The 42230-nt window shown below is 70.1% G+C and carries 42 protein-coding genes, 1 tRNA gene and 1 pseudogene; 23 read left to right on the top strand and 21 right to left on the bottom strand.

Annotation, left to right across the window (positions count from 1 at the left end):
• The first annotated feature begins 47 nt into the window (after positions 1-47).
• Complete coding sequence (locus tag ACX80W_RS15250) at positions 48-623, top strand: hypothetical protein (RefSeq protein WP_459284752.1); 576 nt, start codon at positions 48-50, stop codon at positions 621-623.
• Positions 624-664: 41 nt separating this feature from the next.
• Here the strand turns inward: ACX80W_RS15250 and ACX80W_RS15245 are convergent, their stop codons facing one another.
• Together ACX80W_RS15245 and serS are read right to left on the bottom strand one after the other, a co-directional pair.
• Complete coding sequence (locus ACX80W_RS15245; RefSeq protein ID WP_459284750.1) at positions 665-1501, bottom strand: HAD family hydrolase; 837 nt, start codon at positions 1499-1501, stop codon at positions 665-667.
• Positions 1502-1546: 45 nt separating this feature from the next.
• The gene (gene serS / locus ACX80W_RS15240) at positions 1547-2827 is read right to left on the bottom strand and encodes a serine--tRNA ligase (RefSeq protein ID WP_459284748.1); all 1281 of its coding nucleotides are present in this window, start codon (positions 2825-2827) and stop codon (positions 1547-1549) included.
• 70 nt (positions 2828-2897) lie between these two features.
• On the opposite strand from serS, the gene ACX80W_RS15235 reads away from it, so the two are divergent.
• Complete coding sequence (locus ACX80W_RS15235; RefSeq protein ID WP_459284746.1) at positions 2898-4001, top strand: diacylglycerol/lipid kinase family protein; 1104 nt, start codon at positions 2898-2900, stop codon at positions 3999-4001.
• A gap of 54 nt (positions 4002-4055) precedes the next feature.
• On the opposite strand, the gene ACX80W_RS15230 is transcribed toward ACX80W_RS15235, so the two are convergent.
• From ACX80W_RS15230 to ACX80W_RS15215, 4 genes are all read right to left on the bottom strand, one after another.
• The gene (locus tag ACX80W_RS15230) at positions 4056-4400 is read right to left on the bottom strand and encodes a hypothetical protein (RefSeq protein ID WP_459284744.1); all 345 of its coding nucleotides are present in this window, start codon (positions 4398-4400) and stop codon (positions 4056-4058) included.
• 85 nt (positions 4401-4485) lie between these two features.
• Entirely contained in the window at positions 4486-5460 is a 975-nt protein-coding gene (locus ACX80W_RS15225; RefSeq protein ID WP_459284742.1) for a DNA topoisomerase IB, read from the bottom strand.
• A 69-nt stretch (positions 5461-5529) separates the two neighbouring features.
• Entirely contained in the window at positions 5530-6453 is a 924-nt protein-coding gene (pheA, locus tag ACX80W_RS15220) for a prephenate dehydratase (RefSeq protein WP_459284756.1), read from the bottom strand.
• Between the two features lie 29 nt (positions 6454-6482).
• Positions 6483-6809, bottom strand: coding sequence for a rhodanese-like domain-containing protein (locus tag ACX80W_RS15215; protein WP_459284740.1), 327 nt, complete (start codon positions 6807-6809; stop codon positions 6483-6485).
• Between the two features lie 137 nt (positions 6810-6946).
• Between ACX80W_RS15215 and ACX80W_RS15210 the strand changes: the two genes are divergently transcribed.
• Complete coding sequence (locus tag ACX80W_RS15210) at positions 6947-8338, top strand: amidase (RefSeq protein WP_459284739.1); 1392 nt, start codon at positions 6947-6949, stop codon at positions 8336-8338.
• Between the two features lie 18 nt (positions 8339-8356).
• Here ACX80W_RS15210 and ACX80W_RS15205 read toward each other — a convergent pair whose 3' ends face one another.
• Both ACX80W_RS15205 and ACX80W_RS15200 read right to left on the bottom strand, forming a co-directional pair.
• Positions 8357-8524 (bottom strand): hypothetical protein, encoded by a 168-nt coding sequence (locus ACX80W_RS15205; protein WP_459284738.1) that lies wholly within the window; start codon positions 8522-8524, stop codon positions 8357-8359.
• A gap of 71 nt (positions 8525-8595) precedes the next feature.
• Entirely contained in the window at positions 8596-8988 is a 393-nt protein-coding gene (locus tag ACX80W_RS15200) for a DUF4190 domain-containing protein (RefSeq protein WP_459284736.1), read from the bottom strand.
• Positions 8989-9345: 357 nt separating this feature from the next.
• Between ACX80W_RS15200 and pgm the strand changes: the two genes are divergently transcribed.
• Positions 9346-10980, top strand: coding sequence for a phosphoglucomutase (alpha-D-glucose-1,6-bisphosphate-dependent) (pgm, locus tag ACX80W_RS15195; protein ID WP_459284734.1), 1635 nt, complete (start codon positions 9346-9348; stop codon positions 10978-10980).
• Between the two features lie 234 nt (positions 10981-11214).
• On the opposite strand, the gene ACX80W_RS15190 is transcribed toward pgm, so the two are convergent.
• A complete protein-coding gene (locus tag ACX80W_RS15190; RefSeq protein WP_459284732.1) occupies positions 11215-12603 on the bottom strand; it encodes an aldehyde dehydrogenase family protein in 1389 nt (462 codons plus the stop codon).
• Positions 12600-13568 carry an SDR family NAD(P)-dependent oxidoreductase gene (locus tag ACX80W_RS15185; RefSeq protein ID WP_459284730.1) on the bottom strand — a complete coding sequence of 323 codons (969 nt, stop codon included), beginning with the start codon at positions 13566-13568 and terminating at the stop codon, positions 12600-12602. The genes ACX80W_RS15190 and ACX80W_RS15185 overlap by 4 nt, the downstream gene beginning before the upstream one ends.
• Positions 13569-13669: 101 nt before the next feature.
• On the opposite strand from ACX80W_RS15185, the gene ACX80W_RS15180 reads away from it, so the two are divergent.
• Positions 13670-14998 carry a uracil-xanthine permease family protein gene (locus ACX80W_RS15180; protein WP_459284728.1) on the top strand — a complete coding sequence of 443 codons (1329 nt, stop codon included), beginning with the start codon at positions 13670-13672 and terminating at the stop codon, positions 14996-14998.
• A 47-nt stretch (positions 14999-15045) separates the two neighbouring features.
• Positions 15046-16227 carry an acyl-CoA dehydrogenase family protein gene (locus ACX80W_RS15175; protein WP_459284726.1) on the top strand — a complete coding sequence of 394 codons (1182 nt, stop codon included), beginning with the start codon at positions 15046-15048 and terminating at the stop codon, positions 16225-16227.
• A 17-nt stretch (positions 16228-16244) separates the two neighbouring features.
• Here ACX80W_RS15175 and ACX80W_RS15170 read toward each other — a convergent pair whose 3' ends face one another.
• Complete coding sequence (locus ACX80W_RS15170) at positions 16245-17270, bottom strand: PHP domain-containing protein (RefSeq protein WP_459284754.1); 1026 nt, start codon at positions 17268-17270, stop codon at positions 16245-16247.
• A 228-nt stretch (positions 17271-17498) separates the two neighbouring features.
• Here ACX80W_RS15170 and ACX80W_RS15165 point away from each other — a divergent pair, with 228 nt between their 5' ends.
• Genes ACX80W_RS15165 through ACX80W_RS15155 form a run of 3 tightly spaced genes read left to right on the top strand, consistent with a single transcriptional unit; the run spans position 17499 to position 19985 of the window.
• A complete protein-coding gene (locus ACX80W_RS15165; protein WP_459284724.1) occupies positions 17499-17915 on the top strand; it encodes a YybH family protein in 417 nt (138 codons plus the stop codon).
• Positions 17916-17917: 2 nt separating this feature from the next.
• Positions 17918-19345, top strand: coding sequence for a purine-cytosine permease family protein (locus ACX80W_RS15160; RefSeq protein WP_459284722.1), 1428 nt, complete (start codon positions 17918-17920; stop codon positions 19343-19345).
• A complete protein-coding gene (locus ACX80W_RS15155; RefSeq protein WP_459284720.1) occupies positions 19332-19985 on the top strand; it encodes a cyclase family protein in 654 nt (217 codons plus the stop codon). The genes ACX80W_RS15160 and ACX80W_RS15155 overlap by 14 nt, the downstream gene beginning before the upstream one ends.
• A 165-nt stretch (positions 19986-20150) precedes the next feature.
• On the opposite strand, the gene ACX80W_RS15150 is transcribed toward ACX80W_RS15155, so the two are convergent.
• Positions 20151-20744, bottom strand: coding sequence for an LURP-one-related family protein (locus ACX80W_RS15150; RefSeq protein WP_459284718.1), 594 nt, complete (start codon positions 20742-20744; stop codon positions 20151-20153).
• A 200-nt stretch (positions 20745-20944) separates the two neighbouring features.
• Between ACX80W_RS15150 and ACX80W_RS15145 the strand changes: the two genes are divergently transcribed.
• From ACX80W_RS15145 to ACX80W_RS15135, 3 genes are all read left to right on the top strand, one after another.
• Positions 20945-21994 carry a phosphotransferase family protein gene (locus ACX80W_RS15145; RefSeq protein WP_459284716.1) on the top strand — a complete coding sequence of 350 codons (1050 nt, stop codon included), beginning with the start codon at positions 20945-20947 and terminating at the stop codon, positions 21992-21994.
• Between the two features lie 77 nt (positions 21995-22071).
• The gene (locus ACX80W_RS15140; protein ID WP_459284714.1) at positions 22072-22440 is read left to right on the top strand and encodes a YtxH domain-containing protein; all 369 of its coding nucleotides are present in this window, start codon (positions 22072-22074) and stop codon (positions 22438-22440) included.
• Entirely contained in the window at positions 22440-22958 is a 519-nt protein-coding gene (locus ACX80W_RS15135) for a DUF6328 family protein (RefSeq protein ID WP_459284712.1), read from the top strand. Before ACX80W_RS15140 ends, ACX80W_RS15135 begins: the two co-directional genes overlap by 1 nt.
• On the opposite strand, the gene ACX80W_RS15130 is transcribed toward ACX80W_RS15135, so the two are convergent.
• The 4 genes from ACX80W_RS15130 to ACX80W_RS15115 form a co-directional block, all read right to left on the bottom strand.
• Entirely contained in the window at positions 22950-23762 is an 813-nt protein-coding gene (locus ACX80W_RS15130; protein WP_459284710.1) for a glycerophosphodiester phosphodiesterase family protein, read from the bottom strand. The two genes, ACX80W_RS15135 and ACX80W_RS15130, sit on opposite strands and share 9 nt — an antisense overlap.
• Before the next feature lie 31 nt (positions 23763-23793).
• A complete protein-coding gene (locus ACX80W_RS15125; protein ID WP_459284708.1) occupies positions 23794-24603 on the bottom strand; it encodes an HAD family hydrolase in 810 nt (269 codons plus the stop codon).
• Between the two features lie 73 nt (positions 24604-24676).
• On the bottom strand, positions 24677-25597 hold the full coding sequence (locus ACX80W_RS15120) for a carbohydrate kinase family protein (protein ID WP_459284706.1): 921 nt from the start codon (positions 25595-25597) through the stop codon (positions 24677-24679).
• A 63-nt stretch (positions 25598-25660) separates the two neighbouring features.
• Positions 25661-26137, bottom strand: coding sequence for a PGPGW domain-containing protein (locus ACX80W_RS15115; protein ID WP_459284704.1), 477 nt, complete (start codon positions 26135-26137; stop codon positions 25661-25663).
• Between the two features lie 141 nt (positions 26138-26278).
• Between ACX80W_RS15115 and ACX80W_RS15110 the strand changes: the two genes are divergently transcribed.
• Genes ACX80W_RS15110 through ACX80W_RS15100 form a run of 3 tightly spaced genes read left to right on the top strand, consistent with a single transcriptional unit; the run spans position 26279 to position 28721 of the window.
• Positions 26279-27283, top strand: a complete 1005-nt coding sequence (locus ACX80W_RS15110; RefSeq protein ID WP_459284702.1) for a ring-cleaving dioxygenase — start codon at positions 26279-26281, stop codon at positions 27281-27283.
• Positions 27276-27917, top strand: a complete 642-nt coding sequence (locus ACX80W_RS15105; RefSeq protein ID WP_459284700.1) for an alpha/beta hydrolase — start codon at positions 27276-27278, stop codon at positions 27915-27917. The genes ACX80W_RS15110 and ACX80W_RS15105 overlap by 8 nt, the downstream gene beginning before the upstream one ends.
• 9 nt (positions 27918-27926) lie before the next feature.
• Positions 27927-28721, top strand: coding sequence for an isocitrate lyase/PEP mutase family protein (locus tag ACX80W_RS15100; RefSeq protein WP_459284698.1), 795 nt, complete (start codon positions 27927-27929; stop codon positions 28719-28721).
• Between the two features lie 3 nt (positions 28722-28724).
• Here the strand turns inward: ACX80W_RS15100 and ACX80W_RS15095 are convergent, their stop codons facing one another.
• Positions 28725-29624 carry an alpha/beta hydrolase family protein gene (locus ACX80W_RS15095; RefSeq protein WP_459284697.1) on the bottom strand — a complete coding sequence of 300 codons (900 nt, stop codon included), beginning with the start codon at positions 29622-29624 and terminating at the stop codon, positions 28725-28727.
• Between the two features lie 65 nt (positions 29625-29689).
• On the opposite strand from ACX80W_RS15095, the gene ACX80W_RS15090 reads away from it, so the two are divergent.
• Positions 29690-30802 (top strand): GTP pyrophosphokinase, encoded by a 1113-nt coding sequence (locus ACX80W_RS15090; RefSeq protein ID WP_459284695.1) that lies wholly within the window; start codon positions 29690-29692, stop codon positions 30800-30802.
• Between the two features lie 38 nt (positions 30803-30840).
• Here ACX80W_RS15090 and ACX80W_RS15085 read toward each other — a convergent pair.
• A pseudogene (locus ACX80W_RS15085) lies at positions 30841-33228 on the bottom strand (phosphoketolase family protein); the annotation flags it as partial.
• A gap of 48 nt (positions 33229-33276) precedes the next feature.
• Positions 33277-35766, bottom strand: coding sequence for an ATP-dependent DNA ligase (locus ACX80W_RS15080; protein WP_459284693.1), 2490 nt, complete (start codon positions 35764-35766; stop codon positions 33277-33279).
• A 155-nt stretch (positions 35767-35921) separates the two neighbouring features.
• Between ACX80W_RS15080 and ACX80W_RS15075 the strand changes: the two genes are divergently transcribed.
• The 3 genes from ACX80W_RS15075 to ACX80W_RS15065 are packed head-to-tail and all read left to right on the top strand — an operon-like array spanning position 35922 to position 37950.
• The gene (locus ACX80W_RS15075) at positions 35922-36293 is read left to right on the top strand and encodes a hypothetical protein (RefSeq protein ID WP_459284691.1); all 372 of its coding nucleotides are present in this window, start codon (positions 35922-35924) and stop codon (positions 36291-36293) included.
• Positions 36290-37354, top strand: a complete 1065-nt coding sequence (locus ACX80W_RS15070) for a PEP/pyruvate-binding domain-containing protein (protein WP_459284689.1) — start codon at positions 36290-36292, stop codon at positions 37352-37354. Before ACX80W_RS15075 ends, ACX80W_RS15070 begins: the two co-directional genes overlap by 4 nt.
• Positions 37351-37950 carry a transcriptional regulator gene (locus ACX80W_RS15065; RefSeq protein ID WP_459284687.1) on the top strand — a complete coding sequence of 200 codons (600 nt, stop codon included), beginning with the start codon at positions 37351-37353 and terminating at the stop codon, positions 37948-37950. The genes ACX80W_RS15070 and ACX80W_RS15065 overlap by 4 nt, the downstream gene beginning before the upstream one ends.
• Before the next feature lie 48 nt (positions 37951-37998).
• Here the strand turns inward: ACX80W_RS15065 and ACX80W_RS15060 are convergent, their stop codons facing one another.
• Entirely contained in the window at positions 37999-38493 is a 495-nt protein-coding gene (locus ACX80W_RS15060) for an SRPBCC domain-containing protein (protein WP_459284685.1), read from the bottom strand.
• Positions 38494-38561: 68 nt separating this feature from the next.
• Here ACX80W_RS15060 and ku point away from each other — a divergent pair, with 68 nt between their 5' ends.
• Entirely contained in the window at positions 38562-39401 is an 840-nt protein-coding gene (gene ku / locus ACX80W_RS15055) for a non-homologous end joining protein Ku (RefSeq protein ID WP_459284683.1), read from the top strand.
• On the top strand, positions 39401-39646 hold the full coding sequence (locus ACX80W_RS15050; RefSeq protein WP_459284681.1) for a hypothetical protein: 246 nt from the start codon (positions 39401-39403) through the stop codon (positions 39644-39646). The genes ku and ACX80W_RS15050 overlap by 1 nt, the downstream gene beginning before the upstream one ends.
• Here the strand turns inward: ACX80W_RS15050 and nhaA are convergent.
• A complete protein-coding gene (gene nhaA / locus ACX80W_RS15045) occupies positions 39643-41013 on the bottom strand; it encodes a Na+/H+ antiporter NhaA (RefSeq protein ID WP_459284679.1) in 1371 nt (456 codons plus the stop codon). The genes ACX80W_RS15050 and nhaA overlap by 4 nt on opposite strands.
• A gap of 233 nt (positions 41014-41246) precedes the next feature.
• On the opposite strand from nhaA, the gene ACX80W_RS15040 reads away from it, so the two are divergent.
• Positions 41247-41323 (top strand) — tRNA-Val (locus tag ACX80W_RS15040).
• A 269-nt stretch (positions 41324-41592) separates the two neighbouring features.
• A complete protein-coding gene (locus ACX80W_RS15035; RefSeq protein WP_459284677.1) occupies positions 41593-42057 on the top strand; it encodes an Hsp20/alpha crystallin family protein in 465 nt (154 codons plus the stop codon).
• The last annotated feature ends 173 nt before the right edge of the window (positions 42058-42230 follow it).

Below are 42230 nucleotides of genomic sequence, written 5' to 3'. Positions count from 1 at the left end.
ACTACGTCCCCACCACACCCCAGTGCGGTTTGGGGGGGGGGGGCGACTTGGCACCGGACCTCCCCCGGAACCCCCGCCACCTGCCCACGGTCGTGCCCTTCCAGCGTTCGGTGGGCGATGAGCTGCAGGGGGTCGTGGACTCCGCCGGGACGGCCGTCGACGCGGCGCTGCGTGCCGTACGCTTCCGCCGCTGGCATGTGGGCATCGGTGTCGGCGGGGTCCTGCCGCCCGTCCCCGAGCACATCCTTGACGCCGACGGGTTCGGTCTCGTGTACGCCCGCCGGGCGGTCAACCGCGCACAGAAGACCGGCGAGCGCATTCCGCTGGCCGTCGAGGGGCCCGACGCCGACATCGCCGGGGAGGCCGAGGCGGTCCTGCGGCTGCTCGGGCACCTCGTGTACACCCGGACCGACGCCGAGTGGAAGGTCCTCGATCTGATGACCCCCGGCGCGCGCGGGCAGCAGAAACTTATCGCCCAGGAACTGGGGATCAGCACCCAGGCCGTGAGCAAGGCGGTGATCCGCTCACACTGGATGGAGGAGTGGGCCACCCGGCCCGCCGCCGCCCGGCTGCTGGAGCTGGCGCACGGCCCGGCGTCCCTGCCGCCGGCGGCCGGAAACTAGGGCTCAGGTCCGGCTTCTGCGCCGGCCGCCTACACCGCCGCTTACACCAGGGAGCGCAGCACCTTGGCCGCCCCGTCGTCGTAGACGGAACCGGTGACCTCCGTGGCCGCCGCCCGCACTTCCCCGGGCGCCTGGCCCATGGCCACCCCGCGGGCGGCCCACTGGAGCATTTCGATGTCGTTGCGCCCGTCCCCCACCGCCACGGTCGACGCCGGGTCGGCGCCGATCTTGCGCCGCAGCAGCTCAAGCGCGCTGGCCTTGGTGACCCCTGCGGCGGCGATGTCGAGCCAGGCGGTCCAGCCCACGGAGTAGGTCACCCCGTGCAGGCCGATCGTCTCGATGGCGCTGCCGAACTCCTCGGCGGTGCTGTCGGTGCTGAAGACAACGACGCGCACGGCGTTGGCGTCAAGCATGTTCTCGAAGTCGACGCTCTGGGCCTCGGCGCCGAAGCTCGCATCCTGGAAGCTTTCGGTCGAGAGGAAGCGGCCCTGGTCGTCCTCGAGGGCGTACTTCGCCGAGGGCAGGCGCTCCCGCAGGGCGATCAGGGCGGGGCTGGGGTCGAAGGTCACCTTGTCGATCACCTCGAAGCCCTGGGGAAGGTCGGGGTCGATGCGCAGGGTGACGCCGCCGTTTGAGCACACCGCGTAGCCGCGGACGAGCCCGATCGTACGGATCACCGGCAGCGTCGCGCCCAGGGAGCGTCCCGTGGAGATGACGATGTCGTGCCCGGCCTCGATCGCGGCCGAGGCCGCCGACCGGACCTCCTCGCTCATCACGCCGTCGTGGTCGACGAGGGTGCCGTCGACGTCGAGCGCAACCATGTACTTTGTGCGGTTGGTGGGCTGGTCCTCGATGCCAGCCGCTAATGAAATAGCCATCTATTCAGTGAACCAGATCAAGGCCCCGTCCGGGTAGGGCCGGTTTCACAGTACCGGCAGGACCTCGAGTCCATTAAGGTACGGACGCAGCGCCTCGGGCACGCGGACCGATCCGTCGGGGTTCTGGTGGTGCTCCAGGATGGCCACGATCCAGCGGGTGGTGGCGAGGGTGCCGTTCAGCGTCGCCACGGCGCGGGTTCCCTTGGCCCCCTCGGCGGCCGGACGTTCCCGGATGTTCAGGCGCCGGGCCTGGAAGGTCGTGCAGTTCGACGTCGAGGTCAGCTCGCGGTAGGCGCCCTGGGTGGGGACCCACGCCTCGCAGTCGAACTTGCGGGCGGCGGACATGCCAAGGTCCCCCGCCGCGGTGTCGATCACACGGTAGGGCAGCTCGACCTTCGCGAGCATCTCCTCCTCCCAGGCGAGCAGGCGAAGGTGTTCGGCGTTCGATTCCTCGACGGTGGTGTAGGTGAACATCTCCACCTTGTTGAACTGGTGGACACGGATGATCCCGCGGGTGTCCTTGCCGTGCGAGCCGGCCTCGCGCCGGTAGCAGGAGGACCAGGCGGCATACCGCAGGGGCCCGCCCGTGAGGTCGAGGATCTCGTCCGCGTGGTAGCCCGCAAGGGCGACCTCGGAGGTTCCCACAAGGTAGAGGTCATCCTCGGCGAGCCGGTAGATCTCCGCGTCGTGGGCGACATCGAAGCCGGTGCCCTGCATGATCTCGGGCCGGACGAGCGTGGGGGTGATCATGGGGGTGAAGCCCGCCTGCGCGGCCTGGTCCATGGCCATCTGCAGCAGCGCCAGCTCAAGGCGCGCCCCGACGCCCTTGAGGAAGTAGAAGCGGGAACCGGAGACCTTCGCGCCGCGCTCCATGTCGATCGCACCGATCAGCTCCCCGATTTCGAGGTGGTCCCGGGGCGCAAAGCCCTCCGCCGCGAAGTCCCGCGGCGTTCCCACGGTGCGGAGGACTTCGAAATCCTCTTCCCCGCCTTCGGGCACTCCGTCCTCGACCAGGTTCGGGAGCCGGCGCAGCAGCCCCTCCTGCCGGGAGCGGGCCTCGTCGGCGAGCGCGGCGGCCTTCTTGACCTCGGAGGCGAGCTCCTTGACTTCGGCGAGCAGAGCCTGCTTCTCCCCGCCCTTGGCCTGCGCCACCTTCTTGCCGAAGGCGTTCTGGTCCGCGCGGAGGTTTTCGTGGCGGGTGACCGCTTCACGGCGTGCCGAATCCGCCACCAGGACTTCCTCGACCAGCGACTCGTCGGCCCTGCGGGCGCGCTGGGAGTAGCGGAACTTGTCGGGGTCAGCGCGGAGCTCGTTTACGTCGATCACGCCCCAAGCCTACCCAATGCCCTCCTCCTGCCGGGCATGCAGCCGCACCCGGCGGTACTCTGGAAAAACCATGCGTCCTAAACTGATCGTCCTCACCGCCGCCGCCGCTGCAGCGGCATCGGTCCGGAGTTGGTGGCAGGTGCGGCGCCTGAGGGTGCAGGGACCCCCCGCAGCAACCGTCCACCCGCTGGTTCCGCGGGCCGGCGGGCCCCAGCGGGTCGCCTTGATCCTCAACCCGGTCAAACTCAACGCCGCCGAGACCCGCGCCCTCGTGGAGCAGGCCTGTTCGGACGCCGGCTGGGAGCCCCCGCTGGTCCTTGAGACAACCATCGAGGACCCGGGCACCGGGCAGGCGCACCGGGCGCTCGAGGCCGGGGCCGACGTCGTGCTCGCCGCCGGCGGCGACGGAACAGTGCGGGCCGTGGCGCAGGCGCTGGCGCACGGCAGCGCCGCGCTGGGGCTGCTGCCGCTGGGGACCGGGAACCTGCTGGTGCGCAACCTCGGGCTGCCGTACAACGACATCGCCGGCTGCCTCGAGGCGGCACTCCACGGAAGCCAGCGCCGGATCGACATGGCGACGGTGCTGCTGCGCAATGAAGCCACCGGAACCGCCTCGGAGGCCCCGTTCCTGGTCATGGGCGGGGTGGGCCTTGACGCGGCGGTGGTCGCGGCCACGAAGGACGACCTCAAGGAGAAGTTCGGCTGGCTTGCCTACAGCGAGGCCGGCGTACGCCACCTCCCCGGACGCCGGCAGCGGGTCTCGATCAGCCTGGACGGCGGGGCGCCGCAGAGCCGGAAGGTCCGCAGTGTGCTCTTCGCCAACTGCGGGAAGCTGCCGGCGGGCATCGACTTCATCCCCGATTCGATCATCGACGACGGGTACCTGGACGTCGTGGTGATGAGCCCCCGGAGCCTGGCCGGGTGGCTCTGGATGGCGGCCAAGATCGTGTTCCGGCACCGCGGGGAGATCCCGGTCATCAAGTACTACCGGGCCCGCGAGGTCACCGTATGGACTGCGGACCCCACCCACACCCAACTCGACGGCGACCTCTCCGGCTCGGTGACCTCCCTGACCGCGCGGGTGGACCCGGGGGCCCTGCTGATCCGGGTGCCCGACGGGGAACCCGGATCGGACTCCCCCACCGTCCGCGCCGTGGCCGCCGGCCGCACCTGACCCGCCCGGGCCGGTGCGGCCCGCGCCGCGGCAGGGCGCGGCACGCCTGCGGGGTCAGCTCCGGTCGCGGTCCGTGTACCCGCCGTCGTCGTCGGGGCTGTTCAGCCGGTCCCGGTCCTTCTCGGGGTACTCGCCCGCCTGCTCCGGCTTCTGCGCCCCGGTGTAGCCGCCCCCGGTATCCGCGGGCTCGGTGCTGGTGTAGCTCCCCTCAGTTTCCTTGGAGGTGCCACCCGCGGCGGCCCCGTGCCGTTCCGACTGCTGGTTGATCAGCTGCTGCTCCTCGGCGAACCGGAGGTCGTTGCCCTGATCGCCGATGTCTCCGCGGCGGTTGGGATCCGAACCGGATTCCTCCTCGCTTGCCGGATTGACGATGTGTCCTTCGCTCGCGCTGTCAGTCATGATGCTGCCTCTCGTCGATGGTTACGCCCCTGACGGGGCGCCCACTGTAAGCCTACTTATGAACAGGCCGTGGTGAAAGCCCACCTCAGCCGCCGAGCAGTTCCCGCACGGCCCGCTCCGAGGCGGCATAGCCGGCCACCGGGATGACCTCGCCGCTCATGAAACGGTCAACGAGCCGGGGATCGACGTAGGAGCTCCGGGCCACGGTGGGGGTGTTGCCCAGGTGGTCGGCGACGGCGCGCATGGTCGCGGTGACGGCTTTCTGGCGTGCCGTCCTGCTCGTCGACAGCACGTCGTGCCGGGCGAGCTCCATGGCGGCGACGACGGTGGCCTGCCAGGTGCGGAAATCCTTGGCGGTGAAGGGGCCGCCGGTGACCTGGCGCAGGAATTCGTTGAGCTGCGACCCGTCGACCGAATACCACTTCTCGTCGGCCGACCGGTAGGCCAGCACGGTGTCGGCCTCCTCGCGGCGGATCATCGGACGCAGGGCGGCGGCGAGATCCTCATCTTCGATGGTGGTGTCCCACTGCTGCCCGCTCTTGCCCGGGAAGCGGAAGGTGATGACCGGGCCCACTATGGTGACGTGCTCGACGAGCAGGGTGGTGACGCCGAAGGAGCCGTTCTCCTCGGCGTACTGGGCGGAACCGATCCGCAGGGCACCGGCATCGACGATGCGCAGCGCCGCGGCGAAGGCCCGCTCCCGGGTCATTCCGCTGCTGCGCAGGTGCTGGGTGATCACGCGGCGGGCACTGGTGAGCCGGGCGCCGAACTCGAGGGACCGATCGAATTTCTCGCGGTCCTTCTGCTCCCGCCAGGCCGGGTGGTAGATGTACTGGCGGCGCCCGGCGTCGTCGGTGCCGAGGGCCTGGACATGGCCGTTGGCATACGGGGCGATCCAGACGTCCTTCCACGCCGGCGGAATGACGAGCTCGCGCACCCGCTGGAGTTCGGCCTTGTCGGTCAGCAGGGCACCGTCGGGCGTGCGGTAGCTGAACCCCTTCCCGGAGCGGCGCCGGGTGATTCCCGGCCGATTCGAATTGCTGCGGCGCAGTCGTGCCATGCGGCTTCCAACCTTCGACGAACTGAGGATCCTGAGATTGGTAAGCCTACTGTGCTTTCCGTCGACGCGTCAGGATCCCCCCAGCAGTCCCGCCACCCAGGACTCCGCCGCGCCGAACTCCTCGTCCGAGGTGCGCGGGGCAACCGTCGAGGGCCGCTTGTCGGCACGGGCGTACGAGCCGAGGAAGCGCAGGCCGGGGCTGATGCGGTGAAGGCCCTTCAGGGCGTCGGCCACCCGTGCGTCGGCGATGTGGCCGTCGGCGTCGATGCTGAAGAAATAGTCGCCAAGGAACTGCCCGGTGGGCCGGGACTCGATCCGGCTCAGGTTGACCCCGCGCGCGGCGAACTGGTCCAGGATCTCCATCAGGGCCCCCGGATGGTCTTCCGGAAGGGGAATCACGAGGGAGGTCTTGTCGGCACCGGTGGGCGCCGGCAGCACCGGCGGCCGGGTGACCAGGATGAACCGCGTCACCGCATCGGACACGTCTCCGATGTCGGCGGCCAGGACGTCGAGGCCGAGCCGATCGGCAAGCAGCGGCGAGCAGATGGCGGCGTCATAGGACCCCTCCGCGAGCCCGTGCGCCGCGGCCGCCGTCGAGGACGCCGGAAGGTATTCCGAACCGGGAATGTTCGAATCGACCCAGCCGCGGCACTGCGCCCAGGCATGGCCGTGCGTGGAGATCCGGCGGACGCCGGCGAGCCCGACGCCGGGCCGGGCGGCAAGGACGAAGGTGATTGCCACGAGTTCCTCGCGCACGATCCGAAGGGGATCGCCGACCGCGACGGCGTCGAGGGTGGCGCTCACCCCGCCCTCCACGGAATTCTCGATCGGCACCATGGCGGCGTCCACCGCGCCGGCCCGCACCTCGGCGAGGGCGGCGCCCACCGTGGCCACCGGGATGCGGCGCGCCGCCGCGGCACCCGGGACCTGGAGCAGGGCGGCCTCCGTGAAGGTCCCCTCCGGGCCGAGATAGGCGTAGGACGCGAAGGCCAGGTCCGCCCCGCCGCGGCCCGCGGGAGCACTCACAGGACCGTCGGCTCGCTGCCCGTATCCGCGACCATGGGCCTGCCGGCCTCGAGCCAGGCACCCATTCCCCCGCTGACGTTCACGGCGGAGTAGCCGTTGGCGACGAGCCAGGTGGCGGCCCGGTGCGAGCGGCCGCCGGTCCGGCAGATCACGTGGAGATCCTCGTCCGGGTCGAGCTCGTCCAGGCGCGCGGGGAGGTCGTCGAGCGGGATGTGGAGGGCTCCTTCGACGTGCCCCGCCTCCCACTCGTAGTCCTCGCGCACGTCGAGGATCCGGGCGTCCGGCCCGAGGGACTCCACTGATACGTTCTCAAGTTCGCTCACTTGCTCTTCCCTTCACTGCCGGGCGCCCCTTCCGCCGGGGCCCGGATCCACCGCGTTCGTGCTCCAAGCCTATAGTGGGAGCGGGCCCGGGCGCCGCCCGACAGGTCCTCCCCCGTCGGCTCCAAGGGAAGCGGTGCATGAGCGAGTTATCCAGCCTGTCGGCCCTCAGCCTGCGCGACGCCCTGGCCGGCGGCGGGATCGGGGCGAGGGAACTGACCGAGCACTACCTGCAGCGGATCGAGGAGCGGAACCCGGCCCTCGGCGCCTTCCTCACGGTCACCGCCGAACAGGCCCTCCGGGAGGCCGACGCCGCCGACGCGCGGCGCGCCGCCGGCGGCCCGCTGCCGGTGCTTCATGGACTCCCACTGGCGCACAAGGACCTTTCGGAGGTCGCCGGCGTTCCCACCACCTATGGGACGGCGGCCCTTCCGCCGGCCGTCGCCGAGGAGGACTCGCCGCTGGTGGCCGTGCTCCGCGCCGCCGGGGCGATCAGCCTCGGCAAGACCCAGGTCCCCGAATTCGGCCTCAGCTCCTACAGCGAAAACCTCATCGGGCCGCCCGCCCGCAATCCCCTTCATCCGGACCTCAGCCCGGGCGGGTCCTCCGGCGGGAGCGCCGCCGCCGTCGCCGCCGGACTAATTCCATTCGCCCCGGGCACCGACGGCGGAGGATCGGTGCGGATTCCCGCTGCCGCGACTGGCCTGGTGGGCCTCAAACCCAACCGGGGGCGGGTCCCCTCGGGGTCCGGCCAGGCCGACCTTGGCCAGTTCGTGGTCGCCGGGCCGCTGGCACGCAACGCCGCCGACGCGGCGCTGCTCTTTGACGCCCTTGTCGATGAGCCCGCCTACCGGGCCACCGCGGCCGCCGCGCAGGAGGGCTCGTTCCTGGCCGCGGCGCAGCGCGCGGAGGGCCGCTTCCGGATCGGCGTCAGTACGCTCTCGCCGTTCGAGAGCGAGTTCCCCATTACGCTGGATGCCCCGGCGCGGGAGGCCCTCGACGCGGGCATCCGGGCGCTCGGCGCCGCCGGACACGACATCGTCGAGGCGCCCCTGACCTACGATTCCCGGTACCACACGGCCTTCCAGACGGTCTGGACCGCCGCCCTGGCCACCGCACCGATTGCTGCGGAGGACGAGGTGAAGCTGACGCCGCTGGCGAGGACGATGCGCCAGCGCGCCAAGGACCGCCGCGCCCCCGAACTGACCGAGGCGATCGCGGTCCTGCGGCAGTTTGAATATGAAACCATCCGGCAGTATTCGGCCTACGACATGATCCTCACCCCGGCCCTGGGCATGACGCCGCGCCCGATCGGCTGGTACACCGACGCCGATGCCGACACGGATTACGAGCGCCAGTGCCGGTACTCGCCCTACACCTCGATGGTGAACGTGTGCGGGCTTCCGGCCCTGGTCGCCCCCACGCTGAGCACCCCGGACGGGCTGTCCATGGGGATCCAGCTCATCGGCCGGCCCAGCGCGGAGGCGGACCTGCTGGCGGTCTGCGCCCAGCTTGAGGCGGGCCGCCGATAAGCGGTCCGGGCGGCGGTGCTATTCCTGTCCGTCGGAGTCCTGGCCGCCGTCGAATCCGGGAGCGATTTCGACCTCGGGGTCGGGGCCGCCGTACCCCCCAGCGTCGAGGGTTTCGGTACCTCCGGCCTTCTCGGCACCCTCTTCGTCGGGATCGCCGGCGGGGGTCGTGTTCGCTTCTTCAGTCATCGTTCAGCCTTTCGGAGGCGGAAGGCCCGGTCCGGGCCCTGTCCATAAGCTTACTTATGATGTGTCCGGGCTCAAGCCCCCGTCGATACCCCGGCGGCCGTCCCGAAGGCCAGGAGCGCCACGAAGCCGAGGACCAGCAGCAGCCCCACCAGCAGCATGACGTACCCCATAATCAGCCCGGCCAGGGCCAGCGGCCTGCCGGCCGGCTCACGGCGCAGGGCGAGGTGGCCGAACACCACGGCGAGGAGCTGGGGCAGGATCAGGAGTCCGCCGGTCAATACGGCGGCCGCACCCAGGATGAGGGCGGCGATGCTCATGCCCCGCGGCTCCATCGCGCCGTAGGAGCCGCCGTAGGAGCGATCCGGGAAGGTCTGCGGCGGCCGGTAGGACCGCGCACCGAACCCCTCCCCACCCGGAACGCCCGGGTCGGGATCCGCGCTGCGGTGGGCGTAGGGCGGCGGCACTCCAGGTCCCGCCCCCACCGCGGAGGATCCTGAGCCGCCCCCGGTGGCCGGTCCTGATCCGGCCGGAGACCCGGAATCATGCATGCGGGGATCGGAATACCACCCGGGGTCGTGCGGATCGCTGAAGGGCGGGCGCTGCCGGGGGCCGTCGTCGGCCATTGTTCCACCTCGGATAGTGCGGGAGGGCACGGCTGCGGCCCAGTGGTTCTCCTATCGTCTCCGCCGTGCGGCACCGATGCAATGAAAACGGCGGATGGGCCGGGCACCGCGGGACCGGGAAACCCTCCGCGGCATGCCGGCCGGGGGCCGAACAAACTGGCGGCTGTATTTGGCGCAGTTCTTTGACATGCTGTTGCCATGGCTAACCGAGCGGGCACTGTTGCCCTACCCAGCGACCTTGTTGATGTCACCGCCCTGCTTGACGCGTATTTCGACGTCGTTCCGGATCCGTCCGACCCGGCGCAGCGCGTCCTCTTCGGCACCTCGGGCCACCGCGGCTCCTCGCTGAAGGCCTCGTTCAACGAGGCGCACATCGCAGCGATCACCCAGGCGATCGTCGAGTACCGGGACCGTGAAGGGGTGACCGGTCCCCTCTTCATGGGGAAGGACACGCACGCGCTGTCGGAGCCTGCGCAGAACACGGCCCTCGAGGTGCTCGCCGCGAACGGTGTCACCGTGCGGATCGACGCCCGCGGCGCCTTCACACCCACCCCGGCGGTCTCGCACGCCATCCTTGTCTACAACGCCACCCGCACCGACAAGGCCGACGGCATCGTCATCACCCCGTCGCACAACCCGCCCGCCGATGGCGGCTTCAAGTACAACCCCCCGCACGGCGGGCCCGCGGATTCCGATGCCACGAACTGGATCGCGGCCCGCGCCAACGAGCTGATGGAGGGCGGGCTGCGCGAGGTCCGCCGGGTTCCCGCCGCGCAGGCGCAGAAGGCCGAGGGGATCGGCACCTACGACTTCCTCCAGCACTACGTCGAGGACCTGCCGGCGGTGCTGAACCTCGAGGCGATCCGCGCCTCGGGCCTGTCGATCGGCGCCGACCCGATGGGCGGGGCCTCCGTCGATTACTGGGGCGCCATCGCCGAAATCCACAACCTGAACCTGACCGTGGTGAACCCGGCGGTCGATCCGCAGTTCGGGTTCATGACCCTCGACTGGGACGAGAAGATCCGGATGGACTGCTCCTCCCCCTACGCGATGGCCTCGCTCATCGCCCGGGCCTCCGAGTTCGATATCGCCACCGGGAACGACGCCGACGCCGACCGCCACGGCATCGTCACGCCCGACGGCGGCCTGATGAACCCGAACCACTACCTCGCGGTGGCGGTCGACTACCTGTACCGCAACCGGCCCTCCTGGCGGGCCGACGCCGTGATCGGCAAGACCCTCGTCTCCTCCTCCATCATCGACCGGGTGGCCGCCGACCTCGGCCGGGTGCTCGTCGAGGTGCCCGTCGGGTTCAAGTGGTTCGTTCCGGGGCTGCTGACCGGCGAGGTCGCCTTCGGCGGCGAGGAATCGGCCGGCGCCTCCTTCCTGCGGCAGGACGGCGGCCCATGGAGCACCGACAAGGACGGGATCCTGCTGGCCCTGCTGGCCTCCGAGATCACCGCCGTGTCCGGCAGGAGCCCGTCCCAGCACTACGCCGGGCTCACCGACCGCTTCGGCGCGCCGGTCTACGCGCGCATCGACGCCGCAGCCAGCCGCGAGCAGAAGGCGGCGCTGGGCAAGCTTTCGCCGTCGGACGTGGCAGCGACAACGCTCGCCGGGGAGGACATCACCGCCCGGCTGACCGAGGCCCCCGGCAACGGCGCGCCGGTCGGCGGTCTGAAGGTCACCACCGAAAACGCGTGGTTCGCCGCCCGCCCGTCGGGCACCGAGGACGTCTACAAGATCTACGCCGAGTCCTTCCGCGGCGAGGATCACCTGAAGCAGGTCCAGGCCGAGGCCAAGGCCCTCGTGGACGGCGTTATCGGCGCCTGACCCGGCTCCGGGCGCCCGGGCCACGCCGAAACTGCACCTCACCACGCTTTCCGGACCTCAAAGGGTGGTGAGCTGCACACTCGCGGATGATTCCTCCTGGGACACCCTCCAGTCCCCCACTGAAACACGCCGAAACTGCAGCTCACCACGCTATGCGGACCTCGAAGGGTGGTGAGCTGCAGTTTCGACGGGTAGGTCCACGGCTGGTTCCCTGCCCGACTCACTGAAACCGGGTTAGATCACCCTGCGCAGCAGCATCCGCTTCAGCGGGCCGAACGGCGGATAGGCGACCCGGAGGGTGTCCGGGCGGGTGTTCTTGGTGAACACCGGCCGGTGCTGGCTGAACGTGTCGAAGCCCTGCCGCCCGTGGTAGCTGCCGGTGCCGCTTGGCCCCACACCCCCGAAGGGAAGCCCCGGCACGGCCAGCTGAACCAGGCACGCATTGTGGGTGATCCCGCCGGCCCGCACCGAGTTCTCGAACGCGGCGCGCCGCTCCGGGCTGTTGCTGAACAGGTAGGCCGCCAGCGGCGCCGGACGGGCCGAGATGAACCGCACCGCGGCGGGGAGGTCGGGCACCGTCAGGATCGGCAGGAGCGGGCCGAAGATCTCCTCCTGCATGAGCGCCGACTCGGGCGACACACCGGTCAGCAGGGTCGGCTCGAGGTATCGAGTGGCGCGGTCGTACCGCCCGCCGGCGGCCACCGTGCCGTCGCCCAGGAGCCCGGTGAGCCGGTCGAAGTGCCCGGTGTTGACGATGCGGCCGTAGTCCGCGGAGCGGGAGGGGTCGGCGCCGTAGAACTCCGCCATCGCCCCGCGCAGGGCCTGCACCAGCGCGGGCTGCAGTTCGGGGGTGGTGAGGACATAGTCGGGGGCCACGCAGGTCTGGCCCGCATTGAGGAACTTCCCCTGGACCAGCCGGCGCGCTGCGGCGTCGAGATCCCCGTCCAGCACCACGGCCGGGGACTTTCCCCCGAGTTCGAGGGTCACCGGGGTGAGGTTCCGGGCGGCGGCCGCGGCCACGATCCGTCCCACCCGCTCTCCCCCGGTGAAGAAGATCGCGTCGAACTGCTGCCCGAGCAGCTCGGTGGTTACCTCGCTGCCTCCTTCGACGACGGCGACGGCGTCCGGGTCGAGGTACTGCGGCACGAGGCGGGCCAGCACCGCCGAGGTGGCCGGAGCCAGCTCGCTCGGCTTGAGCACCGCGCAGTTGCCCGCGGCGAGTGCGCCGACCAGCGGGGCGAGCACGAGCTGCGCCGGGTAGTTCCACGGAGCGATGATCAGGGCCACCCCCAGCGGCTGGGGGGTCACGCTGGCGCAAGCGGGCCGCAGTCCGGCAGGTACCGGCACCCGCACCGATGCGGTCCAGGCCGGAAGGTGCTTGAGGGCGTACTTTGCCTCCGCGCGGAGGACGGCCAGCTCGGAGACGAAGCTTTCGGTGGGGCTCTTGCCCAGGTCCGCCGCCAGCGCGGCGGTGAAGTCCCCCGACCGCTCGGCGAGCATCAGCATCAGGGCCCGCAGCTGGTCCCGCCGCCAGGCCAGCGGGCGGGTGGTGCCGGCCTCGAACGTGCCGCGCAGCCGCCCGACGACTGCCCCGGCGGTTTCCCGGACGTCTCCGACGGTCATCGGGACCTCTCCGCGGCACCGGGGGTTGCAGCGGACGGGGCGGACGCCGGGCGGCCGGTGAAGGTGTCCATGGAGCGGTACACCCCGAAGATCCGCCCGGCCACGAGGTCCCACGCGGGCTGGGGCAGCAATCCGCGCAGGGCGCCGCCGAGCGCCACGGTCCAGGGCAGCTGGAGTCGGGCGCGGCCCTCGAGCATCGCCTGCCACGCCCGGTCCACCACCCCGGCGGGCTCGAGCAGCGGGGTGAGCAGCGGGGCACTCACCCCGGCGAACATGGGGGTGCGGATGTAGCTGGGGATCAGGGTCGTGACCCGGATCCCGGGGTGCCCGGCCGCGAGGAGCTCGAGGCGCAGCGAGTCGCTCCAGCCGATCACCGCCCATTTGGAGGCAGTGTAGACGCTCATCCGCGGCACCGAGAGCGTGCCGGAGGCGGAGGCCACGTTGAGGATCCTAGCCTCGGTGCCCCGGGCGATCATGGCCGGCAGGAATTCGCGCGTGATGTGCATCGGGGCGAGCGCATTGACGCCCATGGTGCGCGCAATGTCGGCCTCCTGCCGGTGCTCCCAGAAGTAGCTGCCGGTCACGACGCCGGCGTTGTTGATCAGCACCTCCGGTGCGCCGACCCCGGAGAGGACGTCGGCCGCGGCGGCCCGCACCTGTTCGAGGTCGGAGATGTCCACCCGGTGGGTGGAAACCGTCGTGCCGGATCCGGCGAGCGCGTCGGCCGTGGCCTCGAGGGCCGCCGCGTCGATATCCCACAGCACGACGGCGGCGGCTCCCCCGCGCACGGCCCGCTCGGCATAGAGCCGGCCCATCCCCATGGCGGCCCCGGTCACCAGCACCGTGCGCCCGCGGACGCTGAAGGCCGGTTCGTCTGCCGCCGTGCGGCGCGACACCCGGGTCGGCAGCGAAGCGAAGGGCAGTATTCCGTGTCGCAGGGCACTGGCCCGGCTGCTCAACCCCATGGTGTGGATCCTCCCGCGATCGTCAGGACTGCAACGTAACACGGCGTCCGCGGCCGGGAGATAGGATTTCCCAAGACTCCCCCTCCCTGGAAGGCACCGCCATGAGCGCGCTTGGAACCGGCTGGACCCTGCACGGGGACGGCAAGAACGTCACACCGGGCGCCTACGTTGCCCCCGATGAGCGGCTGAGCTGGCCGCGGACCATCGGCATCGGCGCCCAGCACGTCGTCGCCATGTTCGGCGCGACCTTCCTCGTGCCGCTGATCACCGGCTTCCCCCCGGCGACGACGCTGCTGTTCTCCGGCATCGGCACGATCCTGTTCCTGGTCATCACCGCCGGCCGGGTGCCCAGCTACCTCGGCTCGAGCTTCGCCTTCATCGCCCCGATCGCCGCGGCCCAGGCCCAGCACGGTCCGGCCGGGGCGCTCGGCGGCATTGTGATGGCCGGGGCCTTGCTGGCGGTCATCGGGGCCATCGTGCACCGCGCCGGCTCGCGTTGGATCCAGGCCGTCATGCCGCCCGTCGTCACCGGTTCGATCGTCGCCCTGATCGGGCTCAACCTGGCCCCGACGGCGAAGAACAGCGTCGAGCAGGGCCCGGTGACCGCGGTGGTGACCATCCTCGCCATCCTGCTGGTCACGGTCCTGTTCAAGGGCATCCTCGGCCGGCTCTCCATCCTGATCGGCGTACTCGCCGGCTACCTGGTGGCGATGCTGCGCGGGGAGGTCGACTTCGCGGCGATCGGCGACGCCGCCTGGATCGGACTGCCGGAGTTCTCCGCGCCCACCTTCCACCTCTCCGTCGTCGGGCTGTTCCTTCCGGTGGTGCTCGTGCTGGTGGCCGAGAATATCGGCCATGTGAAGTCGGTGGCCGCCATGACGGGGCGGGACCTGGATCCGGTGACCGGACGGGCCCTGATGGCCGACGGCGTCGCCACCATGATCGCCGGGGCCGGCGGCGGTTCGGGCACGACGACCTACGCCGAGAACATCGGGGTGATGGCGGCCTCGCGCGTCTATTCGACGGCGGCGTACTGGGTGGCCGGCATCGTCGCCGTGCTGCTGAGCCTCTTCCCCAAGTTCGGGGCGCTGATCGCCACCGTTCCCCCGGGCGTCCTGGGCGGGGCCGGAGTGGTGCTGTACGGGATGATCGGCATCCTCGGCGTGCGGATCTGGGTCTCCAACCGGGTCAACTTCTCCAACCCCATCAACCTCTCCACGGCCGGCATCGCCCTGGTGATCGGCATCGCCGACTTCACCTGGACCGTCGGGGACCTGACCTTCGCCGGCATCGCCCTGGGCACCGCCGCCGCGCTGCTCATCTTCCACGGCATGAGTGCCATCGCCCGGGCGCGGGGCAGCGAGCACGTGGCCGGACCGGACGAGCCCGAGGCCGCCGACCAGGGCAGCCGGCCCTCGAAACTGGGCTGAGCAGCGCGCGGCCGCACCCCGGCCGCGGCGCTGCGTACAGTATGGGCATGACTCCGGCGACCCACGATTCCACCGATGCCGCCGACCTCCTCGGCATCGACTCCCTCCTCTCGCCTGCGGAGGTGGCGCTGCGGGGCAGGGTGCGTGCCTTCGTCGACGCGGAGATCCGGCCCAACATCGCCCGCTGGTACGACGCCGGAGAATTCCCGCTCGACATCGTGGCGCCGATGGCCGAACTTGGGCTGCTGGGCATGGGGATCGAGGGCTACGGATGTCCCGGGCGCACCGCCGTCGAGTACGGGCTGGCGGCCCTTGAGCTCGAGGCCGGTGACTCGGGCCTGCGCACCTTCCTCAGCGTCCAGGGGTCCCTCGCAATGGGCGCCATCGCCAGGCACGGCTCCGAGGACCAGAAGAACGAATGGCTTCCGCGCATGGCGGCCGGCACCGCGATCGGATGTTTCGCGCTGACCGAACCGGCCGGCGGCTCCGACCCGGGGAACATGCTTACCTTTGCCCGCCGGGACGGCGGCGACTGGATCCTCAACGGGACCAAGCGCTGGATCGGGCTGGCGAGCGTCGCGCAGGTGGCCGTCGTGTGGGCGCGGACCGACGACGGTGTCCGCGGCTTCCTGGTCCCCACGGACACCCCGGGATTCCGTGCCACGGAGATCCCGCAGAAACTCTCGATGCGCGCCTCCATCCAGTGCGACGTGGAACTGGCGGACCTCCGGCTCCCGGCGGACGCGCTCCTGCCCCTCGCCCGGGGCCTGCGCGCTCCGTTCGAATGCCTTAATGAGGCGCGGTACGGCATCGTCTGGGGTGCTCTGGGAGCGGCACGGGACAGCTACCTGGCGGCACTGGAGTATTCCCGTGAGCGCATGCAGTTCGGCAAACCGCTGGCCGCCTACCAGCTCACCCAGCAGAAGCTCGTGGATATGGCCCTCGAGCTCAGCAAGGGAACCCTGCTGGCGCTGCAGCTCGGACGGTCGAAGGACGCCGGGACCCTGAAGCCGCACCAGATCTCGGTGGGGAAGCTCAACAATGTCCGGGAGGCCCTTGCCATCGCCCGCGAGGCCCGCGCCATCCTCGGCGGCAACGGGATCACCCTTGACCATTCGCCGCTGCGCCACGCCAGCAACCTCGAGAGCGTTCGGACCTACGAGGGCACCGACGAGGTGCACACCCTGATCCTGGGGCAGCACCTCACCGGCATCCCGGCGTTCCGGTAGGCGACGGCGGAGCCGCGTCAGGCCGCGGCGCCCTTCCCTGCCCACTCCAGCAGCTTCCCGAGCGGCCAGGTGGTGACGATGCGCTCGGCGGGCACCCCGTTGCGCGCCGCCCGTTCGGCCCCGTACTGAAGGAAGTCAAGCTGGCCGGGCGCGTGGGCGTCGCTGTCGATGCTGAAAAGGCACCCCGCGTCCAGGGCGAGCTGGATGAGCCGGTCCGGAGGGTCCTGGCGCTCCAGCCGCGAATTGATCTCAACGGCCACCCCGTTCTCGGCGCACGCGGCGAAGACCCGTTCGGCGTCGAACTCCGATTCCGGGCGGGTCCCCCTCGATCCCTGGACGAGGCGCCCGGTGCAGTGGCCCAGCACGTTCGTGCGCGGGTTGCTGACGGCGCCGAGCATCCGCCGGGTCATCGTGCCGCGGTCGGAGCGGAGCTTGGAGTGAACGCTCGCCACCACGATGTCGAGGCGCCCCAGCACCTCCGGCGCCTGGTCCAGGACGCCGTCTTCGAGGATGTCGACCTCGATGCCGCTGAGCAGGCGGAATCCGTCGCTGCCCTCGTTGAGACCCGCGACGACGTCGAGCTGGTCCAGAAGCCGCTCGGTGCTCAGCCCGTTGGCTATGGTGAGGTTCGGCGAGTGGTCGGTCAGGGCGAGGTACTCGCGATCCAGCAGGCGCGCCGCCGCCGCCATCACCTCAATGGGAGACCCACCGTCGGACCAGTCGCTGTGGCTGTGGAGGTCCCCGCGCAGGGCCGCGCTGAGCCCGGCGCCGTCCTCCGCGAGCGGCCGGGCGCCGCTCTCGCGCAGGCCCGCGAGGTAATCCGGGACCTCGCCGCCGACCGCCTGTTGGATCACCTCGAAGGTCCGGTCCCCGATCCCCTTGGTCCGTTTCAGCCGCCCGTTGCGGAGCTGTTCGGCCAGCTCGTCCCGGCTGCGGCCGGAGATGATCGAGGCCGCCCGGCGGAAGGCCTGCACCTTGAAGGAGGGGGCGCTGCCCCGCTCGAGCCAGAAGGCGATCTCATTGAGTGCGTCGGAGGCATCCATGGTCTCATCCTGCACCAAGGCACCCTTCGCGGTCTGCCGCCGGGTGCGTCGGGGCGCAACCTGCGCCGCTTCCGAGAGGGAGCGCCGACCGAACCATTGCGCGCCGGCTTCCCGTATCTCAGGATGAGAAAAAGCTGGTTGACGGGGCAGCGGATCTACCGCAGAGTTTTGTAAACGGTTGTTCACCGTGGAGCAACGGGGGTGCGCTCCCTTTTTCAAGGGACGGTTATGGATCAGGTAACGCGCTGGGACATTGAGCGGGCCGCCGAGCGGCTTATCGACGCCTTCGCCGCAACGGACACATCCCGCTACTTCGACGCCTTCGCCGAGGACGCCACCTTCGTCTTCCACACCGAGGCCCACCGGCTGGAGAACCGGGCCGCGTACGAGAAACTGTGGACGAGCTGGTTTGCCGACGGGTGGCGCGTCGTCTCGTGCAGCAGCAGCAACGCCCGCATCCAGCTGCTCGGCCTCGGCGCCGTGTTCACCCACGACGTCGAGACGGTCACCCGGACGGGGAACGGGCCCGAGGAGACCACCCGGGAACGCGAAACCATCGTCTTCCAGCGCTCGGGCGGAGTCATCACCGCCGTCCATGAGCACCTCTCCCCCCTTCCCGACGCCCGCGTTCCGGAAGGAAGCTAGCCATGGCGACCGGGCAGCCGACCCAGCCCAGGGCCTCCGCCTACACGCGGCTGTCGAACCACCTCGAAAAGAACTCCGAGGGCTACGGTCCGCTCCGGGGCACCCTCGGCACCGGCCGGATCGGGATGATCTGGCTCGCCGCGAACCTCGTGGTGACCACCCTGCTCACCGGGACGCTCTTCGTGCCCGGGGTGAGCTGGACGCTGGCCGTCGGCATGATCCTCCTGGGAACGCTCATCGGCGGCGCCGTCCTGGTGCTGATCGGCAACATGGGAACCCGGACCGGGCTGCCCACCATGTCCCTCACCAAGGGGTCGTTCGGGCTGCGCGGGTCCTTCCTGCCGGTCGCCGCGAACGTCGTCATCCTGATGGGCTGGAGCTGGGTGCAGGCGATGCTCGCGGGGGTCACCGTGAACTTCCTCGTCGAGCAGGCCACCGGCTTCTCCAACCCTGTGCTGTTCTCGGTGCTGTGCCAGGTCCTCGTCGTGTGCCTGGCGATCTTCGGCCACTCGGGCATCGCCCGGGTCGAACCGTGGCTGGCGCTGGTGATCCTGGCCTTCATGGGATTCATCTTCGTCTCAGCCTTCACCACCTTCACGCCGTCGGACTTCATGACCACCCCCGTGGATCCGGAGGCCGGCTGGACCGGCGTTGCGGTGCTCGACGTGGTGATCGCCACGGCGATCTCCTGGACCGTGCTCTCGGCGGAATTCAACCGCCTGGCGAGGTCGCAGACGGCGGGAATCGTTGGCTCCGCGATCGGCTACACGCTCTCCACGGTGCTCGCCATGACGCTGGGCGCTACGGCGATCGCCTACGTCGTGCTCAACGGCGGCGAGGCGGTGCCGTTCGACCCCGCGGTCATCGTGGCGGCCTTCGGGGCTCCGCTGGCCATTGTCATCTTCCTCTCCGTGATGGCCACCAACACCATGGTGGTCTACGGCATGGTGTCCTCGGTGGTGAACATGGTGCCGTCGAACCGTGTGACCTTCCTGCCCACCGCCCTGGTGCTCGGCGTCATCTCGATCCTCGGCTCCACCTGGCTGGCACTGCTCAACCAGTTCACGGCCTTCCTGGTGCTGATCAGCTCCCTGTTCATCCCCGTGTTCGCCGTGATGATCATCGATTACTACCTCGTGCGCCGGCGCCACTACGGCCCCGACATCCTCCGCGCCACGCAGGGTGAGTACTGGTTCCTCCGCGGGGTCAACCCCGCCGCCGTCGTTGTGTGGGCCATCGGCGCCGCGGTGTCCCTGCTCCTGACCTACTCGCTGCAGAGTCCGATCGGCGCCACCATCCCGACCTTCGTGCTCTCCGCCCTGCTGTACCTGGGGTGGGCGGCGGTGACCGGACGGATCGAACGGGGCACCCCCGTGAACGAGCACCTCCTCGATCTTGCCCCGGCCCAGGAGCCCCGTGCGGATCGTTGATCTCTCCCAGCCGGTGACCACCGGCATGCAGGTCTACCCGGGCGACCCCGAGGTCTCCCTGACCACCGTCGCCACCCTGGCCGAGGACGGCTTCCAGGTGGCCCGGGTGCACGCCGGCACCCACACCGGCACCCACATCGACGCACCGCTCCACTCCATACCCGGCGGGACCCCGGTGGACCGGATCGACCTTGAGCGGCTGGTGGGCACTGCGCGGATCGTGCGGTGCCCGGGACTGGCGGCCCACCAGCGCCTGCGGTGGGCCGACGTCGGGCACCGGCTGAAGGACCTCGGGGAGAGCCGCATCGTGCTCTTCGAGACCGGGTGGTCGAGAGCCTTCGGGACCGGGGAGTACCTAGCCCACCCGGTCCTCGACCCCGATATCGCCGACGGGCTGCTGGCCGCCGGAGTCTCAGTCGTCGGCGTGGACACGCTCAACCCCGATTCCACCCTGCACAACGACGGCGACCTTCCATTCCACGCAGCCTTCCTCGGCGCCGGCGGCGTCATCATCGAGAACCTCACCAACCTCGCGGCGGTTTCCTGGGAGGACCCACTGGTCTCGGTCCTGCCCCTGCCGCTTGCCGGAATGGACGGCTCACCCGTCCGGGCCGTGGCACTCGACCCGGCCGGGCGCTGAGGCCCGGCCGGGGAGGAGCACGCCGGTGGGCACGGCCAGTCGTGCCAGCCCGAGGGCAGCGGTGCGGGGGCGTCTGAGGGCGCGCGGAAATCCGTTAGGTGGTGTCACGCCCTCCACACGTAGGAGCCGGGCGGGTGGTTCAACGCCCGACCGACCGGTTTGCGGTCAGCGCTCCTGCAGGGCGTCCAGCGCCACCGCCATGGCGGCCGCGACCCGGCCGTCGAGGCGGGCGCCCGGCACCGTGACGTCGTAGCGATCCCGCAGCGAGCGCCCACGCTCGGAAGTCAGCACCAGTTGACCCGAGGCATCGACGAAGTCGAAGTGGAAGACGAACGGAGCCGGCAGGGCTTCGGTCAGCGGCACGAGCTCCCAGAGGCGCCGCGCGATGGCCACCCCGGCGCTGCGCTCGGTTCCCACGGCCTGCACCCCCGGGGCGTCGAGGTGCCAGGTTGAGCGCAGCAAGGACTTGCCGAAGTCTTTGCGGAAGCTGCCGATCGGGGTGCCGGCGGCATCGAAGACGTCGTAGGTGGCTCCGAGGTCGAAGCGCTGCCTCGCCTTGAACGAGAAGATCGGGGTCTTCCGCGACTCGTCGGCGTAGAAGGTGACCTGCTCCTTGAAGGCGGCCCGCTTCTGCTGCGCCACGGCGAGCAGCCCCGCCGGCTGCCCGTTCCCGTCGACGGCCCGGATCTCGTAGCGGTTCACCATCAGGGTGATCTTCTGCGCGATGGCAAAGCGCTCGATGGCCTGTAATGCTTCCATGCCTGTGCTCCTTGGGTCGGTGCCGGGGACTGAGGCTGAACCGCCGTCGACTTTTCCTCCACCGGGACACAACGGGTGGATCTGGCCGCATTCAGTGGTGGCCAGCTTACCCACCGGCAGAGGTTCCGTTGCCCCGGCCCGCCCTCCCACGGACGAAGGCAGCGCCGAGGCTAGGATGAGGAAATGACCGGCAACTCTCCATGCGCGCCCCGCCCGCCCCGGCACGCCGGCCCCTGGCCGGTGGAGCGATGACCGACCTGCAGGCCCTCTGGGCCGGCCCCGAGTGGCGCAGCCAGGCCGAGCAGTGGATCCAGCTCGTCCTGGAAAGTTTCTCGGTCCGGCAGACCGGGCCCATCGAGCAGCCGCACATCCGGTTCTGGTCCACCCACCTCACGGTGCCGACCGACCTGGGGGTGCTGTGGTTCAAGGAGAACAACCCCGGGCAGCTCGCCGAGGCCTCAATCATGGCTGCCCTCGCCGAGCTGGCCCCCGACCACGTGGTGAAACCGCTCGCGGTTGAGCCTTCCCGGGGCTGGATGATCACCCCAGACCACGGGGCGACCCTCGCGTCCCTGAAATCCGACGACTACCAGCTGTGGGCGCGGGTCCTCTCCGACTTCGCAGGCCTCCAGAAGGCCCTGATCCCGCACGCCGACCGGCTCGCGGCCGCCGGACTGGTCAACATGAACCCGGAGGTGGCGGCGAACTTCGTCGAGAACCAGCTGCTGCTCCACACCGGGCTGCCCCCGGAGCATCCGCTGCATCTGTCCCACCCGGGCGCCGACCACGTCCTGTCCCAGCTGCCAAGGATCCGCGCGGCGGTCGAGACCCTGCGCGGGCTGGGCGTCCCCCTGTCGCTTGACCACAACGACCTCCACCCGCGGAATGCCTTCCTTCCCGGCTCGAGCACCGAACCCCTGCGGTTCTTCGACTTCGCCGACGCGTACTGGGCGCACCCCTTCAGCGCCCTGCTCGTGCCGATCAACCGGATGTGCGAACAATGGGCAACCACGCCGGCGGACCCCCGCGTCCGGCTCGCCGTGGGCGCGTACCTCGAGCAGTGGACCGACTTCGCCCCGCTGGCCGCCCTGCAGGGGTCCCTCGAGTCCGCGCTGCATCTCGGGCGGGTGCACCGCTATGGGGCGTGGCTTCGGCTCCTGGTCTACGCCGATGACGCCTCGATGAGCACCTACGGCCCGGTGGCGCTTGAGTACCTCGCGGAGCTGACCCGGCCGATCCTGTCGGCCTGAGCGGTTGCCCCTGTGACAAAACGCGCCGGCCCCGGCTAGGGTCGGGGCACACCGAAACTCGAGACAGGGGACACACCATGAAGAACAAGATTGTCTTCGCGGCAGGACTGGCCGCAGGTTACGTGCTCGGCACCCGGGCCGGCCGGGAGAGCTACGAGGTGCTGAAAGCCAAGGCCGGGCGCCTGTGGAACGACCCCCGCATCCAGGAGGGCGTCTCCGGGGCCAGCGGAGCGCTGAAGGAGAAGCTGCCCGCGGTTCAGGAACAGGCGGGAGGCGCGGTGAAGAAGGCCCAGGACGCCCTCTCCGGCATGATCAACCGGGACGCGAAGCACGACGGCGGCCGCCACGCAGATGCCACAGGCCCGGGCGGGGGAAAGCCGGGCGTCGTGCCCGATCCCCCGTTCGAGAACCAGTCCGAGGCCACGAGGCCCGACCTCACTCCCTGATGCCACCGCGGAGGGGAGCCGCGCTCCGGTCGGAGGACGGCCGCGGCGAGAGCACCAACCAGCGCCTTGACCGCAACTGGCTCGAGCTGCTGCAGGAGCTGCGGGTGATGCAGACCGGCATCCAGATCCTCACCGGGTTCCTGCTGACCCTTCCCTTCCAGGGCAGGTTCAACGAGCTCGACCGGTTCCAGGTTGTTGTCTACCTGTGCCTCGTCACGCTCGCGGCCCTGATCACCGCCGTGGTGCTCAGCGCGGTGAACCTCCACCGCGTCCTGTTCGGCCTGCAGGTCAAGGCGGCACTGGTGCGCAGCGGGGACCGCATCATGCGGGTCAGCATCGGCCTGACCGGCCTGGTCCTGTCGGGAACCGCAGGGTTCATCTTCGACATCGTCCTCGGCCGGGCGGCGGGGCTCCTCGTGACCGCGGCCCTTCTCGTCGTGGTCGTGCTGCTGTGGGGCGTGTATCCCCGGCTGGTGCGCCGCCGCGCCGTCCACCGGCGGGCCGGCGGGTCAGTCTGAACCGGCAGGCCGCTCCGGCCCCTGCGGCCAGCACCCGCGCCGGTCGAGGACGGCCGCGAGCAGGTCGGCCCGGTCCGAGACCAGGCCGTCGACGCCCTGGTCGAGGAGCCGCTCCATCACCGGCCGCTCATTGATGGTCCAGACATGGACCTGCAGCCCGGCCTTCCGGCACCGCCGCAGGTACCCGGGGGTGAGAACGGGGATGCCGCGGTAGGTCAGGGGCACCTGGACGGCGTCGACGCGGGCGGCCCTGCACAGCGCTCCCAGCAGGCCGGCGGGTCCGCCCAGCCGGATCAACCCGTTGAGGACCATGCCGGCCGAGGACGCCGTCCGTGCCTCCAGCAGGCGCAGCGCCCGAAGCCGGCGGCGGTCCGAGAACGAAGCGACGAGCACCCGGTCGTGCGCCCCGGTCCGGTTGATGAGCTCGGCGAAGGGTTCCACCGAGGCGTCGTCCTTGAGGTCGATGTTCAGGCGCATCTCCGGCCACCGCAGCAGGACCTCCTCGAGGGTGGGAATCGGTTCCCCGCCCCGGATCCGCACCCGGGCCAGTTCCGCGCGCGTCCGCTCCGCGATGGGGCCGCGTTCCCCGGTGAGGCGGTCGAGGCGTTCGTCGTGGAAGACCATCACCACCTTGTCCCGGGAGGTCCTGACGTCGATCTCGAGATACCCGAATCCCAGCCGTGCCGCCTCGGCGAAGGCCGAAAGGGTGTTCTCGGCCCCCGCCCTCGAGAAGCCGCGGTGGGAGAACCCCAGCGGGCGCTGCCGGCCGTCGGGCCCGGTGTTCCGGAAGTAGGAGAGCGTCATGGGTGCAACCCTAGCCGGGCCGCTGCGGTCCTCAGGCGGTCCGGAGCGCCTCCAGCCGCAGCTCGAGGATCTGCGCGACGCCGTCGTCCTCGAAGGCCGGAGCCTTGAGGTTCGCCGCGGCGAGGGCGTCGGGGTGGCCCGAGGACATGGCGTACCCCGAGCCTGCCCACCGCAGCATCTGGATGTCATTGGGCATGTCGCCGAAGGCGACGACGTCGTCGGCGGCGATGCCCAGGCCCTCCGCGTAGCGGGAAAGGGTCACTGCCTTGTTGATGCCGGGCACGGCCATCTCAAGCAGCGCGATGCTGGGCGCGGAGTGGGTTGTCGAGACGAGGTGCTCGACGGCCGGGGCGACCGTGCGCAGGAAGTCATCGGGGGTCACCTCCCGCTCCCGGGCGAGGAACTTGATCACCTCTTCGCCGGGCAGGGACTGCTCGAAGGGAAGGGCCTGAACGCCGCCCAGGAGCTCCGACGTGCCGGGCTCGGCGAAGCCGGACTCGATCTGGAAGCCGTTGATCGTCTCGGCCGCGAAGCCCGCCGCCGGATACAGCTCCCGGATGATGTCGCGGGCCTCGAGAATGTTTCCGAGGTCGAGGAGGTGGGTTTCGAGCACGCGCTCCGCTCCGAGGTCGTAGGTCACCGCCCCGTTCGAGCAGATGACGGTGCCCTGGTGCTGGAGCTGGTTCCGCAGCGGATCAAGCCAGCGCGGGGGCCGGCCGGTCACGAAGACCACCTCGACGCCGGCGGCCTGGCAGTCCCGGAAGGCCTGGACCGTCCGCTCGCTCATCCTGCCGTCGTGGCCGACGATCGTACCGTCCATGTCGCTCGCCACGAGGCGCATGCATAACTCCTTCAATGATGGGACATCAACCCTACCCCCGGCCGGCGGGGAGCACGCACCGGGGCGCCGGGGGTCAGTGGTCGGTGAGCTCGTGCCGGAAGGGTGGGTTCGCGCCGGCCCGCGCCACCGTGATGGCCGCGGCACGCGCCGCGTAGGTGAGCACACCGGTGAGCTGCCCGGTGGTGATCCGGCGCAGCTCGCTGCGCCGCTGCGCACCGTCCAGCTCGAGGTCCACGAGCGCCCCAAGCAGGGCCGCCATGAAGGAATCACCGGCCCCCACGGTGTCCATCACGCTCGTGACCGGGGCCCCGACTTCGGCGCTTCCGGCGGCGCAGATCCCCCACGGCCCCTTCGAGCCGCGGGTGACAATCATCACCGCCGGGCCCAGGGCCAGCCATTCCCGCGCCGACTCGAGGGCGGGGCGGCCCGGGTAGAGCCACTCGAGGTCCTCATCCGAGGCCTTGACGACGTCGGCCAGGGCCACGAACCGTTCGGCCTGCCGCCGGGCCAGCCCGGGGTCCGCGATGATGCTCGGCCTGCAGTTGGGGTCGTAGGAGATCGTGGCCAGCGGATGGGCCGCCTCGACCAGGGCCAGGACGTCGTCGGCCCCGGGTGCCAGCATGGTGGCGATGGATCCGACGTGCAGCAGGGTGGTTCCCTGCAGCAGCGCCTCCCTGCGCGCGAGCAGCCCGGGCAGCTCCCAGACGAGGTCGAACTGGTACGCCGCCCCGCCCACCGGGTCGAGGCGGGCCGTGGCGACACTCGTGGGCTTGGAATCGGGATCCATCGGGAAGAGCACCGAGTTGTCCGAGAGGTGCCTGCGGATCAGGTGCCCGTATTCGTCGTCGCCGTACCGGCCAACGAACTGTGCGGGGTGGCCCAGCCGGGCCAGGCCCACCGCGACGTTCATCGGGCTTCCCCCGACGTGCACGCGGGTCGGGGCGGTGTCGCTGACAACTTCGTCGATAAGGGTTTCCCCGATTACGGTGAGCACCAATTCAACGTACCAGTCCGGGCTGGACGTGCGCTTGGAATGACCAACGCCGCCGGACTGCGGTCAGGGGCGCTCCGAGACCGTCGTTTTCCCGGGTGGCGGCTTGCCCCGGAAGCGCCGGACGCTGTAGACGATGAGGGCCAGGGCGATGAAGGAGGACAGAACCATGCTGACGCCGGTGGCCGATCCCCCGAACAGCCACCAGTGAGGAGCGTAGGGCCACCAGGGGGGCACCGGTGGCTGCAGCGTCCAGAGCACTCCACACCCCATGACGGTGAACGCACCCAGGCAGCTCGCGGCGATGCGCGGGATGGTTTTGACGCCGACGGCCGCGGCCTGGAAGGCGCGCGCCTTCATCGGGGCGAGCCGCCGGCGCGCCCACGCGTACTGCTGGGAGAGGATCGCCAGGCCACCGACGACCATCAGCAGGCCCGGCCCGGGCAGGACGAGCGCCGCGATGCCAAAAACCACGAGGGTCCAGCCGGCCACTTCGATGCTGGTGCGCCGAACCCACCCGTGCATCATGTTTTTCGCGGCCATTGACACAGGATGACACACTCACGCGGGAGAATTCGACGGGGGTTCCCGGGGCCGGGTCACAGGGGAACAAAAGGCAAAGTCGATTCGTTTGCATCTACCCCGCCGGCTGGGGGGATAAAATTCTTCGAGGAGGGGTGACCGATGACGGCGAATACGAGCGGTTTGCACCATGTGACGGCGATTGCGGGGGATCCGCAGCGCAATATCGATTTCTACATCCGCGGACTGGGGCTCCGACTGGTGAAGCGGACCGTCAATTTCGACGATCCGGGCACGTACCACCTGTACTACGGGGACGAATCCGGCAGGCCGGGCTCGCTGCTGACGTTCTTCCCCTGGAAAGGTGTTCCGGAGGGCAGGATTGGAGCCGGACAGTCGACGACCACGGCGTTCTCGGTCCCCCAGGGCACCCTGGGCTGGTGGCAGGGCCATTTCAAGGACCTCGGCATCGATTCGCAGATCACCGGGACGTCCTCGGCGGAAGAGCGCCTGTCGCTGCGGGACCCGGACGGGCTGCAGATCGACCTTGTTGCCTCCTCCCTCGAAGACCCCCGGGATCCGTGGGACTCGGCGCTGGTCCCGGCCCAGTACGCGGTGCGCGGGCAGCACTCCTCGGTGCTGACGGTTGCCGATCCCGAGGGCACCCTGGCGACCCTGACCGAGGACCTCGGCCTCGGCGTGATGTCGGAGGCCGGCGGCCGTTACCGGCTTTCGACCGGGGCCGGCGAACCGGGCACCGTCGTCGATGTGATCGCCGATCCCCGCGCCGAGCGCGGCCTGATCGCCGGGGGCACCGTGCACCACGTGGCCTTCCGGGTTCCGGACAGGGCCACCCAGCAGGTCTGGCGGGACGAGCTGGACTCCCGCGGGTACGCCGTGACGGAGATCCTGGACCGGCAGTACTTCACCTCGATCTACTTCCGTGAACCCGGCGGCACCCTGTTCGAGATCGCCACCGACACCCCGGGGTTCAATATCGACGAGCCGCTGCTTGAACTGGGCCGCGGCCTGAAGCTTCCGCCGTGGCTGGAGCCCAGCCGCGAGGCGATCGCCGCCTCGGTGGCCAAGATCGACCTGCCCTTCGAAAACAATCCCGAACTGCCCGGCACCGCCGGGGAAACCCCAACGGAGGCCACCGATGCCTGAGCCGGCCGGAACGGCGGCGCACCCCTGGCCGCATGTGTTCGAGCCCGGCGAGTCCGGGACTCCCGTGCTGCTGCTGCTTCACGGCACCGGCGGCACCGAACACGACCTGCTTCCCCTGGCCCAGCGGCTGGCCCCCGGCGCCGGGATCCTCTCGCCGCGCGGGCCGGTGAGCGAACACGGCCTGAACCGGTGGTTCCGGCGCCTGCGCGAAGGTGTCTTCGACACCGCCGACGTCGTCGCCCGGGCCGGGGAAGTCGCGGACTTCCTCACCTGGGCCCGCGGGGCCTACGGGCTCGGGGATCGGCAGGTGATCGCCGTGGGCTTCTCCAACGGGGCGAATATCGCCCTGGCCACCGCCCTGCTGCACCCGGCCGAACTCGGCCGGGTGGCGGCGTTCTCGGGCATGTACCCCCTCGATGCGCACCCGGTGGACGCCGACCTGACCGGCACCCGCATTGCCCTGTTCAACGGTGCCGGCGACTCCATGGCCCCCCAGGAGAGCGTCGAACGCCTCACCAGCGTCCTCGAGTCGCGCGGTGCGGACGTCGAACGCGCCACCCACCCCGGCGGCCACGGCATCGACCCCGAGGACATCACCGCGGCCGCAATGTGGATCGGCCGGGTGGAGCCGTAAGGTGAAAACATGACTACACCGAACACCCCACCAGCAGACCTGTCCGCCAAGGCCACGGAGTTCTTCGACCTCCACCGCGCGCCGGAGATCCTGCAGGTCGTCAATGTGTGGGATGCCATTTCCGCCAAGACCATCGCCGACGTTCCCGGAACCCGCGCACTCGCCACGGCGGGCCACTCGATCGCGGCGACCCTGGGCTACGCGGACGGCACGGTCCCCCTCGATCTCATGATCGATGCGGTCGCGCGCATCGCGGGTGCGACCGAGCTGCCCGTCAGCGCCGACCTCGACGCCGGGTATGGCAACTCGGGCGAGACGGTCCGGCGGGCGATCGGCGTGGGCATCATCGGCGCAAACATCGAGGACCGCATGGAGCCCCTTACCGTCTCCGCGGCGAAGATGGAGGCGGCGGTGAAGGCCGGGGAGGCCGAGGGGATTCCCTTCGTGCTCAATGCCCGAACCGACGCGTTCGTGCGCGGCGCCGGCCGGGACCCGAAGGATGTCCTGGCCGATGCGATCGAGCGCGGCAGGGCCTACCTGGAGGTCGGCGCCTCGACAGTGTTCGTACCGGGCCTCTTCGACGAGGACACTGTCCGCGCCCTCGTGGAGGGCATCGGCCGGCAGCGGGTGAGCGTCATCGGGATTCCGGGCTCACTGCCGCCGGCGAAGCTCCAGGAACTGGGCGTCGCCCGCATCTCCTACGGTCCCTTCACCCAGCGCGTGGCGCTGACGGCCCTTGCGGACGCCGCAGCGGAACTGCTCAACGGCGGAGTGCTGCCCAAGGGAATCCGCGCCCTGAACTAGGGATCAGCCGGCGGAACCCTTCCGGGTGGTGGCGGCCAGGTCGGCGGCCGCCACTACCCGCTCCCACGCTTCGGTGCCGGGAGTGATCATCCCGAAGTGGTCGCCCGGAATCACCAGGAGCTCCGCCGCCGCGCCCGCCTGCGTGGCGGCGGCCACGTAGCTTTCGGACTGGCTCAGCGGAACCGTGGTGTCCTCCTCCCCGTGCAGCGCGTAGACGGGCACGGGCAGGGGCACCGCCGTCATGGGATCGGCCCACCGGTAGCGTTCCGGCTCGGCCGCCGGGGAAGCGCCGAGCAGCTCCTCGACGGCGCCGTTGCTCAGGTTCAGGTCGTGCGCCTGGGCGAGATTGAGCACCCCCGACTGGCTCACCACCGCCGTGAGCGGAACCCGGGCCGGGCCGCCGACCGGCGATCCGGCGGGGAGCCCGTCCCGTCCCGCCGCCCACACCGCGAGGTGGCCTCCCGCAGAGTGTCCCAGGGCCGTCACCGATGAAAGATCCAGGCCGTTCCCGGCCGCGGCCTCGGCCAGCAGGTCGATGCCGGCGCTGACGTCCTCGAAGGTCCGCGGCCAGCCTCCACCGTTGCCCACCCTGCGGTACTCGAGGTTCCAGCAGGGGTACCCCCGCTCCGCCAGGTCCCGGGCCAGCGGCTCACCGAGCTCGGCTCCGTAGGTCGAGCGCCAGTACCCGCCGTGGATGATCACGACAACTCCCGGCTTCCGCGCACCGGCGGGCAGGTAGAGGTCGGCGAACTGGCTCGGGTCCGAGCCGTAGCGGTAACGCCGGACGGCCCGTCCGGGAGCGGGGTCCGCGGGCCGGTCCGCCCGGCGGGCGCAGCCGGGCAGCACCGACGCCCCCAGCGCGCCGAGGAGAGCCAATACATTGCGTCGTCCCGGCTGCTTCACACCGGAAGCATAACCGTCGCAGGCGGCGGCTAGGATGGCAGAAACGCCGCAACAAGGAGGCTTCAGTGAGTGCGTGGGATGATCTCGACGACCGCCTGCGCCCCGCAGTCGAAGCGTCGACGCGGGAGTTCGCGCGCGTGCGCCCCCAGCTTGAGGCGGTGACCGAGGAAATGCGCCGGAGCATCTCCGGGATCTTCGACGCCTCGGACCTGCGGCCCCTGTTCGTCACCGCACGCACCAAGACCGTCGAGTCCTTCCGCGACAAGGCCTCCCGGACACTCGCCCCCGCCGAGCCGGGGGCGGTGCCCGCGCTCGTGTTCCCCGACCCGCTGCGCAACCTCATCGACCTGGTGGGGATCCGGGTCATCACCACCCTGCCGCACGAGGTGGACCTCGCCGCGAACCTCATCAAACGCCAGCGGCAGGACTTCGACTGCCGGGGGGACCGCGAGAAGGACATCGGCTCCATCGAGTCGGGCACCTACGGGTACTCGAGCCGGCACCTGATCATGCGCAGCATCCACAACGACGTCGTCCGGCTCTACCAGCAAGCCCTGGATCCCGACTCGAAGGCCGGCGGCAGCTATCTCTTCGAAGTGCAGGTCCGCACGGTCCTCGCGCACGCATGGTCCGAGATCGAACACGACATCCGCTTCAAGGCCGCCAACCCGAAGGCGTGGAGCCCCTACTTCGACAGGCAGTTCACCGGGACGGCCGCCATGCTCGAAACCGTCGAGTCCGCGTTCGCCGAACTGCACGAACGCTACGAGACGGTGACCGGGTTCTGGGACGAGGCCGGTGAGGGCAGCGCGCCCCTGACCCCCAACCGCATCCGGCACATCTGGCAGACCCTGCTGCCGCACGTGGACCGCAAGGCCGACGACAACTGGGGGTGGGCTGCCGAACTCCTTGCCGCCCACGGGCTCCGCACCACCATTGAACTGGTGGCCCTGCTGCAGGCGGACACGATCACCACGGTGCGGCGGGCCCTGGACCACCGGTACTCGCCCGGCCCCGACCGGCTGCTCGATGACATGCTGCTGTGGCACTACGGCCAGCGCCACATCGACCTCACGGCCGAGGCTCCCGACGCGGAATCGACTCCGCGCCGGGACAGCCTGCAGCGCAGGATGCGCTCAATGCAGAACTACCGGGCGCTGCAGGAGAGCGGGCGCTGATCCTGCCCCGGCGGAGCCGCGTCCGCCCCTAGCCGCCGTCAGGCGGCGTCGTCGGGCGAGGATTCGTCGAGGGTCCAGCCGGTGATGAAGTCCGCGTCCTCGCCGGCGTCGCGCGTGTGCTGCCACGCGCGCTCCCGCTGGTCCTGCAGGCCCTGGCGCAGGGCCGCCTGGGTCGAGCCGAGCGAGGGGACCCGGTCGATGACGTCCATGGCCAGCTGGTACCGGTCGATCTGGTTCCGCATCGCCATGTCGAACGGGGTGGTGGTGGTTCCCTCCTCTTTGTAGCCGCGGACGTGGAGGTTGGCGTGGTTGGCCCTGCGGTAGGTCAGCCGGTGGATCAGCCACGGGTAGCCGTGGTAGGCGAAGATCACCGGCCGATCCGTGGTGAACAGGTTGTCGAACGCCCGCCCCGGCAGGCCATGCGGATGCTCGGTGTCGTCCTGCAGGCGCATCAGGTCCACCACGTTGACCACCCGGATCTTCAGCGACGGGATGCCGGCCTTGAGCAGTCCCGCCGCCGCGACGGTTTCGAGCGTCGGCACGTCCCCGGCGCAGCCCAGGACGACGTCGGGATCCGACCCTGCCTCCTCGCGCCCGGCGAAGTCCCACACCCCGATGCCGCGCTTCACATGCAGGTGCGCCTCCTCCGGGCCAAGCCACGTCGGGTTGGGCTGCTTGCCGGTGATGATCACGTTGACGGTATCCCGGGTCTGCATGCAGTGTTCGGTCACCGCGAGCATGGTGTTGGTGTCCGGCGGCAGGTAGACGCGGATCACGTCGGCCTTCTTGTTCACCACGTGGTCGATGAACCCCGGATCCTGGTGGGAAAACCCGTTGTGGTCCTGCTGCCAGACGTGGCTTGAGAGCAGGTAGTTGAAGGAGGCGATCGGGCGCCGCCAGGAAAGGTCCTGGTGGACCTTCAACCATTTGGCGAACTGGTTGAACATCGAATCGACGATGTGGACGAACGCCTCGTAGCAGTTGAACACCCCGTGCCGGCCGGTGAGGAGGTAACCCTCGAGCCAACCCTGGCAGAGGTGCTCGCTGAGCACCTCAAGCACCCGCCCCGACCGGGCAAGGTGCTCGTCGACCTCCTCGATCCGCGCCTGCCACGCCTTGTCCGTGACCTCGTAGACCGCCGAAAGCCGGTTCGACGCCGTCTCGTCGGGCCCGAAGACACGGAAGTTGGTGGGATTGGCCTCGATGATGTCCCGGAGGTAGCCGCCGACGGTGATCATCGGGCTCGCCTTGTCCCTGCCCGGCGAGCTCACCTCGACAGCGTGGTCGGCGTACGCCGGCAGCTTGAGGTCGCGCAGCAGCCAGCCACCGTTGGCATAGGGGGTGGCGCTCATCCGCAGGTCGCCCTCCGGCGCGAGGGCGGCGAGATCGGGGCGCAGCTCCCCGGTTCCGGTGAAAAGCTCGTCCGGGTTGTAGGAACGCATCCACTCCTCGAGCTGGCGCAGGTGCTCCGGGTTGGTGTGGATCTCGGACAGCGGCACCTGATGCGAGCGCCAGGTGCCCTCGACCGGCTTGCCGTCCACAACGGCCGGCCCGGTCCAGCCCTTGGGCGAGCGCAGCACGATCATGGGCCAGCGCGGGGTGCCCTTCGGAAGCTCGCCACCCGAGCGGGCCTGCTGCTGGATGTCCCGGATTTGGGCGAGGCATTCGTCCAGGGCCGCCGCGAAATCCCGGTGGGCCTGCGCGGTGGCGCGCGGGTCGCTGACGGTGACGAAGTGCGGCTCATAGCCGTAGCCGGACATCAGCTGCCGCAGCTGGTCCTCGGGCATGCGGGCCAGCACCGTGGGGTTGGCGATCTTGTAGCCGTTGAGGTGCAGGATCGGGAGCACGGCGCCGTCGAGGGCGGGGTTGAGGAAGTTGTTGGAGTGCCAGCTTGCCGCCAGCGGCCCGGTTTCGGCTTCCCCGTCGCCCACGACGGCCACGGCGAGGAGGTCGGGGTTGTCGAACACGGCGCCGTAGGCGTGGACGAGGGCGTAACCGAGTTCGCCACCTTCGTGGATGGAGCCGGGTGATTCGGGGGCGGCGTGGGAGGGGATCCCTCCGGGGTAGCTGAACTGGTGGAAAAGGTCCTTCAGGCCTGCTTCGTCCCGCCCGATGTGGGAATACACCTCGGAATAGGTGCCCTCCAGCCAGGCGTTGGCGACATTGGCCGGTCCACCGTGCCCGGGGCCGGTCACGAACAGCATGGCCTGCTGCTGCTCGGCGATCACCCGGTTCAGGTGGGCGTAGACGAAATTGAGGCCCGGGGTGGTGCCCCAGTGGCCCAGCAGCCGGGCCTTGACGTCGCCGCTTTCGAGCGGCCGCTTCAGCAGCGGGTTGTCCTTGAGGTAGATCTGGCCGACGGAGATGTAGTTCGCGGCCCGCCACCAGGCGTCGAGCTTCTCGAAATCGGGACCGGGCATGGTGTTCCTCCTCGGGTGGGGCGACGCCGGGGAGACTCCTCCGCCGGCCGGTTCTCAGTTCTCGACGTTCACATCGGAGGGTTTCTTGTCCGGCCGCCAGCCGCGCCAGACGGGGTGCCGCAGCCTGCCGCCGCCGGTCCGTTCGCTGTACTGCACCTCGCCGACGAGGACGGGCCGCACCCAGCGGGCATCCGCGGCGTCGGGCCCGGGGACGTCGGGCAGCGGGGCCGTCTTGCGGGCCATCTTCTTGAGCCGTCCGCCCACCTCGGCCAGCTCGCGGTCGGTGAGTCCGGAGCCGACCCGGCCGAGGTACTTAAGGTTCACTCCGTCGGGCACCGCGACCAACAGGGATCCGATTTTGGCGGCGCGGTTGCCCTTGCCGGGCCGCCAGCCCACCACCACCACCTCCTGGGTGCGCTGGTGCTTGATCTTCAGCCAGGCCTCCGTCCGGGTACCGGGCCGGTACGGGCTGTTGCGGCGCTTGGCGACAATTCCCTCGAGCCCCAGGCCCCTGCTGGCCTCGACCGCTTCGGCCAGGGTCGCCTCAAGCTCCCCCGGAACCTGCACGTGGCCATCCTCCGGGGGGCTGACGGCCCGTTCGAGGAGCTCCCTGCGGTTGCCGTAGCCGAGCGGGAGCAGGGAGGTGCCCTCGAGGTCCAGGAGGTCGAAGAGCATAAGCCGGACCGGGGTCCTTGTCCGCGCGGCGTCGATCTCAGAGGCGGAGGTGAGTTTCATCCGGGTCTGCAGCAGGCCGAAATCGGGCCGCCCGGCCGGATTCAGGGCCACGATCTCGCCATCGAGCACGGCGGTGTCTGCGTGCACGTAGTCGGCCAGATCGCCCAGTTCGGGGTAGAGCCGGCTCATGTCGTTGCCGTTGCGGCTGATCAGCCGGACGCCGCCGTCCTTCACCACGGCGATGGCGCGCACCCCGTCCCACTTCAGTTCGAACGCGAAGTCCGACTCATCGGGCAGGGCGGTCGAGGAGGCCAGCGTCGCCAGCATGGGCGGGACAAAGTCGGGGTCGGCGGTCCGCGCCGGCGCGGCCGGGTCGGCGGGTCCGACGGGCACGGCGGAATCCACGGGAGCCAACCTGCCGGCGGAGGCCGCAGCCGGCTGGACCTTCATGAGGTGGATGAGCCAGTTCCGCGCCCCCGAGCCGGAACCGCCGGTGTTGATCAGGGCGTAACGCCGGATCGGACTGCCCGAGCGGGCCAGGCCTCCATCCTCCTTTCCGTACAGGGTGCAGATGACCTCCTTGCCCTCGCGCCACTTTTCGAGTTCATAGGTCCCCGCATCCCAGATGGTTACGTCCCCCGCGCCGTATTCCCCTCGAGGAATATTCCCCTCGAAGCTGCCGTATTCAAGCGGATGGTCCTCCGTCTGGACCGCGAGGTGGTTCTTGTCCGGTGTCGCGGGCGGCCCCTTGGGCAGGGCCCACGAGACGAGGACGCCCTCGCGCTCAAGCCGGAAGTCGTAATGGAGGCGCCGGGCATGGTGCTCCTGGATGACGAAGCTGTTTCCCCCGGGCGCTCCGACGGCATCGGGCACGGGTTCCGGGGTCTTGCCGGCGTCGCGCATCGCCCGGTACTGCGCCAGGCGGTCCGGTACGGGGCCGCCCGTACCGGGTGCTCCGCCGGGGTTCTGCGGATCGGGATCGAGCCCGGCGAGGATGTCCCCCTGCTCGGCGACGCGCCGGAGGACCTCGCGGTAGTCGAGCTGGGCCAGGCCCGGGTCGTCGAGCTCGGCCCAGGTGCGCGGCGCGGCCACAGTGGGGTGGAAGCGCCCGCGCAGCGAATACGGGGCAACCGTCGTCTTGTTCCTGTTGTTCTGGCTCCAGTCCACCAGGACCCGCCCGCCGCGCAGCGACTTCTTCATGTCGCTGACCGCCAGGTCGGGATGGTCGGCCTGGAGCGCGCGGGCCAGTTCGTGCGCGACGCCGGAGACCTGGTCGGAGGTCAGGCTCCCGTCAAGCCGGCAGTACAGGTGGATGCCCTTGGACCCGCTCGTCACCGGCCACGGTTCGAGGCCCATCCCGGTCAGGATCGCCCGGGCCAGCCGGGCCACCTCCGCACACTCGCCCAGGCCGGCCCCCGGCCCCGGGTCGAGGTCGAGCACCATCCGGTCGGGATTGGTGACCGCGGAGTGCGGGCCGAACCGCCACTGGGGCACGTGGACCTCGAGGGCGGCGATCTGCCCGAACCAGGTGAGGGTGGCGAGGTCGTTGACCACCGGGTAGACATTCGTGTGGTCCTTGTGCCGGATCGGGTGGCGTGGGATCCACGAGGGAGCGGCCGCGTCGAGGTTCTTCTGGAAGAAGACCTGGCCCGGGGCGTCGGGGGTCCCCACGCCGTGCACCCAGCGCTTGCGGGTGGCGGGCCGGTCGCGGGCATGCCGGATCAGGGGTCCGGCCACCGCCGCGTAGTACGCAAGGACATCGGCCTTGGTTGTGCCGGTCTCCGGGTACAGCACCTTGTCCAGGCTCGAGAGCCTTAGTGGGCGGCCGTCGACGCTGACCGTCTGCGGCTGGCGGGAGTTTGGAGCCATTCCCCAAGTGTTATCTGGATGGCTGGGGAGCGCCAGTGTTCCGGCGGGCGCGTGACTCCCCCGGCACCGCGGCCCGCTGGACCTTTCACGGAGCCCGACACGAGATGGATCAACGGTATGTTGACAACGCCGCGTTGATGCCTTGGGATGGGTCAATGACTTCTCACGATCAGGTCCATGCGGCTGTTCTCGATTCCTACCGGGAGGTGCTCGGACAGGCAGGTGCCAGGGATCTCGGGGTTCGGCCTTGGCAGCACGAGGGGCAGCCGGGCAGTGACGCCGATCTGGTGCGTCTGGCCGCATGGAGGGCCGCGGACGTGAATGCCGACGGGAAGATCGTGGCTGCGGGGCTTGGGCTGCTGGCCTCGGCGAGGGCCGAGCTCGACCAGGTTGAGGCGGGCCTGCTGTTCGCGGCCCGGGGTGCGGGAATGACCTTCCAGCAGATCGCGGGCGTGCTCGGACTGGGCTCCGGGCAGGCCGCGCAGCAGCGCATGGCCCGCGTGCTGGACCGGCTGGCACAGGCGTGAGGACTCCGGTGCGGCTGGTCGAGGCCGATTCATCGTGCGGAGCGAAGGCGGCGACGCTGGGGCGCCTGTCCCGGGCCGGGGTCACGGTTCCTGACGGGTTCGTGGTTCCCGACGTCGCCGCCGGCGGGTGGGAGCGGGAGCTGCCCTTGGCGCTGGAGCAGCTGGGCGGGTCGCGGTTCGCGGTTCGGTCCTCGGCCGCCGGGGAGGACTCGACCGGGGCTTCCTTCGCCGGGCAGTACCTCACGCTCCTGGACGTGTCCGCCCCTGACCTGGTTCAGGCGGTGCGCCAGGTGGCTGCCAGCGGGCCGGCGGCGGCTGCCTATGCGGCAGCGACCGGCCGGGCCGGCGCGCGCGACGTTGCCGTGCTCGTGCAGCCGATGCTGGCGCCGGTGGCCGCCGGGGTGGCGTTCACCCGTCATCCGGTCACCGGTGCCAGGACAACCGTGGTTGAGGCTGTACGCGGACTCGGCGCGCCGCTGGTGGCGGGCCGTGCGGTCCCTCAGCGCTGGCAGGCTGAGGCCCGGGCTGCCCCGCGCCGCTCAGGGACGTCCGACGTGCTCTCTACGCCGCAGGCGCGGGCGGTCATTGGCCTCGCTCAGCGGGTCGAGGGGCTGCTCGGTGGAGGGCAGGACATCGAGTGGGCGCTGGACGCCGAGGGGGTGCTGTGGGTGCTGCAGTCCCGTCCCATCACCACCGGCACGGCTCCGCCCGCGGAACCGCAGGACAGCCCGGGTAGGGTCCTTGCCGCAGGGACTGCGGCAAGCCCGGGCACCGGGCGCGGGAGGGTGCGGAAGCTTTCCGGCCTCGACGACTTCGCCCGCTTCCAAGCCGGTGACGTGCTGGTCTGCCAGGCCACATCGCCGGCCTGGACTTCGGTGCTGGCCCGGGCGGCCGCGGTGGTGACCCGGTCAGGAGGGATCCTCGCGCACGCCGCGATCGTTGCCCGCGAACTGCGCATCCCGGCCGTCACCGACGTGCCCGAGACCGCCGACCTGCCCGAGGGTGCCCTGGTCCTCGTGAACGGCTCAACGGGACTGATCTCCCTGCTGGAGGAGCCGTGAGCGCGGCCAGTCCCCCCGACCTGCTCGTCCTGCATGCCGTGCGCGTCCTGGGATACGCCACAACCAACCGAGTCACCGCCCGCACGGGGCTCGGGGCTGGACTGGTCGGCGCGCTGCTGCTGGAAGCCAAGGCAGCCGGGCAGGTGACCTGGACCCGGTTCGCGGACCAGGGCGGCTGGTCGCTGACCGAGGCCGGCAAGGCCCGCGGTGAGCACCTGCTTGCCGCCGAACTCGACGCCACCGGGACACGGCCTGTGGTTAGCGGCATCCTGGATGGGTTTGGTCCATTGAACGACCTTGTCGCAGCCGCATGCACCCGTTGGCAGCTGACCGAACTGGGCCTGGCCCAACCTCCCGCCGATCTGGGACAGGTGCTGCCCGACCTAACCCGTGCTGCCGACGGCCTGGCCGGGATCGAGGCCCGCCTGAGCGCAGGCCTGGCCCGCTTCGGCGGGTACCACGAACGCTTCTCGGCTGCCGTGGAGCGCGCCCGGCAGGAGACGGCCTGGATCAGCGGAACCGACCGGGACTCGGCGCACCGGGTCTGGTTCGAGCTGCACGAGGACCTTCTGGCCACCCTCGGCATACCGCGCTGACCATCGAGACGGCGGCCCGTGCCCCGGCCCGCGGGTTCGAAGAACGGCCTAGGCGGAGAGCTGCTTCCGGTAGCGGTCCACATAGACCTCCCACAGGGCCGGGTCCTGCCCCAGGCTGCGCTCATTGAGGTAGTCGTCGAGGCCCGCAAGGGTCAGGTGCCAGCCGGCAGCGGTCGTGGCAAAGCGTGAAGCGTCGGGGACGGTGACCGACAGGACCATCCGGCATCCCTTGGCGTCATCGCGTTCGAGTTCCCAGCGGAGCGTCTCCTTGTCCCAGGTGAAGGCGAGCAGGGAAGGCTTCTCTGCTTCAAGGACCGTCCCCCGCAGCGGGCGCTGGCCCTTGAGGGAGAACCGCACCTCGGTGCCCTTGCGCGGCAGGATGTCCATCTCGGCGGGGAACCAGTACTTGAGCTTGCCCGGATCCGTCAGGTGCTTCCACAGCACCGCCGGCGGAAACGCGAACCGCATCTCGAAGCGCAGCGCGGAGGCGCCGTCGTCGGTGGTGGTGCGGCTGACAGTCGGTTCTGCGGTGGAGGAAGTCACCTATCCATCGTAGACCGCGGGAAAACCGGCTCTGGCTAGGTGCGCCGCCGGTGGTGTTCACTTGTTCCATGAGAGCCATCTGGAAGGGAGCGGTCGCGTTCGGGCTGGTGAACGTGCCTGTCAAGGTGTACAGCGCCACCGAGGACCACGACATCGGCCTCCACCAGGTCCACGACAAGGACGGCGGGCGCATCCGCTACCAGCGCCGGTGCGAAGTCTGCGGTGAGGTTGTCGATTACAAGAACATCGACAAAGCCTACGACGACGGCGAGCACACGGTGGTTCTGACGGAGGAGGACCTCAACTCCCTTCCGGTGGAGAAAAGCCGGGAGATCGAGGTCGTGGAGTTCGTCCCCAGCGACCAGATCGACCCGATCATGTACGACCGCTCCTATTACCTCGAACCCGATTCGGCCTCCACCAAGGCCTATGTGCTGCTGCGGAAGACCCTCGAAGAGACCGACCGGACGGCGGTCGTCCAGTTCTCGCTGCGGCAGAAGAGCCGGCTCGGGGCGCTGCGGGTCCGCGGGGACGTGCTGATGCTGCAATCCCTGCTCTGGGATGACGAGGTCCGCGAGGCTTCCTTTCCGGCCCTCGAGGAGAAGGTCCGCATCTCCGCCAAGGAAAAGCAGATGTCGGCGGCTCTCGTCGAATCCTTCTCGACCGACTTTGACCCCGAGAACTTCACCGATGAGTACCAGGTGCAGCTGCGCACGCTCATCGACGCCAAGATCGAGAAGGGCGACACCCTAAGCACCGAGGAGACCTTCGGGGCGTCGGGCGACGAGGACGATACCGCCAATGTCCTTGACCTCATGGAAGCCCTGCGGCGCAGCCTCGAGAAGAACCGGGAGAAGAAGTCCGGGGGCAAGAAGGACGCCGGCAGCTCAAAGAAGAAGGGCGCGTGATGGGATTTTTCACCGACTCCAACGGCCGGCAGGCGGTGGCGCAGCCACCCAACGCCCTGATCCTGGCCTGGGTGGGGCTGGGCGCGGCGTCCTTCATGGCATTGAAGGACGAAAACCGGCGGGTGCTTGGCCGGGCCAGCACCAGCGCCCTCGCCCTCTGGGCCGTGTTTGAGGCCCTGTGCGGCGACAGCGGGTTCCGGCGCACGGCCGGGGCGCTGACCCTGGCCTGGCTGGTGCGGCGCTAGCGTTCCTCGAACACGTCGGGTACACCGTCCCGGTCGGCGTCCACCGCCTCCTTGGCCGCGATCTGCCGATAGTGGCGGTTGCGGAAGCGCAGGACAACGGCCGCCGCGAGTGCGGCGACAAGGGAGCCGGCCAGCACGGCGACCTTGGCGGTGTCGTCCTCCGCGGTGCCCTGGCCGAAGCCGAGCTCCGCGATGAGCAGGGAGACGGTAAACCCGACGCCGGCCAGCAGGGCGGCCCCGGCGATATCCACCCAGGACAGGTCGGGATCGAGGTTCGCCTTTTCGGCCTTGGTCACGAGCCAGACGGCCAACAGGATGCCGATCGGCTTGCCGACGACCAGTGCCAGGACGATGCCCACGGCGACCGGGTCGGTGATGGCGCCGAGGAACCCTTCGGCTCCGCCGATCGCCACCCCCGCCGAGAAGAAGGCGAAGACCGGGACGGCGACACCCGCCGACAGGGGGCGGAGACGGTGCTCCATCGTGTCGGCGAGCCCCTCGGCGTCCGGCACGGCCGAGCCCCCGGGCCGGGCTTTCCGCGGGGGCCGGACCGGCACCGCGAAGCCCAGGAGCACCCCCGCCACGGTGGCGTGGACCCCGGAGGCGTGCACCAGGGCCCACACCAGAAAACCGAGGGGCAGCAGGATCAGCCACGGCGCCATTGCGTGGTGCTGGAAAAACCGAGAGAACCGGTGGGCCAGGAACGCATAGAGGGCGAGCGGAAGCGCCGCCAGCAGCAGGGGCGCCGCGGCGATGGTCCCGGAGTAGAAAAAGGCGATGATGCCGATGGCGATCAGGTCATCCACAACGGCCAGGGTGAGCAGGAAGATCCGCAGCGCTCCGGGAAGGTGGGACCCGACGACGGCGAGTACCGCCAGGGCGAAGGCGATGTCCGTGGCCGTGGGAATGGCCCATCCGCGCAGGGCCTCGGAGCCGCTGCCGAGGATCACCCCAACGTAGATCAGCGCGGGCACCACGACGCCGCCCACCGCGGCGGCCACCGGCACGATGGCCCGGTCGAAGCGGCGCAGGTCCCCGGCGATGAACTCCCGCTTGAGTTCGAGGCCGGCGAGGAAGAAGAAGATGGCCAGCAGGCCGTCGGCCGCCCACGCGCCGACGCTGAGTTCGAGGTGCAGCGGTTCATAGCCGAACTTTGCATCCCGCAGGGCGAAGTACCTGTCGGCGGCCGGGGAGTTGGCCAGGATCAGCGCCAGGGCTGTGCCCAGGAGCAGGAGCGCACCACCGACCGTCTCCTTGCGCAGGATTGAGGAGATCCGCAGGTGTTCGGGATAGCTGGCCCGGGTGAAGACCCGCTTGGCCGTGGCGTCGCTGGAGGGGCCTGGAGGTGGGGAGGGGGTGGTGGACACGGGGGGTTCCTTTGGTCGACGGTCGCTTGAGACAGCGCCGACCAGACTTCCCGGCTCACCACCATCCAGCCTACCGTGGGGTGCCGGCGCCGGGAAACCGCCCGCACGCCGCCGCCGGTGGTCCGGGGCCGCTTCGCGGCGGCGTGCAGCGGGCAGGCTCCCGCCCCGCGGTCCTTCCGGGAGGCCGGGTTTGGAGCGGGCCGGAAATGCCCTAAGCTATTGGAGAACCATTTGCCTGTGTAGCTCAGTCTGGTAGAGCATCCGCTTCACACGCGGAAGGCCCGGGGATCGAGGCCCCGCGCAGGCACCATGCGCCCTCCCGCAGTTTTCCTCCGGGAGGGCTGCGCTTTTTAAGCCCCCTCTGCGGCGGCACCCCAATCCCGGCTGACGACTGGTCCACCGCCTGCTGCCCACCGTGCCGCCCCGCCTGCCAGGACCTCGAAAAAAAGCGCACTTACCACTTGGCACTCTCCTCCTGAGAGTGCTAATTTAATTGCGGGTTGAGCGAGGGGCGCTCAACCCTGAAGGATGAAGAACCCACCACTGTCGGTGGCCGTTGTGCGAAGGAGTTGTTTTCTGATGGCCATGAAGTTCGACCCATTCCGGGAACTGGACCGCGTCGCCGGTGCGTTGCTCGATCCCCGGCAGGGGCTGCGCCTGATGCCCATGGACCTGTACCGCGAGGGCGACCACTACATCCTGACCGCCGACCTTCCCGGCATCGATCCGGGATCCGTTGATATCGACGTCGACGGCCAGCTGCTCACCATCCGTGCCGAGCGCACCCTCCGCGGTGCCGAAGGGGTCAAGTGGCTGACCCGCGAGCGCGAGAGCGGATCCTTCCTCCGCCAGCTCAACCTCGGCCAGGGGATCGACATCGATGCCATCTCGGCCCGTTACGAAAACGGCGTGCTGAGCGTCAACATCCCCGTCACCGAGCGCGCCAAGCCGCGGAAGATCGAGATCATGTCGGGGACGGATTCCGAAGCCGTCAAGGGCGAGTCCGTGGAGGGCGGAACCGGACAGAAGACGGTCGAGGCCTAAAAGCCGCACCGCCGTCCCCTTCCCGGGCCGGGGGGGGGGGGGGAGGGGGGGGGGTGGGGGAGAGCAAAGACTGGGACCGGAGCGCGGTCGCAATGGAAAAGCTGGTGTTCACGGGCCAAATGCACCCCGCCGAGACCGAGGAAGCAACAGCCTAGGCGATGGGGTCCATGGGG

Source organism: Arthrobacter melezitosi (assembly GCF_054511055.1).
The sequence above is the reverse complement of the archived record's forward strand: the minus strand, read 5'-3'. Positions and strand labels throughout refer to the sequence as shown.

What these genes read in the sequence shown, in the direction of transcription:
- ACX80W_RS15245 (WP_459284750.1), bottom strand. Translation starts at nt 1,501, where the DNA reads ATGGCTATTTCATTAGCGGCTGGCATCGAGGACCAGCCCACCAACCGC.
- ACX80W_RS15235 (WP_459284746.1), top strand. Translation starts at nt 2,898, where the DNA reads ATGCGTCCTAAACTGATCGTCCTCACCGCCGCCGCCGCTGCAGCGGCA.
- ACX80W_RS15230 (WP_459284744.1), bottom strand. Translation starts at nt 4,400, where the DNA reads ATGACTGACAGCGCGAGCGAAGGACACATCGTCAATCCGGCAAGCGAG.
- ACX80W_RS15225 (WP_459284742.1), bottom strand. Translation starts at nt 5,460, where the DNA reads ATGGCACGACTGCGCCGCAGCAATTCGAATCGGCCGGGAATCACCCGG.
- ACX80W_RS15210 (WP_459284739.1), top strand. Translation starts at nt 6,947, where the DNA reads ATGAGCGAGTTATCCAGCCTGTCGGCCCTCAGCCTGCGCGACGCCCTG.
- ACX80W_RS15205 (WP_459284738.1), bottom strand. Translation starts at nt 8,524, where the DNA reads ATGACTGAAGAAGCGAACACGACCCCCGCCGGCGATCCCGACGAAGAG.
- pgm (WP_459284734.1), top strand. Translation starts at nt 9,346, where the DNA reads ATGGCTAACCGAGCGGGCACTGTTGCCCTACCCAGCGACCTTGTTGAT.
- ACX80W_RS15190 (WP_459284732.1), bottom strand. Translation starts at nt 12,603, where the DNA reads ATGACCGTCGGAGACGTCCGGGAAACCGCCGGGGCAGTCGTCGGGCGG.
- ACX80W_RS15185 (WP_459284730.1), bottom strand. Translation starts at nt 13,568, where the DNA reads ATGGGGTTGAGCAGCCGGGCCAGTGCCCTGCGACACGGAATACTGCCC.
- ACX80W_RS15180 (WP_459284728.1), top strand. Translation starts at nt 13,670, where the DNA reads ATGAGCGCGCTTGGAACCGGCTGGACCCTGCACGGGGACGGCAAGAAC.
- ACX80W_RS15175 (WP_459284726.1), top strand. Translation starts at nt 15,046, where the DNA reads ATGACTCCGGCGACCCACGATTCCACCGATGCCGCCGACCTCCTCGGC.
- ACX80W_RS15170 (WP_459284754.1), bottom strand. Translation starts at nt 17,270, where the DNA reads ATGGATGCCTCCGACGCACTCAATGAGATCGCCTTCTGGCTCGAGCGG.
- ACX80W_RS15165 (WP_459284724.1), top strand. Translation starts at nt 17,499, where the DNA reads ATGGATCAGGTAACGCGCTGGGACATTGAGCGGGCCGCCGAGCGGCTT.
- ACX80W_RS15160 (WP_459284722.1), top strand. Translation starts at nt 17,918, where the DNA reads ATGGCGACCGGGCAGCCGACCCAGCCCAGGGCCTCCGCCTACACGCGG.
- ACX80W_RS15150 (WP_459284718.1), bottom strand. Translation starts at nt 20,744, where the DNA reads ATGGAAGCATTACAGGCCATCGAGCGCTTTGCCATCGCGCAGAAGATC.
- ACX80W_RS15145 (WP_459284716.1), top strand. Translation starts at nt 20,945, where the DNA reads ATGCGCGCCCCGCCCGCCCCGGCACGCCGGCCCCTGGCCGGTGGAGCG.
- ACX80W_RS15140 (WP_459284714.1), top strand. Translation starts at nt 22,072, where the DNA reads ATGAAGAACAAGATTGTCTTCGCGGCAGGACTGGCCGCAGGTTACGTG.
- ACX80W_RS15135 (WP_459284712.1), top strand. Translation starts at nt 22,440, where the DNA reads ATGCCACCGCGGAGGGGAGCCGCGCTCCGGTCGGAGGACGGCCGCGGC.
- ACX80W_RS15130 (WP_459284710.1), bottom strand. Translation starts at nt 23,762, where the DNA reads ATGACGCTCTCCTACTTCCGGAACACCGGGCCCGACGGCCGGCAGCGC.
- ACX80W_RS15125 (WP_459284708.1), bottom strand. Translation starts at nt 24,603, where the DNA reads ATGCGCCTCGTGGCGAGCGACATGGACGGTACGATCGTCGGCCACGAC.
- ACX80W_RS15115 (WP_459284704.1), bottom strand. Translation starts at nt 26,137, where the DNA reads ATGGCCGCGAAAAACATGATGCACGGGTGGGTTCGGCGCACCAGCATC.
- ACX80W_RS15110 (WP_459284702.1), top strand. Translation starts at nt 26,279, where the DNA reads ATGACGGCGAATACGAGCGGTTTGCACCATGTGACGGCGATTGCGGGG.
- ACX80W_RS15105 (WP_459284700.1), top strand. Translation starts at nt 27,276, where the DNA reads ATGCCTGAGCCGGCCGGAACGGCGGCGCACCCCTGGCCGCATGTGTTC.
- ACX80W_RS15100 (WP_459284698.1), top strand. Translation starts at nt 27,927, where the DNA reads ATGACTACACCGAACACCCCACCAGCAGACCTGTCCGCCAAGGCCACG.
- ACX80W_RS15080 (WP_459284693.1), bottom strand. Translation starts at nt 35,766, where the DNA reads ATGGCTCCAAACTCCCGCCAGCCGCAGACGGTCAGCGTCGACGGCCGC.
- ACX80W_RS15075 (WP_459284691.1), top strand. Translation starts at nt 35,922, where the DNA reads ATGACTTCTCACGATCAGGTCCATGCGGCTGTTCTCGATTCCTACCGG.
- ku (WP_459284683.1), top strand. Translation starts at nt 38,562, where the DNA reads ATGAGAGCCATCTGGAAGGGAGCGGTCGCGTTCGGGCTGGTGAACGTG.
- ACX80W_RS15050 (WP_459284681.1), top strand. Translation starts at nt 39,401, where the DNA reads ATGGGATTTTTCACCGACTCCAACGGCCGGCAGGCGGTGGCGCAGCCA.
- ACX80W_RS15035 (WP_459284677.1), top strand. Translation starts at nt 41,593, where the DNA reads ATGGCCATGAAGTTCGACCCATTCCGGGAACTGGACCGCGTCGCCGGT.